This is a genomic window from Vibrio sp. SCSIO 43009 (assembly GCF_023716525.1).
GTDB lineage: Bacteria > Pseudomonadota > Gammaproteobacteria > Enterobacterales > Vibrionaceae > Vibrio > Vibrio alginolyticus.
On the sequence record NZ_CP071843.1, the window covers coordinates 1,441,030 to 1,498,700 of the forward strand.

Annotated in this window: 53 protein-coding genes, 2 pseudogenes and 1 riboswitch (1 of these 56 running past the window's edge); of the genes and pseudogenes, 28 read left to right on the top strand and 27 right to left on the bottom strand. The window is 44.2% G+C overall.

Translation table 11 applies throughout. The features are described from left to right. Window positions 1-84 precede the first annotated feature (84 nt). From J4N43_RS21890 to J4N43_RS21935, 10 genes are all read left to right on the top strand, one after another. Window positions 85-381: an isoamylase early set domain-containing protein gene (locus J4N43_RS21890; RefSeq protein WP_053349287.1), complete on the top strand. Its 297-nt coding sequence runs from the start codon at window positions 85-87 to the stop codon at window positions 379-381. A gap of 213 nt (window positions 382-594) precedes the next feature. Continuing rightward, on the top strand, window positions 595-1,308 hold the full coding sequence (locus tag J4N43_RS21895) for a response regulator (protein WP_053349288.1): 714 nt from the start codon (window positions 595-597) through the stop codon (window positions 1,306-1,308). Continuing rightward, window positions 1,308-2,606, top strand: a complete 1,299-nt coding sequence (locus tag J4N43_RS21900; protein ID WP_042522686.1) for an ATP-binding protein — start codon at window positions 1,308-1,310, stop codon at window positions 2,604-2,606. Before J4N43_RS21895 ends, J4N43_RS21900 begins: the two co-directional genes overlap by 1 nt. Window positions 2,607-2,725: 119 nt before the next feature. After that, the gene (locus J4N43_RS21905) at window positions 2,726-3,118 is read left to right on the top strand and encodes a YMGG-like glycine zipper-containing protein (RefSeq protein WP_005373677.1); all 393 of its coding nucleotides are present in this window, start codon (window positions 2,726-2,728) and stop codon (window positions 3,116-3,118) included. Window positions 3,119-3,245: 127 nt separating this feature from the next. Beyond that, on the top strand, window positions 3,246-3,602 hold the full coding sequence (locus J4N43_RS21910) for a diacylglycerol kinase (protein ID WP_017635149.1): 357 nt from the start codon (window positions 3,246-3,248) through the stop codon (window positions 3,600-3,602). Window positions 3,603-3,623: 21 nt separating this feature from the next. Beyond that, a complete protein-coding gene (locus J4N43_RS21915) occupies window positions 3,624-5,279 on the top strand; it encodes a phosphoethanolamine transferase (RefSeq protein ID WP_025767952.1) in 1,656 nt (551 codons plus the stop codon). Window positions 5,280-5,402: 123 nt separating this feature from the next. Continuing rightward, window positions 5,403-6,335 carry a Gfo/Idh/MocA family protein gene (locus J4N43_RS21920; RefSeq protein ID WP_053349289.1) on the top strand — a complete coding sequence of 311 codons (933 nt, stop codon included), beginning with the start codon at window positions 5,403-5,405 and terminating at the stop codon, window positions 6,333-6,335. Window positions 6,336-6,553: 218 nt separating this feature from the next. Further along, entirely contained in the window at window positions 6,554-6,985 is a 432-nt protein-coding gene (locus J4N43_RS21925; RefSeq protein WP_005373685.1) for a YccF domain-containing protein, read from the top strand. 691 nt (window positions 6,986-7,676) lie between these two features. Next, on the top strand, window positions 7,677-8,015 hold the full coding sequence (locus J4N43_RS21930; protein ID WP_017635147.1) for a hypothetical protein: 339 nt from the start codon (window positions 7,677-7,679) through the stop codon (window positions 8,013-8,015). 258 nt (window positions 8,016-8,273) lie between these two features. Next, the gene (locus J4N43_RS21935; protein ID WP_053349290.1) at window positions 8,274-9,122 is read left to right on the top strand and encodes a patatin-like phospholipase family protein; all 849 of its coding nucleotides are present in this window, start codon (window positions 8,274-8,276) and stop codon (window positions 9,120-9,122) included. Between the two features lie 142 nt (window positions 9,123-9,264). On the opposite strand, the gene J4N43_RS21940 is transcribed toward J4N43_RS21935, so the two are convergent. Then, window positions 9,265-10,113, bottom strand: coding sequence for a pirin family protein (locus J4N43_RS21940; protein ID WP_042522691.1), 849 nt, complete (start codon window positions 10,111-10,113; stop codon window positions 9,265-9,267). A gap of 401 nt (window positions 10,114-10,514) precedes the next feature. On the opposite strand from J4N43_RS21940, the gene cspE reads away from it, so the two are divergent. From cspE to J4N43_RS21965, 5 genes are all read left to right on the top strand, one after another. Next, window positions 10,515-10,724, top strand: a complete 210-nt coding sequence (gene cspE, locus J4N43_RS21945) for a transcription antiterminator/RNA stability regulator CspE (RefSeq protein ID WP_005373691.1) — start codon at window positions 10,515-10,517, stop codon at window positions 10,722-10,724. 240 nt (window positions 10,725-10,964) lie between these two features. Beyond that, window positions 10,965-11,174: a hypothetical protein gene (locus J4N43_RS21950; protein ID WP_005373692.1), complete on the top strand. Its 210-nt coding sequence runs from the start codon at window positions 10,965-10,967 to the stop codon at window positions 11,172-11,174. Window positions 11,175-11,224: 50 nt separating this feature from the next. Continuing rightward, window positions 11,225-11,365, top strand: coding sequence for a PA3496 family putative envelope integrity protein (locus J4N43_RS21955; RefSeq protein ID WP_017633782.1), 141 nt, complete (start codon window positions 11,225-11,227; stop codon window positions 11,363-11,365). Window positions 11,366-11,603: 238 nt separating this feature from the next. Next, a riboswitch (purine riboswitch) is annotated at window positions 11,604-11,703 on the top strand. 89 nt (window positions 11,704-11,792) lie between these two features. Beyond that, complete coding sequence (locus J4N43_RS21960; RefSeq protein ID WP_017819853.1) at window positions 11,793-12,809, top strand: adenosine deaminase; 1,017 nt, start codon at window positions 11,793-11,795, stop codon at window positions 12,807-12,809. Window positions 12,810-12,935: 126 nt separating this feature from the next. Then, window positions 12,936-13,409, top strand: a complete 474-nt coding sequence (locus J4N43_RS21965; protein WP_005373699.1) for a peroxiredoxin — start codon at window positions 12,936-12,938, stop codon at window positions 13,407-13,409. A 50-nt stretch (window positions 13,410-13,459) separates the two neighbouring features. On the opposite strand, the gene J4N43_RS21970 is transcribed toward J4N43_RS21965, so the two are convergent. The 3 genes from J4N43_RS21970 to yghU form a co-directional block, all read right to left on the bottom strand. Further along, window positions 13,460-13,867, bottom strand: coding sequence for an SPOR domain-containing protein (locus J4N43_RS21970; protein WP_005373701.1), 408 nt, complete (start codon window positions 13,865-13,867; stop codon window positions 13,460-13,462). A gap of 211 nt (window positions 13,868-14,078) precedes the next feature. Then, entirely contained in the window at window positions 14,079-15,248 is a 1,170-nt protein-coding gene (locus J4N43_RS21975) for a D-alanyl-D-alanine carboxypeptidase family protein (protein ID WP_031778835.1), read from the bottom strand. 1,186 nt (window positions 15,249-16,434) lie between these two features. Next, window positions 16,435-17,292 carry a glutathione-dependent disulfide-bond oxidoreductase gene (gene yghU, locus J4N43_RS21980; protein WP_053349291.1) on the bottom strand — a complete coding sequence of 286 codons (858 nt, stop codon included), beginning with the start codon at window positions 17,290-17,292 and terminating at the stop codon, window positions 16,435-16,437. Between the two features lie 253 nt (window positions 17,293-17,545). Between yghU and J4N43_RS24620 the strand changes: the two are divergent. Continuing rightward, a pseudogene (locus J4N43_RS24620) lies at window positions 17,546-17,665 on the top strand (dihydrofolate reductase family protein); the annotation flags it as partial. Between the two features lie 64 nt (window positions 17,666-17,729). Here J4N43_RS24620 and J4N43_RS21985 read toward each other — a convergent pair. The 3 genes from J4N43_RS21985 to J4N43_RS21995 form a co-directional block, all read right to left on the bottom strand. Then, complete coding sequence (locus J4N43_RS21985; RefSeq protein ID WP_053349292.1) at window positions 17,730-19,184, bottom strand: sucrose-6-phosphate hydrolase; 1,455 nt, start codon at window positions 19,182-19,184, stop codon at window positions 17,730-17,732. 31 nt (window positions 19,185-19,215) lie between these two features. Further along, window positions 19,216-20,139 (bottom strand): fructokinase, encoded by a 924-nt coding sequence (cscK, locus tag J4N43_RS21990; RefSeq protein WP_053349293.1) that lies wholly within the window; start codon window positions 20,137-20,139, stop codon window positions 19,216-19,218. A 165-nt stretch (window positions 20,140-20,304) separates the two neighbouring features. Beyond that, the gene (locus J4N43_RS21995) at window positions 20,305-21,744 is read right to left on the bottom strand and encodes a sucrose-specific PTS transporter subunit IIBC (protein WP_062731055.1); all 1,440 of its coding nucleotides are present in this window, start codon (window positions 21,742-21,744) and stop codon (window positions 20,305-20,307) included. Between the two features lie 235 nt (window positions 21,745-21,979). Here J4N43_RS21995 and J4N43_RS22000 point away from each other — a divergent pair, with 235 nt between their 5' ends. Beyond that, window positions 21,980-22,966, top strand: coding sequence for a LacI family DNA-binding transcriptional regulator (locus J4N43_RS22000; protein ID WP_053349295.1), 987 nt, complete (start codon window positions 21,980-21,982; stop codon window positions 22,964-22,966). 63 nt (window positions 22,967-23,029) lie between these two features. On the opposite strand, the gene J4N43_RS22005 is transcribed toward J4N43_RS22000, so the two are convergent. From J4N43_RS22005 to J4N43_RS22035, 7 genes are all read right to left on the bottom strand, one after another. Continuing rightward, the gene (locus J4N43_RS22005; protein WP_053349412.1) at window positions 23,030-24,403 is read right to left on the bottom strand and encodes a carbohydrate porin; all 1,374 of its coding nucleotides are present in this window, start codon (window positions 24,401-24,403) and stop codon (window positions 23,030-23,032) included. 1,019 nt (window positions 24,404-25,422) lie between these two features. After that, window positions 25,423-25,998 (bottom strand): hypothetical protein, encoded by a 576-nt coding sequence (locus J4N43_RS22010; RefSeq protein ID WP_053349296.1) that lies wholly within the window; start codon window positions 25,996-25,998, stop codon window positions 25,423-25,425. Further along, complete coding sequence (locus tag J4N43_RS22015) at window positions 25,995-26,711, bottom strand: AHH domain-containing protein (protein WP_199266783.1); 717 nt, start codon at window positions 26,709-26,711, stop codon at window positions 25,995-25,997. The genes J4N43_RS22010 and J4N43_RS22015 overlap by 4 nt, the downstream gene beginning before the upstream one ends. Window positions 26,712-26,991: 280 nt before the next feature. Then, complete coding sequence (gene fabG / locus J4N43_RS22020) at window positions 26,992-27,711, bottom strand: 3-oxoacyl-ACP reductase FabG (RefSeq protein WP_017633598.1); 720 nt, start codon at window positions 27,709-27,711, stop codon at window positions 26,992-26,994. Between the two features lie 300 nt (window positions 27,712-28,011). Continuing rightward, complete coding sequence (locus J4N43_RS22025; RefSeq protein ID WP_005373725.1) at window positions 28,012-28,806, bottom strand: metal ABC transporter permease; 795 nt, start codon at window positions 28,804-28,806, stop codon at window positions 28,012-28,014. Between the two features lie 2 nt (window positions 28,807-28,808). Then, complete coding sequence (locus tag J4N43_RS22030) at window positions 28,809-29,735, bottom strand: metal ABC transporter solute-binding protein, Zn/Mn family (protein ID WP_025767961.1); 927 nt, start codon at window positions 29,733-29,735, stop codon at window positions 28,809-28,811. Further along, window positions 29,725-30,867 (bottom strand): hypothetical protein, encoded by a 1,143-nt coding sequence (locus J4N43_RS22035; RefSeq protein ID WP_005373731.1) that lies wholly within the window; start codon window positions 30,865-30,867, stop codon window positions 29,725-29,727. Before J4N43_RS22035 ends, J4N43_RS22030 begins: the two co-directional genes overlap by 11 nt. A 207-nt stretch (window positions 30,868-31,074) precedes the next feature. Here J4N43_RS22035 and J4N43_RS22040 point away from each other — a divergent pair, with 207 nt between their 5' ends. After that, window positions 31,075-31,746, top strand: a complete 672-nt coding sequence (locus J4N43_RS22040; RefSeq protein WP_005387008.1) for a cupin domain-containing protein — start codon at window positions 31,075-31,077, stop codon at window positions 31,744-31,746. Window positions 31,747-31,819: 73 nt separating this feature from the next. Here the strand turns inward: J4N43_RS22040 and J4N43_RS22045 are convergent, their stop codons facing one another. Beyond that, the gene (locus J4N43_RS22045; RefSeq protein WP_005373737.1) at window positions 31,820-32,059 is read right to left on the bottom strand and encodes an HP1242/YdcH family protein; all 240 of its coding nucleotides are present in this window, start codon (window positions 32,057-32,059) and stop codon (window positions 31,820-31,822) included. A 228-nt stretch (window positions 32,060-32,287) separates the two neighbouring features. Here J4N43_RS22045 and J4N43_RS22050 point away from each other — a divergent pair. Then, window positions 32,288-33,092, top strand: a pseudogene (locus J4N43_RS22050) (SDR family NAD(P)-dependent oxidoreductase). Between the two features lie 77 nt (window positions 33,093-33,169). On the opposite strand, the gene J4N43_RS22055 reads toward J4N43_RS22050, so the two are convergent. Both J4N43_RS22055 and J4N43_RS22060 read right to left on the bottom strand, forming a co-directional pair. Further along, window positions 33,170-34,072, bottom strand: a complete 903-nt coding sequence (locus J4N43_RS22055; protein ID WP_005373741.1) for a LysR family transcriptional regulator — start codon at window positions 34,070-34,072, stop codon at window positions 33,170-33,172. Between the two features lie 80 nt (window positions 34,073-34,152). Beyond that, window positions 34,153-35,022, bottom strand: a complete 870-nt coding sequence (locus J4N43_RS22060; protein ID WP_005387011.1) for an AraC family transcriptional regulator — start codon at window positions 35,020-35,022, stop codon at window positions 34,153-34,155. Between the two features lie 125 nt (window positions 35,023-35,147). Here J4N43_RS22060 and J4N43_RS22065 point away from each other — a divergent pair, with 125 nt between their 5' ends. Together J4N43_RS22065 and J4N43_RS22070 are read left to right on the top strand one after the other, a co-directional pair. Then, complete coding sequence (locus tag J4N43_RS22065) at window positions 35,148-36,296, top strand: aminotransferase-like domain-containing protein (RefSeq protein WP_158159473.1); 1,149 nt, start codon at window positions 35,148-35,150, stop codon at window positions 36,294-36,296. Window positions 36,297-36,706: 410 nt separating this feature from the next. Further along, entirely contained in the window at window positions 36,707-37,735 is a 1,029-nt protein-coding gene (locus tag J4N43_RS22070; RefSeq protein WP_158159472.1) for a hypothetical protein, read from the top strand. Window positions 37,736-37,814: 79 nt separating this feature from the next. Here the strand turns inward: J4N43_RS22070 and J4N43_RS22075 are convergent, their stop codons facing one another. Further along, window positions 37,815-38,141 (bottom strand): DUF4156 domain-containing protein, encoded by a 327-nt coding sequence (locus J4N43_RS22075; RefSeq protein WP_053304580.1) that lies wholly within the window; start codon window positions 38,139-38,141, stop codon window positions 37,815-37,817. 224 nt (window positions 38,142-38,365) lie between these two features. Here J4N43_RS22075 and J4N43_RS22080 point away from each other — a divergent pair, with 224 nt between their 5' ends. Next, window positions 38,366-39,076: a lipoate--protein ligase family protein gene (locus J4N43_RS22080; RefSeq protein ID WP_062731061.1), complete on the top strand. Its 711-nt coding sequence runs from the start codon at window positions 38,366-38,368 to the stop codon at window positions 39,074-39,076. A gap of 51 nt (window positions 39,077-39,127) precedes the next feature. Here the strand turns inward: J4N43_RS22080 and J4N43_RS22085 are convergent, their stop codons facing one another. From J4N43_RS22085 to J4N43_RS22095, 3 genes are read right to left on the bottom strand one after another with little or no spacing between them, the layout of a single operon-like run. Beyond that, window positions 39,128-40,165, bottom strand: a complete 1,038-nt coding sequence (locus J4N43_RS22085) for an HlyD family secretion protein (RefSeq protein WP_053349300.1) — start codon at window positions 40,163-40,165, stop codon at window positions 39,128-39,130. Window position 40,166: 1 nt separating this feature from the next. Next, on the bottom strand, window positions 40,167-41,483 hold the full coding sequence (locus J4N43_RS22090; protein WP_062731062.1) for a glycosyltransferase family 2 protein: 1,317 nt from the start codon (window positions 41,481-41,483) through the stop codon (window positions 40,167-40,169). Next, window positions 41,470-42,825, bottom strand: a complete 1,356-nt coding sequence (locus tag J4N43_RS22095; protein WP_053349301.1) for a TackOD1 domain-containing metal-binding protein — start codon at window positions 42,823-42,825, stop codon at window positions 41,470-41,472. The genes J4N43_RS22090 and J4N43_RS22095 overlap by 14 nt, the downstream gene beginning before the upstream one ends. 718 nt (window positions 42,826-43,543) lie before the next feature. Between J4N43_RS22095 and J4N43_RS22100 the strand changes: the two genes are divergently transcribed. Continuing rightward, window positions 43,544-45,112, top strand: a complete 1,569-nt coding sequence (locus tag J4N43_RS22100; RefSeq protein ID WP_065275163.1) for a DEAD/DEAH box helicase — start codon at window positions 43,544-43,546, stop codon at window positions 45,110-45,112. Between the two features lie 106 nt (window positions 45,113-45,218). Here J4N43_RS22100 and J4N43_RS22105 read toward each other — a convergent pair whose 3' ends face one another. Then, window positions 45,219-48,098, bottom strand: a complete 2,880-nt coding sequence (locus tag J4N43_RS22105) for an MGH1-like glycoside hydrolase domain-containing protein (RefSeq protein WP_158159471.1) — start codon at window positions 48,096-48,098, stop codon at window positions 45,219-45,221. A gap of 220 nt (window positions 48,099-48,318) precedes the next feature. On the opposite strand from J4N43_RS22105, the gene J4N43_RS22110 reads away from it, so the two are divergent. Continuing rightward, window positions 48,319-49,230, top strand: a complete 912-nt coding sequence (locus J4N43_RS22110) for a LysR family transcriptional regulator (RefSeq protein WP_053307204.1) — start codon at window positions 48,319-48,321, stop codon at window positions 49,228-49,230. Here the strand turns inward: J4N43_RS22110 and J4N43_RS22115 are convergent. Beyond that, window positions 49,183-50,118, bottom strand: a complete 936-nt coding sequence (locus J4N43_RS22115; protein WP_053304585.1) for a LysR family transcriptional regulator — start codon at window positions 50,116-50,118, stop codon at window positions 49,183-49,185. The genes J4N43_RS22110 and J4N43_RS22115 overlap by 48 nt on opposite strands. 199 nt (window positions 50,119-50,317) lie before the next feature. On the opposite strand from J4N43_RS22115, the gene grxB reads away from it, so the two are divergent. Both grxB and J4N43_RS22125 read left to right on the top strand, forming a co-directional pair. Then, window positions 50,318-50,947 carry a glutaredoxin 2 gene (grxB, locus tag J4N43_RS22120; RefSeq protein WP_065275161.1) on the top strand — a complete coding sequence of 210 codons (630 nt, stop codon included), beginning with the start codon at window positions 50,318-50,320 and terminating at the stop codon, window positions 50,945-50,947. Window positions 50,948-50,957: 10 nt separating this feature from the next. Continuing rightward, window positions 50,958-52,082 carry an alkene reductase gene (locus tag J4N43_RS22125; protein WP_005498138.1) on the top strand — a complete coding sequence of 375 codons (1,125 nt, stop codon included), beginning with the start codon at window positions 50,958-50,960 and terminating at the stop codon, window positions 52,080-52,082. A gap of 82 nt (window positions 52,083-52,164) precedes the next feature. Here the strand turns inward: J4N43_RS22125 and J4N43_RS22130 are convergent, their stop codons facing one another. Genes J4N43_RS22130 through J4N43_RS22140 form a run of 3 tightly spaced genes read right to left on the bottom strand, consistent with a single transcriptional unit; the run spans window position 52,165 to window position 54,542 of the window. Continuing rightward, window positions 52,165-53,223 (bottom strand): zinc-binding dehydrogenase, encoded by a 1,059-nt coding sequence (locus tag J4N43_RS22130; protein WP_064369391.1) that lies wholly within the window; start codon window positions 53,221-53,223, stop codon window positions 52,165-52,167. 4 nt (window positions 53,224-53,227) lie between these two features. Next, window positions 53,228-53,740: a 2,4'-dihydroxyacetophenone dioxygenase family protein gene (locus tag J4N43_RS22135; protein ID WP_053304588.1), complete on the bottom strand. Its 513-nt coding sequence runs from the start codon at window positions 53,738-53,740 to the stop codon at window positions 53,228-53,230. A gap of 40 nt (window positions 53,741-53,780) precedes the next feature. Further along, window positions 53,781-54,542: an SDR family NAD(P)-dependent oxidoreductase gene (locus tag J4N43_RS22140; protein ID WP_158159470.1), complete on the bottom strand. Its 762-nt coding sequence runs from the start codon at window positions 54,540-54,542 to the stop codon at window positions 53,781-53,783. Window positions 54,543-54,673: 131 nt separating this feature from the next. On the opposite strand from J4N43_RS22140, the gene J4N43_RS22145 reads away from it, so the two are divergent. Then, window positions 54,674-55,696 (top strand): helix-turn-helix domain-containing protein, encoded by a 1,023-nt coding sequence (locus tag J4N43_RS22145; protein ID WP_158159469.1) that lies wholly within the window; start codon window positions 54,674-54,676, stop codon window positions 55,694-55,696. A 20-nt stretch (window positions 55,697-55,716) separates the two neighbouring features. Here J4N43_RS22145 and ehuR read toward each other — a convergent pair whose 3' ends face one another. Next, window positions 55,717-57,150 (bottom strand): MocR-like ectoine utilization transcription factor EhuR, encoded by a 1,434-nt coding sequence (gene ehuR / locus J4N43_RS22150; protein WP_158159468.1) that lies wholly within the window; start codon window positions 57,148-57,150, stop codon window positions 55,717-55,719. 271 nt (window positions 57,151-57,421) lie between these two features. Between ehuR and doeA the strand changes: the two genes are divergently transcribed. Beyond that, a protein-coding gene (gene doeA / locus J4N43_RS22155; RefSeq protein ID WP_005373780.1) for an ectoine hydrolase DoeA crosses the window boundary here: on the top strand, window positions 57,422-57,671 show its beginning. It continues 938 nt past the right edge of the window; 250 of the gene's 1,188 nt are visible here — the first part of the coding sequence; the start codon lies at window positions 57,422-57,424; its stop codon lies off the right edge, out of view.

Below are 57,671 nucleotides of genomic sequence, written 5' to 3' on the forward strand. Positions count from 1 at the left end.
CCAGCAACAATTCGATAAAACTTGAAATCATTATGAAACACGAGTAATAGTTAGGACAGTTTTTGTACGAACAAGGAAAGATCAATGCTTAAAAAAAGATTCTTTAAGACAAAAGATGAAGTCGAAGTCACGTTCGAGCTAGATAAAGATCAGTGGGACTCTGTCCAAATTGCTGGAGACTTCAACAACTGGCAGCCAGAACCGATGAAATTAGTGAAGAAAAGTCGTCAGTTTAAATTTAAAACCCGCTTACCTAAAGCGCGGAATGTTCAGTTCCGTTACTTGCTCGATGACGCGAAGTGGGAAAATGACCCACAAGCTGATGCTTACGTTCCAAATGCATTTGGCAGCGACAACAGCGTCGTATGTACCACCGAATAAGCGGTAATTTCGCTTTAAGATTCCATACCTAGGCGCAAACGTTGCGCCTTTTTACATCTCTCGAAATGTGATTGGTGATTAGATTTAAATCATTAATTGGCAATTTTATCCAATTAACTCATCCGATAACCTTATTCTGAGAAAGCTTTATTTGAAATAATTCGTAAATTTGTTTAAGTTCCATTGATATTAAATATTGTATACATCACTTAAATGAACGCACAACAAATCAAACCATCTCTAATCATTGTGGAAGACGATCCCAAATTACAAACTATGTTGGGAGAGTATTTTGTTGAACAAGGTTTTCAGGTCAAATGTATCGACAATGGGACGGACGCACCTCATGCGATTATTGACACACAACCAGACGTGGTGCTGTTAGATTTGATGCTACCCGGGCAAGATGGTCTGAGTGTATGTCGTCAAATCCGAGAATGCTACAAAGGCAAAGTGTTGATGCTGACAGCAAGTGATGATGACTTCGATCATGTCGCCGCATTAGAAATAGGCGCAGATGACTTTGTTACTAAACCCATCAAACCTCGCGTATTGCTGGCTCGTATTCGCATGCTATTAAGAAGAAAAGAGGCGGCGCCTACCGAGTCCGAAAACGGCCTACAAATTGGTGTTCTGTGTTTAAACCGATTGCGTAAATCGTGCGTAATGAACCAAGAAGAAATTGCGCTGACAGACGGCGAGTTCGATTTGTTGTGGGTTCTTGCAACGCATGCTGAAAAAACACTATCACGTGAGTGGCTGACCAAAACACTGCGTGGTATTGAATACGATGGAACAGACCGCACCATTGATAATCGCATAGTGACACTGAGAAAGAAGCTAGGCGATGCTTCTTGCTCACCACAAAAAATCATTACCGTTCGCGGCAAAGGCTACCTATTTATGCCTGATGCATGGAATGAATAATGAGACGGATTTATCTGGAAAGCTTTGTTGGCCTTATCATTCTGTTTATGGCTAGCTTGTGGGGATACGAGTTCTTAGTTTATGAGATCAACACAGATTATGACTACCTGTTACAAGAGCATGAGGGTCAAGCTTTTCACGATCTGATCTACCCTATCTATAAAGAACACGGATTAGAATATACTCAACAACAGTTGGAACAATTTGCCACATCAAGCCATCGTTTGTTGGTGCCTCATACGCTTGAAGAGCTTCCAACAGACATCAAAAAGGCGTTTGAAAATGATACCTCCGTTAACGTCGCTTACGATGAAGAAAGGGATATCTGGTTCCGCCTAGATGCGAGCACGCCTATCTTTAAAATGAGCGATAATCCGAATAGCCCTGTGGTTAAAGCTGCCAACTTTGATGACAATATCGTTTGGTTGTTCTTTTTAGCTGGATTTGCTCTGTATTGCATATTGTTGATCTGGTTCTTAAGCCGTCGGATTCGAGAGCTAGAGAGAGTGACCGTTGAGTTTGCCTCAGGTAACTTCAAGGCTCGAGCTAGTACCTCAAGCGCTAAGTCTGTTGGGACGTTAAACAAAAGCTTTAACACGATGGCCGATAAAGTATCTCGCTTGATCACTAGCAATAAAATGCTAACTAACGCCGTTGCACATGAATTGCGTACCCCAATCTTCCGCTTACAATGGCAAGCAGATTTGTTATCGGATTCAACCTTAACTGAACAACAGAAAAAGTATGTTTACAGTATCGTCGAAGACATTGACGAGATGGAAGAAATGGTTGAAGAATTGCTTTACTACGCAAAGATGGAGCGTCCTGACACAGCATTACAAACTCAAGAAGAAGTCGTCCTATTCAACTTAGTCAAAGAATTACGACAGAGATGGCAAAAAGAGACTACGCTCGCTATCTCGCTTCAAGAAGTAAACTCAGAAAACGTTCTCGCGTTTGCTGACCCAAAATTGTTAAAGCGAGCCTTAGATAACTTGCTGCGCAATGCAATGCGGTACGCAGATAAGCAGATTTTAGTGGAGATAAAACACGATCAGCACCGCTGCTTCATCAATGTTCATGATGATGGCATAGGTATTGAAGAAAAGCATTGGCCTCATCTATTCGAACCATTTTACAGCGCGGATGAATCTCGCAACAAAAAGACGAGCGGGTTTGGGCTCGGTTTGGCGATTGTCAGACAGATAATGGAGCTTCAACGTGGAGAAGTTTCGATTTGCCATAGCCCACTTGGAGGAGCTTGCTTCACACTTAGCCTCAAAAAATCAGACAGTTAACTTAACCTTCCTACCCCGTTTACAGAAGACGACACTTCAATACACTCAAGCGACAGAGCCCAACAATAAAACAGTGTACATTTAATCCATAAGATTCACACACTAAATGGATAGTACTCATGTATAAATCTTTTATCCTGATTATGGCGCTTACTTCTACGCTTACAGCTTGCGCCTACAACCAAAAACCTGTCGTCGACATGACCAATGTTGACCCTAGTACATATGAACAAGACTTTCTTTACTGCCAAGGCTATGCAGAAAATGTCGACAAATCAGAGGCAGCGAAATCTGAAGCCACTAATGGGGCAGTTACAGGCGCATTGATCGGCGCAGCTGCTGGTGCGCTAGAAGACGGATTAGGTGGAGCGGCTGTCGGTGCTGCTGCCGGCGGTGCTGTAGGAGCTGGAGCTGGTGCTTTGAGTGGAACAAATGATTCAACCAAAACCCAATCTCTCGTATTGCGTAAATGTCTCCAGAACAAAGGCTATACCGTCTACGATCTTGATTAAATAAGCACTTTTCTTAAATTATCGCGCGATGGATTCTATTCACAAATGTTTCACGCTGTAACGATTAATCTCGTTACCTCTCTGGGATATGTGTTCCATCCCAATGCTTAAATAGTAAGGTCATATTTTGAAGCCAGGTAAAACAGGTATACGCCGTGTCATGGATGCGACCGGCTATTCATTTCAAGGATTGAAAGCCGCATGGACACACGAAGCCGCTTTTAGACAAGAATTGATTCTCGCCTTGGTGCTTTCCGTCTGTGCTTTTTTCCTTCCTGTCACCACATACGAAAGAGTGCTGATGATCAGTAGCCTGTTCTTGGTATTGATCGTCGAACTCATTAATTCCGCCGTAGAAGCGGTTGTCGACCGTGTTAGCGATGACTGGCACGAGCTCAGTGGCAGAGCCAAAGATATTGGCTCAGCAGCAGTATTTGTTGCGTTAACTCTTGCCCTTTTTATTTGGGCTTCGTTCTTGCTCTAATTTTTATTCAAGACACTCATTATGAAGACACATGATTTACAACAGAGAGGTATCTCTTACGTTACCTTTACTTTCCTGTTGGCGCTGTATTTCGCGCTCGTCGTAAATATCCCTATTTATAAAGAACTGATCGGCATCTTTACACACTTAGATAATGTTAAGATTGGATTTATTATCACAATACCAATTTTCTTTCTTGCCGCGCTCAATTTCCTTTTTAATTTATTTAGTTGGCCTTGGATCGGCAAGCCGTTCTTTATAATTTTAATCATTGTTTCAAGTATGGTGAGCTACGCAAGCTATAACTATGGCACACTTTTCGATTCTGGAATGATTGCCAATATTGTTGAAACCGATTCGAGCGAGGCGAGTTCTTACCTGAGTGCTCACTCTGTAATTTGGACGCTGATTATGGGAGTTATCCCAGCGATAATTGTCTTTAAGGTCAAGCTGCAATCTCAACGTCACCAATTACTGTACTTCTCTGTTACCAAATTAGTATCGATGCTGTCGTCGCTAGCTGTCATCGCCGTCATTGCCAGCGTGTACTATCAAGACTACGCATCTGTAGGGCGCAACAATAGCCACCTAAAAAAAATCATCATACCCACCCAGTTCGTTTACAGCGCGACCGGGTATGTGAAGGAGAAATATTTCACCACGCCAGAGCCATATCGAGAAATCGGCACAGATGCAAAGCAGTCAGATAGCGCCGTACAGCAAGCACAGCGCAAACCAACACTACTGGTTTTTGTCGTAGGAGAAACCGCTCGAACGCAGAACTACCAACTCAATGGCTATACACGAGAGACAAACCCTTATACTAGTAAATTGGATGTTATCTCATTTCAAGACGTCGCATCTTGTGGCACCGCGACTGCTGTATCTGTGCCTTGTATGTTTTCACAGCTCACGCGAAACGAGTTTGAACGCACCAAAGCGGATAACCAGGACAATGCTCTCGATATAATGCTGCGCGCTGGGGTTGACCTCATTTGGAAAGAAAATGACGGTGGGGATAAAGAAGTAGCCCACAAGATCAAGAAAATTGAAGTGGATCGAAAGCAAGTAAGCCCTATGTGTAATGGCCAAACTTGTTACGACATGGCGCTATTAGATCATTTTGATCAGGAAGTCGCGGATATGCACGGTAACCGAGTGGTCGCCATGCACCTTATAGGAAGCCACGGTCCGACCTACTTTCAGCGTTACCCAAGAGACAACGCCTTCTTTAAACCAGACTGTCCACGTGCAGATATCGAAAATTGTAGCATCGAACAAATAGTGAACACATATGACAATACAATACGCTACACCGATCTTGTATTGGCAGAAACCATCAAAAAACTTAAAGCGTTAGAGTCTGAGTATAATACTGCGCTAATTTACATATCGGATCACGGTGAGTCACTAGGCGAAAACGGATTGTTCTTACATGGTATGCCTTATGGCCTTGCACCAGATTTCCAAAAACGCGTTCCTTTGATTATGTGGCTGTCTTCGGGCTTTAAACAAGCGAAGCAGATCAATACCGACTGTTTGTATAAACAAGCACAGAATGCAGGCCAATACTCACATGATAACGTGTTCCACTCTTTATTAGGCATTATGGATGTACAAACTCAAGCCTACGATAGCAAGTTAGATATATTCAAAGCCTGCCGAGCCGTTTCCTAAATCATTCAATAAAGCCTGGCTCAAAGTGTGAATCAGGCTTTTTCTAACAAGGTATTTAAACTCATCGCCGCGCCAAGCGTTATACTGACAGTCCGCGATCCATACATCGAGATAAGGACTAGGATGAAAATTGGTATTATTGGTCTAGGGGATATCGCTCAGAAAGCATACCTTCCTGTTATCACTCAGCTTCCAAATATCGAACTTGTATTTTGTACCCGCAACCCAAACACACTTGAGAGCCTGGCTAAGCAGTATCGAATCTCAGAGATCTGCCAGGACTACCAACAACTTCTGCACTTTGGCGTCGATGCCGTCATGATTCATGCGGCAACAAGCGTACACCCTCAAATAGCGGCATTTTTTCTGCAGCATGGAATTCCAACCTTTGTCGACAAACCATTAGCGAACAGTGCTGATGACGTGGAAAAGCTGTACGACATTGCCGCAAAAGAGAGACAGCCACTCTATGTGGGCTTTAACCGTCGTCACATTCCACTTTACAACCAACATATGCCACAAGTGCAGCAAGGCAACATATCTGACTTAAAGTCGCTACGCTGGGAAAAGAACCGTCACCAACTACCGGGGGATGTTCGTACCTTTATATTTGATGATTTTATTCACCCATTAGACAGCGTTAACGTCACAGCCAAAGCCGATCTAAAAGATGCTTATGTAACTCATCAACTTGAAGGTAGTCAGTTGGCGCGTTTAGATATTCAGTGGCAACATGGAGATACTTTGCTCCACGCCTCGATGAATCGCCACTTCGGTATCACTACAGAGCGCGTTCAAGCTTGTTATGCAAACAAGGCAGTTGAGTTCGACTCCTTCGTTGAAGGCAAACTATGGCAAGCTAACCAAGAGCAAAAAATCAATTTGAAAGACTGGACGCCAATGCTGACGAGTAAAGGTTTCCATTCGATGTTGCTCGATTGGTTTGGCGTCGTTGAGTCTGGAAATATTGCTGATGAAGTAGTAACACGCAACATTGCCAGCCATCGATTGGCAGAGCAAATTTGTCAATATATCGAGAAAGTTGTCTCTAGATAATGCGATTCTTGGCTATATGCTTGATTGAGTATTACGCTCTATACTAAAAAGACTTGCCTTAAGGAAGGCATTCATTCTCTGTTAAGACTACTGCGATTATTCTATCAATCAGGTGAATGAGGGCACAAAAGCACACATCGACAAAACAGACGGTTTAGATTTGTTTTACGGTGCTCTCAGGTATCTGAATCATCACATTCAAGAATAAAGGAAATAGAATGAGAACACTTGGTAACATCATTTGGTTTGTATTTGGTGGCGTATTTATGGGGTTGCTATGGTGGTTTTTTGGTATTTTGGCCTTTATTAGCATCATCGGAATACCTTGGGGGCGTGCGTGTATCGTTATGGGTAATTTTTCCTTTTTCCCATTCGGTAAAGAGGCCATCTCACGCGATGAATTGACCAATGAAATGGACATTGGCACGAGTCCGCTCGGCGTTATTGGTAACGTCCTTTGGTTTGTATTTGCAGGCCTTTGGTTGGCTATCGGTCACGTACTTTCTGCCGCAGCATGCTTTGTCACCATAATCGGCATTCCGTTTGCGCTCCAACACCTCAAGCTAGCGGTTATTTCACTCGCACCAATTGGTAAAACGGTTGTATCGTCAGAAGAAGCTGCAATGGCTCGATATAACATCAATCGTTAGCGATCGGCTAATGCACTTTCTATCCTCTGGGCAGTCATGCTCAGAGGGTAACGCCCGTCAAAAGTAAGCCTATAATCGCTATCGCATATTCAATAATGGCTGATTGTATATTCATACCGTCACCTTTACGTTGAAGTTTATCCTAGCTCAGCACTGCTTTACTTTTATAATTAATTAATACGCCCAATCGAGTTCAAGATGCTAGACTCATAGCTTCGTCACTGACTCAAACTCCAAGAACGACGTAACGAAAAAGCGAGCTATCCTATGCTCGAAATATGGGTTCTTTCCCCCCTCGAAGTAGAGTTCAACAACAAAAAGACGAACTATAATCATAGCCAAAATTAATGCTTTTCGACCTAAAATATCTCACATCAATCAAAGAAAGCTTCTAAGATTTTCTCTTTTTGAGTAAATATAGAGAGTTACAGTAGCGAAATTCTTCTCGGTAAAACTCCCCACTCAATCTCATGATCAGTTTTTTTAAAAAACAACAAAAATTCGTTGTTATCTAGAGTAATTATTTTATTTGTCGCAGAGCAATTCCATCAATATCATTTGCGACATCGGAGTGCTAGAGCATTGAACTTTTTAGCATTTATCACAGGTATAGAACGTAAAAAACCTTTTATTACTTATTTTTCTTTTTACATATGTTCTAACTCAACGTCTATTCAGACAGGAATATACCGTGGATAAATATCAAGCAGCTTATGCTAAGCGTCTAGAGAAACTAAATGGGGATCCATCTCCTAAAACGATAGCCCGCCTTTCGGCTTGGGATGCGTTTTTTAACAAGGAGTACGAGCTCCAAGACTTGGAATACCAACTATCGGACGCAGCGCACCAGCACTATGAACAGTCGCATGCGAAGAGCGACATTAGCTTCAAAGAATTCAAACGAGCGTTTTATAATGAATCCATCAAAATTTACAATTTAACGGATGGCGCTTCTATCCAGAAAGTATTCACCCCATTACTTTTGCTTACAACGCTCTGGATAGTGTTTGTATGCCTATTTAACAAGTGATCATCAAACTATTCCAACAACGATCAGTATGGGACTACAGGTATGGCTCTATGTAAGGGGGCTAGTCGGCTCGGCTCTCCTTCACTAAATTAGCGACTCAATTACCCGCAATTCCATAGGCTAAAAGTGACAAGGGCATCCATCGATGCCCTTTTTATTCAAAGGAACGCAACCTAGACCTTTGGCCCACTTGGGTATAAAACCATTATGCGTTAAGCTGCACGCTATTATCCGATTGATAAAGAGTGGAGCGAAGTGATGGAAAAAGTAGGCTCTCGAGCATTGATTGTCGAAGGTGGAGCCATGCGAGGCGTATTTTCATGCGGCATACTCGATCATTTTCTTGCTAGCGAGTTCTCTCCATTTGATAGCTTTTGGGGAGTGTCTGCGGGTGCTAGCAACTTGGCTGCCTACTTAGCTAAAATGCCCGGACGTAACTTAAAAATCTACCTCGATTACAGCTTAAGAAAAGAATTTATCTCTCCATCTCAACTTCTACGTGGTGGTGATATGATGAACTTAGACTGGATGTGGAATGTCACCCTCGAAGAACTTGGCATCGATAAATCTGCGCTCAAAGCTGATTCACGACCTTTCTTTTTAGGCGTGACGCGTCAAGACAATGGGCAAGCGGAGTACCACCTTCCTGATATCGACAACTTGGCAGAAACAATGAAAGCCAGCAGCGCACTGCCTGTACTTTACCGAAATGGCGTATCACTGAACGGAATTCAATACGTTGATGGTGGCGTCTCAGACGCACTTCCTGTTGCAGAAGCAATAAAGCGAGGAGCCAAAAAGATTATGGTTTTACGCAGTCAGCCCGCAAGCTATCAAAAGCCAAGAGGAAAATTCAGCGCCCTAACTAGGAGGATGTTGAAAGAAACGCCCGGATTAATTGAACCTATGTTGACACGTGAAGTTCGCTACAATCAGACCTTAGCGCTGATCAACAACCCACCACCTGGTATCGAAATCATTCAAGTGTGTCCTCCTGAAACATTCAAGTTGAAACGGCTGAGTCGATCGCCAGCACCACTGCGTCATGCTTATGAGTTAGGAATTGAAGCAGGAAAGGAAGCCATCATACGATGGAGTCAGAAGTAGAAAAAAGCCACGTGGATTAAACGTGGCTAACGCAAATTCGATGGCAGTGGATTATCGTATTTGCTTCTGGTCGAGCCCAATATTCAGGCTCAAAACTGTTTTAATTTGCTCGCTAACTGAAAAAGCGAGTAGGCTGTCAAAACTAGTAAGTTTCAAATAACCCAGAGTTGTAGTCTTGGATAGCTTGTTCTATCTCTTCCATGCTATTCATGACAAAAGGGCCATAATGCACCACGGGTTCATTAATTGGCTCACCAATAAAGATCAGTGCACCACTCTCTTTTTCGGCCTGCAATTCAACCCATTCACCTTTCGATAAAATGGCCATTTCGCCTTGATTGATCTCACGACCTTTTAATTGAATACGACCTTTATAGACATAGAGCATCATGTTGTTGTCTTGATCCGTGTTCAAATTCAAAGCTTGACCACCCATCGCTCTCCAATCGGCTACCGTGGCAGCAACACCTGTCTCTGTTAGCGGCCCCTGAATTCGTTCGTTGTTTATAGTCATATGACCCGCAATCAAACGTACAACCCCCGTATTCGGAGTATCAAACTCAGTGATCGTTTCAGGTTGAAAGTCATGATATTGAGCTGGCTGCATCTTATTTTTCGCAGGCTGGTTAATCCAAATTTGGAAACCATGCAGTTCGCCTTCCTTCATAATAGGCATTTCGCTATGGATGACGCCTCTTCCTGCCGCCATCCACTGTGCACCACCGGAACGAAGCTCGCCAACATTATCCATATGATCACGATGCTGGAAATGACCTTTCAACATATAAGTAAGCGTCTCGATACCGCGGTGCGGATGCGGAGGGAAACCGCCGATATAGTCAGCACGGTCTTCTGATTTGAGTTCATCCATCATCAAAAATGGAGAAAAGCTAGCATGATTGAAACCCGCTACTCGGCGAATTTTCACTCCATCACCATCAGCAGTAGGTTGCGCAGGAATAAGCTGACGAATGTCTCTGAATGTACTCATACTAGTTCTCCTAGTTTATCTTTGTGACCGCTTGCAAATCGCATGTTCAATCTATGGCTATCGATAAGGTTCTATTTTAGGTTGATGAGCTAAAATTATGAGCCATACTATTCGTTCTACTTATTCAACTTTTTCGAACAATACAATTTATCGAGTTAATAATGAGCACATTTAATTTATCTAAAATAAATGTAGCTATTTTCTAAACAAGGTGTATAGTGTGCCTTGGCTCTTAGAAGAGAGCTGTTAATGCAACATTTAGTTTAAGTTTCCTCTCAGTAAAATCTTGAATCCCCAATTCAGACACCTGCGTACAACTTCCTCTTGATTGAACATTCAATAGCTTAGAAAAGATCCACAAAACAAATCATAATTTTAATGTTTAATTCAAAGGTATTTTTATGTCTAAAGTAACTGGTTCAGTAAAATGGTTTAACGAAACTAAAGGCTTCGGTTTTCTATCTCAAGACAACGGCGGCCAAGATGTATTCGTACACTTTAACGCTATCGTTTCTGACGGTTTCAAAACACTGACTGAAGGTCAGAAAGTAAGCTTCAATGTAGAGCAAGGTAAAAAAGGTCCTCAAGCGACTGAAGTAACTCCTCTATAAGACTGCTTTTCTTGGTGTAGCATGCCCATGCTGCACCAAACCTCTCTCCTTCAAAAATATTCTTTCATCAATCACTCAACCTAATTTTAGGCATTGCTTTGTGCTATCTAAAATAAACTGAATAGTACTGCTTAATTTATTATTTATAGAAAAAATCATGTCCTCAAAAAGAACTGGCCGTCAAAGGCATTGGTATCAATTACTTAACAAAGAGAAAATCACTAAAAAACAGGAGAATAAATGTTAGAAATTGAATTTAATTTAGAACAACCTCAAACCTCTTGGAACGCTAAAATACATCAATTAAATGGTGATATTTTACGAAGGCACGTATTACCGAAACTTCTTTCTCATAGCTTCATGATCGATTTTGAATATTGTGAGAAAACGCAATCTGGAACTATTCTCTGTGATTCAGGTTCAAAGTTAGGAAGTTTTACTGTTAACTGATTCAGTTTTCATGCATTAATGGATAATGCAACTAATTTGGAAGGTATCCAATGGCTAGAAAAAGTAAGAAGCAGTCAGAAAAAGACAAAAAAGAGTCTGAACAAAACGCGGCGGCGGTAAAGCAGAAAACTCGACGCCGCATAGAAGACATTATGGAACAAAGAGAATTTGATAAGTTATTCGATCTATAAATGCTCTCTAGTGCTTTCTCTGCCTTTATCGTTGTGCAAGGTACCGCCACCTACCTTTGCTCAAACGAATCTCCACTCTTTTAGACTACTCTTCTAATTACACGTGCCTCTCACACACGCAAAAACAACTGGCTCCTCTATACTCAAGTGGACTTGCAAATAGTCGTTTCGCTCACAGGAAAACCCGTGACTAATGACAGTTAGGTTATTTGCGTATAGCCAAAGCGATATTTTTGCGTATAATCCCTCTCGTTTGCTTCGTATAACCCCAATGATATGGTTTGGGGGTCTCTACCAGTTCCCGCAAAGTGCTGATTACGAAGAGTTGAGATCATCGTGGGTCTTACTCTTTGTGATAGCGTTCGATTTATTTCTATCTATACCTATTCTTAGAGTAACTGCATCCACAATACACATAAGGTGGAATATGAACGCATTTATTCAAGGTCTTCCAAAAGTAGAGCTGCACTTACATATCGAAGGTTCACTTGAGCCGGAACTCTTATTCAAATTAGCAAAACGAAACGGCATCGAGATCCCTTACTCTTCTCCGAGTGAACTACGCAGCGCATATCAGTTCACAGACTTACAATCATTTCTCGACCTCTATTACCAAGGAGCGGGAGTTCTGCGTACGGAGCAAGATTTTTACGATCTCACTTGGGAATACTTACTGCACTGTAAAGAAGACAACGTTATTCATACCGAAATCTTTTTTGACCCTCAAACACACACAGAACGCGGCATAGACTTTGACACTGTTATCAATGGAATCGCTCGCGCGCTAAAAGATGGTCACGAAAAACTTGGCATTACCTCGCAAATTATTGCGTGTTTTCTCCGTCACCTTTCAGAAGAGAGCGCCATAGAGACCCTACAGGCTATTCTGAAACACCGTGATAAGATCATTGGTGTTGGACTAGATTCTTCAGAACAAGGTCATCCGCCAGCTAAATTCAAGCGCGTATTTAAACAAGCAGTAGAAGAAGGCTTACTTACCGTTGCTCACGCAGGTGAAGAAGGCCCCGCACAAAATATTAGCGATGCAATTGAAATGCTTTACGTGAGCCGCGTGGATCACGGTGTTCGCTGTGTTGATGATGAAGCATTAGTTGAATCCTTAATCGAAAGCCAAATGCCACTGACAGTGTGTCCGTTATCGAATCTTAAGCTATGTGTATTCGACGATATGAAAGATCACAATATTGTGGATTTGCTACGAAAAGGTGTCGCCGTAACGATTAACTCAGACGATCCTGTGTACTTTGGTGGCTACATGACGGATAACTTTCTGGCCGTCAACAACGCACATCCAATGAGTAAGAGTGAACTTGCCCAATTTACAATGAACGCGATTGATGCCAGCTTTATCGATAACGAGTTAAAGGCGAAATATCGTCACCTTGTTAGCCAATACGTAAACCAGCACGAAGCGTTGCAATAAAGGCATCAGTGCCACGCCTTAGGTCAAACGCGTAGGTATTAAAACCCTACAAAAACTCTGTGGTTAACCGCATTTATAAACGCTAGACTGAGAAAGCTAAACTAGCACACAAAAAGGAATATAATCATGATTCAACAAGGCCAAGCTCTACCAGTTGCAACTCTAAGTGAGTTGACTGCCGATGGTATGGTTAACCACGACGTTACAGAACTGTTTGCGAACAAGAAAGTCGTACTCTTTGCTGTACCTGGCGCATTCACCCCTACCTGTTCAGAAGCTCATCTACCAGGCTATGTGGTATTAGCTGATGAGCTAAAGGCAAAAGGTGTTGATTTAATTGCGTGCGTTTCTGTAAACGATGCATTTGTGATGCAAGCGTGGGGCGAAGCTCAAAACGCTTCTGAGATTCTGATGTTGGGCGATGGCGACGCTAGCTTTACTAAAGCATTAGGTCTTGAAATGGATACAGGCGGCTTTGGTGGTATTCGCTCACAACGTTACGCGATGATCATTGAAAACGGCACAGTGACTAAGCTTAACGTTGAAGAGCCAAAAGAGTTTGAAGCAAGCAAAGCAGAAACGATTTTAGCGGCGCTTTAAGCTTACTCCTAAATACAAAAACGGAAGCCATCGCTTCCGTTTTTTGTTGGCTAACGCATTCTCACAACACTCGTTTGTTGCTTACGCTGCATTTCCGCAAAAGTCAGCACAAACGGGGATGACTGCTTTACACGGCTTGGTAATGAAGAAAGCGCATTGTAGGCATCCTGTTTCGTTTTAAAATCACCAACAGTTACCGTATACCAACGCGTGCCTCGGCTGTTTTTCCAGTTAACCCAAACCGGATGCTTAGGATCGATATAGCGAATATAATCTTTCACATCTTTTTCTTGCTTTAGCGCGAGTACCTGCATCGTGTAATGGTTTGGGTTTAAATAACCATATGCATCCTGAGAGGTCATGACTCCAACACATTGGCCGCTATCGACCTCCTGCTGGTAAGGCATAGCGCAGCCCATGAGCGATAAAATCAATGTCAAAGATAAAATCTTGTGCACGTGTCACTCCATTCTTGTTCTAGTTTCTTTTCTCTCGCACCCAAAAACACAAAACGCTCTTGGTCAGGTAAAACACACCCTTACAAGAAGGCCTGCGTTTTAACGCAACGAGTATTCCAAAAACGTAAGGCGACCACGTTGGCCGCCTTAGTAAATTGATTTAATAGAACATTAACAAGATAGAGTGATATAGACAGAAGTTCGCTACTGTTTAGAACCAGCTAGCGACCAATTGCTTAAACCAGTCTAAAATTCGCTTGAATAAACTGCCTTCCTCCACGGACTCCAATGCAACGAGCTCGGCTTCATTTACGACCTTACCTTCGACTTTGTAAAGCACTTTACCAACCACTTGTTGCTCAGAAATTGGCGCAACTAAATCACCGTTGTATTCAACTTCCGCTTGCAGATTTTTTACATCTCCTTTTGGCAAAGTGAGATAAACATCGTTAGCTACGCCAACAGTAAGCTCGTCTTTTTCGCCCATCCAAACTCGAGCTTTCGCAAGTTCCGCACCCGCCTCAGTCGGCATTACCGTATCGTAAAAGCGGAAGCCATAACTTAACAGCTGCTTGCTTTCTGATTCACGAACATTCTCGCTCTTCGCTCCCATCACTACAGCAATCAGACGCATATCACCTTGTATTGCAGAAGTCGCTAGACTATAACCCGCACCGCTTGTATATCCAGTTTTCATGCCATCGACATTCATACTACGATCACGAAGCAAGCCATTACGGTTGTATTGAGTGATGCCATTGTAAGTAAACGAGGTTTCGCTATACAGCGGATAGATATCAGGTAAGTCACGAATAATCGCTTGGCCCAACTTGGCAATATCATAAGGTGTCGAATATAAACCGTCACTGTCTAGGCCGTGAGGGTTGGTGAATGCCGTGTTAGACAATTCAAGCTTGGCGGCCCAACTATTCATCAAACTCACAAACCCTGATTCACTTCCCGCAACATACTCAGCAATAGCAACACTGGCATCGTTACCAGATTGAACAATCAGACCACGGTATAAGTCAGACAAAGAAACGGAAGTATTGACTTCAATAAACATTTTTGAAGAATCTGGGAAATTTTTTGCCCAAGCATTTCGGCTGATGACAACCTCATCATTCAACGTAATATTGCCTGTATTAATTTCTTGACCAGCTACATAAGCAGTCATCAACTTCGTTAAACTCGCGGGGTTTAAACGTTTGTGGGCATCACGTTCAACCAGTACTTTCCCCGTATGGAAGTCCATCAAAACATAACCACGAGAACTGAGTTCCGGCGCATTTGGCACAACTGAAGGCGCAGCATAAGCCAACGAGGATACAGCAGCGAACCCTGTAATTAACACTGTGTGTAATATAGTACTTTTTCTCATCATGACATCTTATCTTAGTAGCATTTAAGGCTTACAAACGGTACCCGAATGAATTCAAAGCGCGGGATTACCTAGTTAAAAAACGAGTATATTGAAACGGCGCTCAGTTACAGCCACCTTGTTACGATTGGTTACTTTTACTCAATGTTTGTCGAAAATAATGAGAGGTAGGTAGAGCTTTCGTCTTGAAGAATGAAACAGGAGCGAAAATAATTCCGTAACGCTATGTTTTTTGAGAGGGGAGAAAAAGCGCGCAAGTCAATTCAGGGAGTAAGTTGGTATAGGAAAAGTAGTTGAGCTTTTATCCATATCTAAATAGGAAACAACAAAAACAACCAACAATAAGTCCAGTTAATTACTTACCAAGAAAACATATTGAAAACGCATCATAAAATCGTAATTAATTATCGATAAATTTAAAAACCTAATATTATAATTTATGTAAATTTCATTTATTATTATTAAATCGGAGAAAAATACAGCTTTCCTTTCTTAAAACTAAGAGACGATTTTTTCGATGTTTTTAGGTTTATCTCATCAGAGAACTTGGTATAACAGTGAGGGATAAGGCATCCGGACTTAGCGCGAAAGGATAACCCACTGTTATTTAAGTTCACACGCTGCTTTTTAATGACTAGAGACTTTAAACTGCGGTTACCTTGGGTTTGTGTAGCTATTCTTTGACGTACCCCAACCCAATACGACTCAAACGACGACATCATACATATCCTCTTTCATGATATAAGCATTAATAATTAAACATCGCTAAAAGCTAAGCTTGTCTTAAATAAAAGTACTAGAAATTAATTTTATTTCTTCAAAACAAATCAACCCGCATATTCCACATAAATTTAGTGGTTATGTCAAATATTAATTATCATTAATTTCATTTATAATGGATATAAAATCGGTTTATAATTTTTAAATAGTTTAATTATTAGAAAGAAGTATAACCAGTCCATATTTAACATGGAAATATGAGCTTTGTTTTGCATCATAACATATAAATACATTAAAGATTCATCTACGAACTAAATGCTCTTCAATAGGTGATATAAATTAGAATTTCGAGACTAAATGAGAATAAAAATAGCGCACCGTATATGGTGCGCTATAGATTTGATTAAGGTCACTGTATAAGCATAGATAAAACTAAACTCATTTGACGTAGCTAGGCCAAGATTGCTTATGGTTTAAGTTTCAATACTTTATCAATATCTTCTGCGCTGTGGCGCTCAGGTAACTGCTCCCATTCTTCACCCCATGAACGGTTCACAATTCGACCACGTTTTACCGCTTCACGCTCATCAATTACTTTTGCCCAACGCACAACGTTTTTGTAGCTTTCTACGTCTAAGAATTCAGCCGCATCGTAAGCACGACCCAACACAAGGTTGCCGTACCATGGCCATGTTGCGATATCAGCGATGCTGTACTCATCGCCACCTAGGAATTCATTGTTCGCAAGACGCTTGTCTAATACATCTAACTGACGTTTTGCTTCCATTGTAAAGCGGTTGATTGGGTACTCGAACTTCTCTGGTGCGTACGCGTAGAAGTGACCAAAACCACCGCCTAGGTATGGCGCAGAACCTTGCAGCCAGAATAACCAGTTCATTACCTCAGCACGCTTAGCGCCTTCTTTTGGTAAGAAATGATCAAATTTCTCTGCTAGATAAAACAAGATGTTGCCAGATTCAAACACGTTCACTGGCTCAGAACCCGAACGGTCAACCAATGCCGGAATTTTTGAGTTTGGGTTAACAGCTACAAAGCCAGAGCCAAACTGGTCACCATCGCCAATCTTAATCAGGTATGCATCGTATTCTGCTGCCGTTACGCCAGCCGCCAAAAGCTCTTCAAACATGATCGTCACTTTCTGACCATTTGGGGTACCCATTGAGTAAAGTTGGAATGGGTGCTCACCAATTGGAAGCTCTTGCTCATGACGTGCGCCAGAATCCGGACGGTTGATGCTCGCCCACTGACCGCCGTTTTCATTATCGTTTGTCCAAACTTTTGGTGGAATGTATTCGTTAGCCATTGTTTTCCCTTATTGTGTTTGAATGCATCTTCAAACTGACGGGTCTTACGCGCCAGCAAGCATTATTAACATCACCTCTTCGCCAACTGCGATTAGGCATACTCAAGATATTAGGTCGAATTCGCTAAATAAAAGTCCTGCAATCTCTTTTAGTTAGAACCTTTGGTTATGGGATTTTCTTTCACGCTATAAGTAAAAACGTCGCGATAATGTGAACTAGGTTCGAGATGCCAACGATGAGTAAGCTACACTCGGCGGCGCACCTCTATTTGGGGATTTAGAACAACCGCTAAACTTCAAAGTCACCAAGAATGAAGTTGTTCTGGATACCTTAGTTCAAACAACTTACGTGCGTGATAGGCAGTTAAGTTAGATAGTTAGAAAGAAAAACGCCCTTCACTAAATCAATGAAGGGCGTTTTAATGTATTCGAAACCGTTACTTAGCTGATTCAAACAAACCAGAAATACCTTTCAAAGGGAAAAGCCTTGCTTGCTCCAACCCTCTCAACGTTACCGTATTCAGGTCATCAATAAAGAAACGACTGGTCATCGTGTGTTTGCCACCATTAATGAAAATCTCGATGACAGAATTGTCGATATACATCTCAATCGTCTGCTTAGCGTCCAATCTTGGTGCTTTTCGAATGCTACCAAATTCTTCTGCGTACAAATGAGACATGTGACGACGGTCCAGCATAAACTCGTGCTTTGTCGCACTAAAGACGATGTTGTCACCTTTGAGGTTACTCAGCTCAAGTTCAAAGCCATCGCCCTCAAGGTCTAATTGGATCAAACAACTTGTGCTTTCCAGTGTATGGGACTGTGCAAAGACTACCTCTTCTTTTCTTAAACTCTCCAATTCAGGGAGTGGAGTTTGAACAAGAAAACCATCTTTCAACGTTAGTTCTCTAGGAAGAGACAACATTCCTGCCCACTGGTGTGTGACCGATGGCGTGTCGATTTCTGGCAACCCTATCCATGCAATAAGAATGCGACGCCCATTCTCATCTAAATAGGTTTGTGGGGCGTAGAAATCAAACCCATAATCTGGCTGTAAAATATCTTGGTGGTTTTCTAAAGTCATCGACTCTAGGTTCAACTGATCACCCACGATATACGCGACAGAATAGATGTTTTTGAAATCATAAGGATTACTACTGCTCACGCCCTGTGGAGAAAACAGCATCACCGATTGACCATTAATCTCAAATAAATCAGGACACTCCCACATGTACCCAAGGTCAGAGAACTTGGTCTTGATAGGACCTTTATGCTGCCACGTTTTCAAATCTTTGCTTTGATAGAGCGCCATAGAACCATGCTCGGTTTTGGTTTGAGCACCCACCACCATCAAATAGTCGTCGCCTTTCTTCCAAACTTTTGGGTCACGAAAGTGCTCCGTGTAATGTTCGTTCTCAATGACTACACCGTGCTTTTCAATGCTGCCGTCTGAATCCATGGTGGCAAAACACTGTGTTGGGATTCGATTCCAGTTTTGGTCACGCTTGTTGCCAGTAAAAAACAGCAAAGCCTTGTTGTTTTCCACCAAAGCGCCGCCCGAATAGACACCATGTGAATCGTAGTCTTGGTCGGGATGAAGACCCACGCCATGATCAGTAAAATGGATGAAGTCTTTAGTAGAAAGGTGATACCAATACTTCATTCCATGGACTGGTCCCACAGGCGTCCACTGGTAAAAGATGTGGTGCTCACCATTGAAATAGCACAACCCATTTGGGTCATTTAACAGCCCAAATCTAGGGGCGATATGAAAACTAGGAAAGCCTTTATCTTGCTGACGTGAAAGTGTCATTTCTTCGATATCACACTGAGGGATTTGCTCAAGTCGGCGATATCTTTGCTCTACAGTCCAACGGTTGTTTAAGCTCATAATTTTTCTCAACTGAAATTGGATCTGAAGATCATTGCCCAATAAATTGCAGCAACTCTGTCTGGGTCGGAAGCGCGGTCATTGCGCCTTTTTGCGTCGTCGCTAATGCACCACAGCCATTTGCCCATTGAATCGCAGAGCTAACAACAGGATGATTTTTCCAATCGTCATGCCGAGACAGGCATGCCAGTAGCCCTCCGACAAAAGCATCACCCGCACCTGTGGTGTCAATCGGACTAACGACTTGACCTGTGATCAGCTCACTCTGACTTTCAAAGACGCGCCAAACACCTTTCGCACCTTGTGTCACCAAGACCAAAGCAATATTCAAAGAGGCTATTTGTTGTAAACCTTGCGCCATCGACGTTGAGTCAGTTAAGAACAAAAGCTCTTCTTCAGAGAACTTAACCACATCGGCCATCGCTACAGCCTTCATCACGACAGCTTGGATTTCTGATTGATCTTGCCACACTTCATCACGCAAGTTAGGGTCAAAGCTAATGAAACCACCAGCGGCTTTTGCTCTTTTGATCGCCTCAAATGTGCTGCTTCTACTTGGCTCATTTGCCAGTGAAATTGAGCAAACGTGTAGCCAGTCACCTTGCTTAAAGTTTGGGATGTCTTCAACAGACATAAACTGATCAGCGCTCGGTTTTACCATAAATGTAAAGCTGCGTTCCCCTTGATCGTCTAAATCTACCACCACTGTTGATGTTCTTTGCTCAGGGTCTTTAACGAGAAACTCCGTGCTCACGCCCTCTTGATCGAGCGTTGATTGCATGAAGCGACCAAATGGGTCATCACCTACACGTCCAAAAAACGCACTCTTACCAGATAGACGAGCAATTGCTACGGCGACATTCGCTGGTGCACCACCGGGACATTTGAGTAAAGAAGTCTCAGATTCCGGTATTAGATCGACAACTGCATCACCAGTTACCCATACTTGATTCATCTTGCTTACCTTAAAATTAAAGCCCTGATAGTCCAACGTGTTGAACACCTTCACTACCAAGTAAAAATTGAAAAAGGCTAGCCAAGCCATTAGTGCTTGGCTAGCACCCCAAACATTTAGGAAAAGAAGTGGATTTTGGGGGACTCCACCCTTAAGGAGTTCAGATTAAGCCGCTGCTTTTTTACCGACTTTAGCGCGGTCACGCATACCAAGAACAATGGTGAGAACAAATGCGGTCAAGAACGCGATCACCATACCCGCGATGTAGTACCCAATCTTCTCTGGCGTAATGGAAATGATGCCTGGAAGACCAGCTGCGCCCAATGCCTGAGCTTTCACATTAAACATTGTGATGAACGCACTTGATAACGCCGCAGCGCAAACTGCCGCAATAAATGGGTAACGTAGTTTTAAGTTAACACCAAACATAGCCGGTTCTGTAATACCCAGCAAACCCGTAACACCCGATGGAATCGCAATACCTTTCATCTTCTTATCTTTGCTCATCACGCCCACCGCCAACGCTGCCGCTCCTTGAGAAACGTTAGACATCGCCGCAATAGGAAAGATAAAGGTGCCGCCCGTCGTCGCAATATCCGCAAGAAGTTGAGTTTCAATCGCAATGAAGCTGTGATGCATACCAGTAATAACAAACGGAGCATAAATAAGACCAAATACCGCACCACCAACAAAGCCAGCTGTGTTGTATAGCCAGTTCAGACCATCACCCAATAGGAAACCGATATCACGCGTGAACGGACCGACGACAGTAAACGTCAGCAAACCCGCTATGAAAATCGCCAGTAATGGCGTTAAAAGGTTGTCTAAAACAGAAGGGATGACTTTACGTAAGCCTAGCTCAACCTTCGCAAGAATGAATGCCGATACCAAAACCGGTAACACCGAACCTTGGTAACCCACTTTTTGGATTTCAAAGCCAAGAATATTCCAAACCGGAATGTTGCCAGACACAGATGCGCCGCCGAATCCCCAACCATTCAGCAAGTCAGGGTGAACCATCAACATACCTAGCGCCGCCCCTAAATATGGGTTACCGCCAAACTTCTTACTGGCTGAAAATGCCAGCAGAATAGGCAGGTAAACAAACGGCGCGTTCGCAAACGTGTTGATCATGTTCGCCAAGTCTGTCAGTCCTGGGTTGGCATCAATCAAAGATTTGCCATCAATGAACAAGCCTTGAGCAGTCAATAGGTTATAGATACCCATCAACAAACCACCAGCGACGATTGCTGGAATGATTGGAACGAAAATATCAGACAGCCCTTTCACCGCGCGCTGAACAATGTTTTGTTTCTCTGCGCCAGCAGACGCAACGTCGTTGGTGGACATTTCACTCATCCCCGTCAACTTCGCCATTTCTGCATAAACTTGGTTTACGATGCCAGATCCAAAAATGATTTGGTACTGACCCGCAACTTTGAACTGCCCTTTTACTCCTTCAAGGCTATCAATCGCTTGTTCATCTATTTTTTGCTCATCTGCAACGGCAAGGCGTAAGCGTGTCGCACAATGCGCAAGTGCGGTGATGTTGCTTTTACCACCTAATAGAGTTAACAACTCTTTTGCTACTGCCGGATAATTCATTTCATACCCCATTGGATTATTATCTGAGCTTGCGAAATTTTCGGGAACGTTTGCAAAACAGATTTTTGCTCAATAAAACCAAATGATCAAAGATAAAGCAGAGAGAATGTGAGAATGATCGTCAAATTCTCTCCCTAAGAGCAGTATAGGAGGTTAGAATCGCTACTTATCAAAGAGCTTTTCATCTTCTCTTTGCAAACAATCCCAAAAACGAAAAACAGAATGGATAGGAACAATGGCGAGTCTGCATGATGTCGCCCGTCTGGCTGGCGTATCAAAATCAACAGTGTCACGGGTTATAAACGATGAATATGGCGTAAAAGAAGCGACAAAACTGAAGGTCCGCCAAGCAGTAGCGGAATGTGGCTATGTGCCGAACCAAGTCGCTAAAGATCTAAAATCTCAAAAGACCAATCTGGTTGGTGTCATTGTTCCTCGGGTTTCCTCTCATGCCACATCCCAAGGTGTCGATGGATTAACCGATGTCCTTGAAAAAGCCGGGAAACATGTCTTACTTGCTAGCACTCACCAAGCCCACGAAAAAGAACTGGAATACATTCAGATCTTTAACCAAAAACGGGTTGAAGGGATCATTCTTTACGCCACCCACCTCGATTCCAAGCTGGTAAAAGCAATTCAAAACTCAGCCGTCCCAGTTGTGCTCGTCGGTCAAGATGGTTCCATGTTTAATATTCCAAGCATCATTCATGATGACGCACGAGTAGGGTTTGAAGCGGGAAATAGACTGGTTGAAAAAGGTTGCCAAACCATGGGTTTTATTGGTGTGCAAGGTGACGATATCGCGGTAGATAAGCAACGCTCTGAAGGATTTGTTCAAGCGCTACAGCATCATGGTTTTGAGCTCGCCTTCCATGCTCGTGGTGACTTTACCATCGATTCTGGCTATTCATTGGCAAAACAACACTTAACAAAGAACCCTAAGCTAGATGGCTTGTTCTGTGCGACAGACCGTATTGCTATCGGTGCGATGAGAGCGATTCAAGAGCTCGGGTTAACACCGGGTAAAGACGTTTTAGTGCTAGGCGTTGGTGATGATGAGCTCGCATCAGTGTGCACCCCAACCTTATCAACATTTAACTATGCATTTGATAAAGCAGGGGAAAATGGTGCGAAACTGTTACTAGATAGAATTGCCAACAGAAGTTTTGAAATGAGTAAGATGGTACTAACCTTCAAAACTATTGAGCGTCAGTCCTGTTAATGAAAAAGCGCCAACTGAAATCAGTTGGCGCTTTTCTTATTACTCTTTGTAGGTTAGGTCCCTTTAGAACCAAGTTTCCATTTGCAGTGCAAACAGAACTTCACCACCATCACCCATCGTTGCAGCACACGCATCCTGGCTAATCGAGTAGCCATTCAAGTCTTCGCTCCAATCAACGTAGCTAACTGCAAAACGTAGCTCCGGACGGTCAAAGAAACCTGCAGCGGTAGACATCTTAAGCGTTGGTGCAATTGTCGCTTTGTAAAAACTGCCACTTGCTTTATCAATCGCATTGTCTAGGTCCATGTATTGGTATGAGCCTTCATAAACCATCTCAAAGTTCTGCGTAAACTCTTGCGCTAAGCGGATGTTGAACGATGCCCACGTAAATTCATCATTTTTAGCAAAGCGATCTTGGCTGTGTTCTGCTAGCAACGCAGGTGCTACACGCCAGTTGTCGCCGATGCGTGTTACACCATAGCTGAACAAGCGTACGGCTTTTGCGTCTTCTAACAAATCTCCGTTTGAACCGATGCCTTTAAGTTCCGCACCCAATCCATCACCCATCAAAATACCGGTTTTAGAGAAGCCTTCACTCATGCCAAAGAAGTTATCGCCATGGTAGGCAAACATCGCATGTAAACCTTTGTCCGCTGCTCCTTCTACGCGATCATTGTTATCAGCTGACGTCATGCCGCTCAGCATCAATTGCCAATTACCGAAGCGGTTGTTCATTGTCGCGATATAGTTTTCAACATCCGTTGACGAGCTATCAATCTCACCAAAATCACGACCATAGATCGAGAAGTTTGCTTTCCATGATTCGCTCATTTGGACGTCATACACACCAGCACCAGTGCCAGATAAGAAAACAATATCCGAGTCAAAGAAGTGAATGTCAAAGTTATCACGGTCAAATCGTTTACCAGCCCAAAACGTCGCGTCAGCAAACGCACTTGATTCAGAGAACATGCTCAACTTGTTTAGCTCAGCATATACCTGACGAACGTTTAATTGACTCTCGCTCGCCGTCCATTCGTTATTGGTTTCCGTACTATCTGCCAACATGATTCGGAACAATGCGCTGGAACCATCATCTGCAAAACGTTTGTGAATAAGGTTTGCTTCCACATAATGATCATCCTCTACCCCTAATCGCCCAACTGGAGCGCCAATAGCACCAGCTGCCGTCATGTAAGGACCAGTGCCCACTGCACCATTCAGATCGTCATTAATGAGCAGCCCGGAACGAGCGTAGCCATGAAACTCAAAGCTTGAGGCTTTCTCATTTGCTTCTGTGGATACTTTTTCTGTCTGTTCAAGTCTCTGTTCTAATTCATTAATTCGCTTTTCAAGAGCGTCAACATCTGTTGTTGCGAATGCAGGTGCTGTAACCAGCCCAAGCGCTACTGCCATCGTCAAAGTGTGTAGTTTCATTTCCATAGTCTCACGTAAATTTATACTTAGGTTATTTGCAAACGTTCCCAAGTAAAATTGCAAACTTATGGTGACTTTAAATACCCATCTAAAGTCTGAATTTCAGAGCGCTCGTACTCAGAGCGTATCTACCACTTGTATCAATGAGGGCGATAATATATAAACTTTTCGGGAACGTTACCGTTAAGAGGCCATTTTGTTACTTCTATCACGTTCAATTGTGTTACTTACAGAAAAATCATTAACCAGCGCACATTTGAATTAATTGTTAGCGCTAGAGGAAGTAGTTTGAAGGTGACAGGCTACAAAGAAGGGGTTTAGTGTTCATTTGAGAGAATAGTGCTCACTCGCTTCCCTATGCTACTTGATGGTAACTCATCTCTATTTGTTGATGAAAAGTAGCAGCTAAGGTTGAACGTAACTAGGAGCGAAGCGGATCTCGATACCTCATTTCAAACAACTTGAAAGGCAGTTAAGACGAGATAAACACCCTTCACCTTCTGTGAATAGCGCTTTGTTATTCTAATTCAAGCTAACGAAACTCATTTTTGGAAAATTGAGTTATAGGTTTTGCTAAATTAGCATTTAATGGACAATTATAGATGTTACAAATCCTTTTGTCGGTTGGCCAAATCAACCCACTCACTACATATTAGAAAGGAATCTCGACTTAATAGTTCTTCTCGGGCTTTCTCAGCTTCTCATTTTCATTTTCATTTTTATTACGCTTATTAAAACTGCGCTAATTAGTGTATTCGATATAGTCGCCTGTAAAAAGCGGCTCCCCGTCCTCTTTGATACTAGAGATAAAGACTGCTTTGCAATCCCGCCACCTGACGCCTCGATTGCATGATTTCATATTCTACTGTTACTAAAGAAAAGACAGAACTAGCAATAAATGCAACTTCTAATTTGGCTCTACTGTGAAAAACCACGAGCCGATTAACCCACTAACATTAGCTTAGGTATTGCAAATTTCTAGTGTAGTGGTTGGATTCATTAACCCCATTGGTCAACTACTAAAACGGATCCAGCAAATCTTCATCAAACTTAAGTCCTTCTAGTCCATGCTCTTCGCACAAAAGCTTGAAAGATTCTGTAGCATAGAGCACTGTACAGCCTTGTAAGCGAGATTTGAATACATAGCGTGGTTCGATATCCTCTTCATCAAATTCAATGGTTTCCAGACCATCTTCAAAACCATCGGTATATTTCTTAAGGCACATAGACTCATCTTCAGCGCCAAAACTAAGGCAATTAAAAGCATATATGGTTTCGTCACCAACGTTTATAGGCAAGAACTCCCCCTCAGACGCTAGTACCGATTCTAGCTTATCGCATGCACCTGCAGTTAGCGCTAGATATGTGCTATACCATGTTGATATGTCCGGCATCGTAGAGTTTTTTCCTAAAACATCCTCAAAATCGCCAACCACACCATCTTTCCAAATTGGTAGTAAAGGCTCATTAGTAGAAGGCTGCAGTCGGAGTTGCCTTACTAGCTTTTTATTACCAAGCTGATTAGCAAGATTCATAATATCCAGAGTTAGAGTTTTAAACTCCTCAGGGCGTTGCTTTAACTGGTAGATTTTCATGATTGACCGCTCCAGCTAGTGTCTTTCTTTTCAATAATTTTCTGCGGATATCCACCATGCAGAAGTTTGTGCTTTACTCTTTGTAAGCGACTAATCATTGCCTGCTCAGGCAGCATTGGAGAACTAAACGTATTCACAATCCATGATTCATAGTTATACCGATGTATCTCTCGATGAGCTGGTGCTTCACTGCCTGCCCAGTGACCTTTGTGCTTTTTATAGCGAGGTAGCCAAGCGCCATTCAACGGGTCATTGATTCCAATACCGTGAGCATGAAGAGCTAATCGTGTCACAACAAGTCTAACCTGCTGAAACCGCCCTTTACCCGGAATGATATGATGTGGGTCATGGATGCTACTCGGCTTAGGTTCACCAACTGCAGTGAGATTACGAGCCAGCACACGAGTCGGATGATGAGCCTCCTCGAACAACTCATCTTCATCTTTCAACTTGTTTTCAGCACGGTATGTTTCAAGATCCTGCTGTAGCATCACCTGAGCAGTAATCTTTTTTCGCTCATGCTGAAGGTGTGCCCAATCCTTTTCCAAAGCATCAATACGCTGCTTGCAAGCTTCTTTAGATTCATTGTTAGGCGCAACACTATTCTTTTTGTCGTGATATTCAGCGGCCTGACATTCGTAGCGATAAATAGCCAACTCTAATGCAGATGGGTTGCTAGGTCGAATAGGCTTTGGCTTTGGCGTATACTTCACAATTCCTTCCTTGTATGTTTGGTTAATTAGATGTGACTGGCACAACAGCTTTAATAAGAGCTGTAAGCTACCAGAAAACAAGTGGCTACAAAACACTCAATACAATCAGTTTCTTCGCTAATAAAAGTAAGCAATTATACCTTCCATCACGTACTATTGACTGATTCCACTGAATCATTTAGGAGCAAAAAAATACCAGCAGGTCAATTAATGTTCCTCAAACAAAAACGCCCTTCATATAAGTAAAGGGCGTTTGGTATTTGACGTTTTGATTAGCGAGCTATAATACCAACCCACCGTCAATCTTGAGCACTTGGCCTGTGATGTAGGCGCTCTTGTCTGAGGTTAGGAAAGAGACGCCATTGGCGATATCTTGAACTGAGCCCATGCGCCCTAATGGGGTTTTGCCTTCCATCATTTGAATAACTTTCTCTGGCAGGTTCTTGGTCATATCGGTGGCGATAAAGCCTGGCGCGACACAGTTGACGCGTATCTGTGCACCCTTTCTTGAAAGTTCTTTCGCCCAGCCTTTGCTCATTGAGATGACGCCGCCTTTACTTGCGCCGTAGTTGCTCTGGCCGATATTACCATCCGTTCCCACTATAGAAGAAATGCTAACAATACTGCCTGTGCCCTGCTCTAGCATGACAGGAGCAACACGTTGGGTGAGTAAGAACACCGCTTTTAGGTTCACGTCGATCACGCTGTCCCAGTCTTGCTCTAACATATCTGGCAACAATGCATCTCGAGTGATGCCCGCGTTGTTAACCAGAGCATCGATTCTTCCGTGCTGCTCTACAACACTTTCTACCACTTCACTGACAGCTTCGGCATCACACAAGTTGACTTGATAACTGCTTAGCTGCGCCGACTGGCTCCATTCCACGGGCGATATGTCTAGCCCGATTACGTGGAATCCATCCTCCAGTAATTGCTCACAAATCGCTTGGCCAATACCACGAGCCGCACCAGTGACTACTGCTACTTTTTCCGGTTTCATCTTGGTCTTCCTTAAATGTTGAGATTACAAATTCGCTTGTATCCCTAGCGTTTTTTGTTTTTATGCCTAGTCGCGTTACAGCTGCGCTTCTCATACGCAGGGTCTTTTATATCTTATAAAAACTATAGAAACAGTCTGGGAGTCGAATGTGAACTAATCAAGGCAACTTGATGACTATGGCAAGATCAACGTAAGAAAGTGTGTTGGAAGGCGCAAAGTTACACGATTGGAGGACTTGGATAGAAAAGTATTGGTCTGATTAATCAAATACTACTTCATCAGACCAATATTACTTGTCTCTTAATCTCTTACAAAAGCTGGTTTTGTTATTTTCACCAGAAAAGGCTGAAGCAAGAGATTAAACAACATGCCAGCAATAAACAGGGTGATCACAATACTCGCACCACTCGGTAAGTCATAGCGAGCCGATGCGGCAATACCCGATAAGATCCCAACAATACCAATGCTGATACTAGCGACAAAGAATCGAGTTCCCTTCAATGCTGCCGCACATAAAGCTGGAATCACCAACAAAGCAAATTCTAAATAAATGCCGGTTAACTTGACCGTAATGGGCATCAGGATTGCAAAGATCAGATAAAAACCACTACCGCGCATAAACGCAGGTTTTAACCAAACCAATAGCAACATCGCAGCGGTAATGAGTGCCAGAGGCCAAACGTCTGCCCAAGTCGCCCATAACAATTGCCCATTAAGAATGCCTTGAATAAAGTCTCCGCCGTGTGGGTCTTTACTCACCAGCAGGATCGCCAGCGATGCAGACACGACAAACAAGCTGCCAATCATGGGCTCTAAATGTTGCTGGTATCGTTTCTCCATTAAGGCAATCAAACCGCAAAGCATCAAAGACATCACCCAAGGGCCAATCATTTCGCCAAAGAATGAGCCTGAGAACAGCGCGTATTGGCTCAACCAGTAGTGGCTTAGTGCTGCCCCCAATGCCGCAACTTGCGCCACCGCCAAATCTATAAAGATGATCTGACGATTAAGAACTTGTTGCCCCAGAACGATGTTGCCAACCAACGCAATTAAACCACACAAAACCGCAGGTAAAAGCCATGCATAATCCGCCATACTTAGATCCTCACAGGAACGGGCGGCACTAACACATCCAGTAAATCATCAATGACCTGATCGTACATCTCATCCAAGCTTTCACCCTCAGAAACGGTCAATGGCAGTTGAATCACAGGTTTGTCAGTATGATCTTGCAACCAGTTCGCTGGACGCTGATCCTGATGAGAGGAGTAAACAATCGCATCAAAACTGTCGGCATTTAACTTGGTGAGTGATTGCAGGTGAGATGTGGTCGGTGAAATGCCCGGTTTAGGTTCGAGATCGGCAATCTGCTTCATTCCGAGCCAATCGTACAAATAACGATACGTCGCGTGATAACCGACAACTTGCTTACCCTTTAAAGCAGCCCCTTTCTCATTCCATTCTTTAAGCTTTTTACGCCAATGAGCACGAAACTTCATACCATTCACTTGGTAACTTTGTGCGTTGTCGGGATCAATCGCTTTTAGGCGCTCCGTGACTTTACGAGATAATGGAATCATGTCATTTGCCGCAAATTGAACATGTGGGTTACCGTGAGCGTGTATATCTCCCATGCTACGGTCAACGTGAGCATGAGTATCTAACATGCGCACGAAGTCCGTCGCGTAGATCATGCTCGGCGCACCATTTTGCACCGCCGCATTGCTGCTACGAACTTGCAGCATAGGTAACCACCCCACCTCTAGCTCTGCGCCCGAACACATTGCCATGTCCGCTTGGCGCATCTTCGCAATCAAAGAAGGACGAGCTTGTACGTAATGTGGGTCTTGCTTAGCCGTTGTCGCTGAATAAATACTGGCATCTGGCGCGTGGCTTTCAAGAAAGGCTTTCCATTCTGGCTCACAAACGAAAATGTTTAGAGCCGAAGCAGGCGAAGCAATGATGGCAGCTCCTGCCGCCATCATCACCAAACTGCATTTATTTAATGTCAGCTTAGAACGCATGAGCACCGTGCGCTCCAAATGTCATCACGTATTGCAGAGTGAACACGTTGTCTGTCTCACTGTCTTGGTTATCAATGCGAGTGTATTGCGCACGGATAGTACCGAAGTGAGAAGAATCCCATGCGATCATCGCATCCATTTCTTTATCATTCAGCTCAGTAAAATGCATGTGGTCGCCATGTGCATGACCATCGTAGCTTTCTGCTTCGCCGTAACGTAGACCTGCTGACCAGCTTGGGTTGAAGCGATAAACACCCGAAACATAGTAAGCGCTTAAGTTGTTTGGTGACTCTGCATCGTTTTTATATTTGCTATCTACCACACCGTCTAACAGCATGTATTCAGCCGATAGCGTGAAGTTGCTGTATTTGTAATTACCGTCTGGTGCCCATTTCCAAACAAAATCAGCACCGTAAAGGTTCGCACCTGTCACTGCTGCGCCATGATGGTGATCGTGCTCATGCTCTTCTTCATGACCGTGGTCGTGATCTTCGAATTCTTTAACCTTGCCGTTTTCGTTACGCAGGTAACTTAAACCAAACTGCCAACTTGAAGATTCGGAGAAGTCACTACCAAGCTTCAGCGTCGTGGTGTACACGCCAACTTCAGAACCATCTTCGACAGAAGACATTTTGCTACCACTGAGCGCTTCTACACCAAGTTTTACATAAAGGTCGGTTGGCAACACGATGTTTGCACGTACACCATCATCGTAGTAGTGCGAGCCAAGGAAAGTACGATAAGCAATTGGACGCTCAACAAAGCTATCGGTGTGCATGTGTTGGTTGTTCAGGTAACCAAAGTCAGATAGGAATCGGCCAGCGCGCACGTTTACACCATATGGCAATGCCAAAGTTTCGATGAATGCCTCTTCAAGCTCTAATTCTGTCTCATCACCATGACTTTCAAGAACCGCGGTCAATGCGCCGTAAAACTTGTCGTCGATATTTGATGAGAAGTTTAATTCCGTATGGCCTAGACCAAAGCCTTCTTCGCGCTCAGAATTATGACGTTGGCCATCTTGGTAGTAGCCATCAACAACAACACCAATCTGTGGGTTCGATAGTGTGTCGGCAAAAACAGGGGATGCAAAAATGCTACCGATCACGAGAGACACCAATTTCTTATTCACTACTTTTTCCTTTTGTTATGTTATAACATTTAATTTCGCGATGTTATAATATAACAATTCTCATTACACAAGCAGAAATTTAAATTAGGCTCCGATTTCATGTTCGTACTCAATCCATGAATTGGGCTATCAACAAATGAATCAATTGATGTTTTTTATACGTATACTAATGAGAATTAGTAATTAAATAAGTAACGGAATTTCAATATGTTGAATATGGATTTTTCAAAAAGAATCGTGATAGATACTGCTCAACAGGAATGGATAGCCAGCCCTTCCAAAGGTGTGTGGCGCAAACCTTTGGAACGAGAAGCCAAAGAATCAGGGCATACCACCAGCGTCGTTAAGTACGAGCCAAATTCGCAGTTTTCGACTCATCCTCACCCTCAAGGAGAAGAAATATTGGTGCTCGAGGGGGTATTCTCTGACGAATACGGTGACTACCCTGCCGGCACTTACCTTCGTAACCCTCCAGGAAGTCAACACGCACCATTTAGCGAAGAAGGCTGTGTGATTTTAGTTAAACTAAATCAGTTCGAATCTGAGGATCTTGAAACAGTTCGCATTAATACAAACCAAGCGAGCTGGCAGAGTGGTGTCGGTGGGTTGCAAGTCATGCCGCTGCATAATTTTGAGCACGAACATGTCGCGTTGGTTAAATGGCCAAAAGGTGAGAAGTTTCAACCACACCGTCACTTTGGTGGTGAAGAAATTTTCGTATTGTCAGGAGAGTTTAGAGACGAGCTCGGTACCTATCCCGCTCTCTCTTGGATCCGAAGCCCACATATGAGTGAGCATTTTCCTTTTGTAGAGCAAGAAACGATCATTTGGGTAAAAACTGGTCACCTGCCGCTCCAAGCTCCTGCTCAGCACTCCTAATGTTTGCACACTTGGCATCGTCCATTGGAACTAAAATCGGCCCGCTATTTACGAGCCGATGATCATTTCGTCACTAAGAACCCATTATTCGCGAGTGGAGCCAGTCTTTGAGCTCAGCCCGGTTATGTTTTAACACGTTCATTTCGTGATCATCAATCGGGCTTCCTTGAAGTTCTAGTACGCGGATTTCCTTATCTAAAGCATTGTAGTTTTTAACGGTTTCAGCAAATGATGCATCGTTTTCGGTAAGCTGGGTAATGGTATCCAAATGTTCTGGGAATTCATGAGTTAATGAGTGATTTTCACCTAACATAGAGACCTCTTGGCTATTATTTGAGTACAAAACAGTGCCTAATTTTTGAGCACCACATGTATAACCGTAGCATCTAATGAGACGTTAATTCGTCGCACCGTCCACAAAAAGAACAACAAAGTTATTTTCAATTTTTCCTAGAAAGTGTTTTCTTTTTAGTCTCAATAGTCGAATGCAAAAGATGCCACTATGATCGTTCTATAATAACCCTCAACAATGAGAGCGATCATGCGAAAGACAATTCTAGTTACTGGATCTACTGACGGTATTGGTTTAGAAACCGCGAAAATGTTAATTAAGCGTGAACAACACGTAATAATCCATGGCCGGAATATAGAGAAAATTCAACAAGTTGAGCAAAGTTTGAGGGAGATGAAAAGTGGTAAAGTTGAAAGCCTTGTTGCTGATTTATCCTCTCCCAATGCGGTAAAACAGATAGTGATGGAGATAACAGAACGGTTCAATCGTTTAGACGTCATCATTAACAATGCTGGTGTGTACGCAACACCAAATCCAAGAACTAAAGAGGGTCTTGATGTACGCTTCGCAGTCAACACCATTGCTCCCTACTTACTCACTAGAGAGCTATTGCCGTTGCTCGGTGATACGGGTCGTGTGGTTAATTTGTCTTCAGCTGCACAAACAACAGTAAACACTAGCGCTTTAGTCGGTAATAAACCATTGTCAGATGGCGAAGCATATGCCCAAAGCAAATTGGCATTAACGATGTGGTCACGAGCAATCGGACTAAAGCTTAAGAACACTGGCCCTATGTTGGTATCAGTAAACCCAAAATCATTCCTAGGTAATAAGATGGTTAAAGATGCTTATGGGGTTGCTGGTGGTGATATCCGCTTAGGAGCAGATATTCTAACTCGCGCTGCGCTATCAGAAGAGTTTGCTCAAGCGCATGGTATGTACTTCGATAATGACATTGAAGCATTCGCGCCCCCCACACCCTGATGCATTAGATCAAAGCAAAACACAGCAGATAATTGATAGTATTGAATTAATCCTAAGCAAACTCTATTAATAACAATTAAGAATTATCTTGAGGTTCGTTTTTATTCGGACCTTAAAAACAATGTATTCGATAAGTGAAGCTTGTTATCACTTTTCCGCAAACTCCCAATAAGGTGGCGTGCCATAGTATTCAGCAAAGTAATCAATAAAGGCACGCACCTTAGGCGCAATTAAACGAGAGCTTGGGTACACAGCCCAAATCCCAGCATCCATCGCTAAAGGGTGATCTTCGAGTACTTCCACTAGCTGACCACTTTGTAATTCTTGATAAACACTCCAAACCGAGTTGATAGAAATACCTAACCCGTTTACCGTCGCGTCTCTCATCGCATCACCATTATCGGTTTTAAAACGACCAGAAGTTCTTACATTGAACATTCCATCTTTTGTATTGAATGACCAATTATTCATTCCAACTAAGTTAATACACTCATGATTCGTCAAGTCTTGGGGCTTGTTGGGTCTCCCAAATTGTTCAATATAATCTGGTGATGCAACGATAATACGACGATCTGGCGCAAGCTTTCTTGCGACCAATGAAGAATCTTTCAACTCAGCGACACGAATGGCGACATCAAAACCTCCCTCAACCAGATCCATAATGGAATCAGAAAATCGGCAGTCCACGGTTAACCCTGGGTAACGCGCCATAAAACCTTTTAATGCGGGCACAATATGCAAGCGACCAAAAGTTGCAGAGGCGGTTATACGTAATACTCCCGTTGGCGCGCTCTGCCCTGAGCCAACAGCTCCCCTTGCTGCCTCCACTGTTGCAAGGACCTCCTCCGCGTGAGGTAAAAATGCCTGCCCCTCTTCAGTTAAGGAAACTTTGCGTGTGGTGCGATGAACTAAACGAACTCCTAAGCTGTCCTCAAGTTTATTGATGTGTGCGCTAGCGACAGCAGGAGAAAGTCCAAGCTCCTGACCAGCCATGCTGATGTTGTGTGTCGAAGCCAAACGGACAAATAGCTTTACATGATCGATGTTCATTTAATTTTCAATTATTTGTAAAAAATCACCATATAGAGCTTAGCATTTTCTTCCTTACGGATAGTAAATAAATACTCCAGTTAGAAAAAGCTGATGGGCAGATAGAAGTCCAGCTCAAACGCCTCATCATGGCTGAGGAAATGGTTTTTATGATAGTGAACATAAGCGGGAGTAGAACGCTGCTTAAAGCCTGAATTCGGCAACCACTTCTCTAACACCATACTCAATTGAGGAAGAAGCTCTCCATATACCCCTGTTAAGCGAAAAACAGCATGCAAACCACCCGGAATCGTCATTTGATTCACGACACCGCGTACTTTAAGCGGCTTATCAATCGCCATACAAGCCACATAGCGACACTTATCGAGCTCGACCCAAGCGGGGTTGGAGTGATGCAAACCGTATTGAACCGAAAAGTCCCGATTCTCAGAGCTTGCCCACGCCTTCAAAATCAGCCACGCATTGCGAATGGAACGGCTATAACCCTCATGCCGCACATAAGCCGCAAAGCGTTGTGGAACCTCCATAATTTTAGGTTCTGGCAACTCGCGTTTCGCAACCCGATGATAACCCGCAGCCACTTCCGGATCTTTTAGATACGGCTTTTCTGCGACTTGTAAATCATGCTTTCGCCACGCACCAGGAGACATAGCGAACGTTGCTTTAAACGCTCGGCTAAAAGAAGATACCGAGCTAAAGCCGCACTTGTTAGCAATGTCTAACACCGATGAGCTGGTATCAAACATCAGTTGATTGGCGGCGTATTCCATTCTTGTGCGACGGATATATTGATGGACAGACTCCCCTACCACATCTTTAAAAATACGATGGAAGTGCTGTTCAGAATAGGCTGCTACATCTGCTAGCTCTTTAGCCGATAAATCTCTGCTAATGTCCTGGTGAATGTAAAACAGCACGTCATTGATTCTGGAAACTTGTTGATGGCTCACGGAGTAAACTTTCGCTTAAATAGCATAAATGGACATATTTAACAGCATAAATGGACACACCAAGCTTGGCAATTTACCTATACTATTTGTGACATAAAAAAAGACAATTACGAGAAGCACAGCACATGGAAATCGCACATTCATTACAACAAACTAAGTCATCCTACATCCGAGAGATCCTCGCAGCAGCAAGCGATAAGAACGTCATTTCTCTTGCAGGTGGCTTACCGGACGAAAAAACCTTCCCGATCGACTTAATGAAACCGACGCTAGAAAACCTCGCGAATATGCCAGAGGTGTTTCAATATGGCGCAACAGCAGGCTACGCACCGCTACTTAATTTTTTGACCGATTATTACCAGCTGCCAGAATCTCATTTGGCGATGATCACAACGGGCTCTCAGCAAGGGCTAGATTTGATTGCGCGTGCGTACGTGAATCCGGGCGATAAAGTGGTAATGGAAGCACCGAGCTACCTTGGTGCTATGCAAGTATTCGGTCTAGTGCAAGCCAACATCGTGACTGTTTCACAAACCGAGTGTGGTCCAAACCTTGAAGAACTTGAACAATGCTTTGCTACACAGCAACCGAAAATGTTCTATGCCGTGCCCGATTTTCACAACCCAACGGGCGTGTGCTGGGCGCTAGAGACTCGCCAAAAAGTTGCCGAGCTTTGTATACAATACGACGTGGCATTCATTGAAGACGCACCATACCGCGAGCTGCGTTTTTCTGGTGAAGCGCTTCCACTGGTTTCGGACTTCTGCCCACAGCACTCCATCGTATTGCGCTCTTTCTCCAAAATAGCTTCACCAGGCTTGCGTATTGGTGTAGTTACGGGCAAAAGCAGCTACCTTGAGCCACTTATCAAAATTAAACAAGGTGCCGATCTGCACTCTAGTATTCCTATGCAAGCTTTGCTGCATGGCCTGCTCCAACATGACAACTTCGAAACGCACATTTCAACCATCTGTGCGCTTTACAAATCACGTTACGATGTCATGTTTGCTGAACTGCAAAAACAGCTGCCAGAAAGTTGCGTACTCAAACCCGTCGATGGTGGCATGTTCGTTTGGGTCGAGATTCCAGAATGCGACACCTTCGAACTGGCGAAAAACCTTCTCGCAAACTGGGTTGCTGTAGTGCCGAGCCCGGTCTTTTATCCAGAAGGTTCAAAGGTAAAAGCCGCTCTGCGTCTTAACTTTACCAATGCTACACCAGAAGAACTGACGACAGCTGTCTCTCGACTCGCGGATGTCCTCAACACGTTGTAATTGAACACGAGTGTAAGAACCTGCCTTTGAGATTCAAAAAAGTCTCAAAGGCAGCATCAAAAAAGTTCCCCAAAAAAATTTATATTTTTCCTTCAAATCAACTCTCTACAGTAAGTGCCTGTTTTCTCTTGAACCTCTCACTCATATAAAAATGAGAACTCAATCACGTATTTGATGGTTGGAATAGTTACGTCTATCTTTCAGTCAAAGACATCAACTTCGCAGCGTTAATGCTCTCAATTTCAGACACTTTATCAATCGTGGCTTAGCGGTTGATAAACGACTAAAAAAGCATCTGTGGGCATACCCACTACGAAGGGTTGACCAGAACCATTCTGAATGTCGCGAGCCAATCTTTTGATTGGCAATTACGTCAGTGAATCGCACCAAATGACAGAGGGGTTATCAGGATGAATACTCGAACCACGACAGGACTCGTCACCATCGGCTGGTCCGTTACACTTTCACTTTTTACCGCATTCGCCGTGTATGCCAATACGTCGCCAAACTGTAGTGACGTATTAGCGGGCAACACAACCGCCGCATCGCAAAAAATGATGGTTTTATTGGGCGAAGACATCACCAAATCCAACCGTATAACTACGGTGATTCCAGCCGAAAACAATCCATTTGTGACCGAAGAACTGGTTTCGGTTTCTAACGACGTATCGCCAAACGGTCGTCTTTCACAAAAGAGTTTGGAAGAGATTCGGAAAGTCCGCTCAAATCTAGAGAAAGCAGCACAGGAAGTAAGCCGATTACAGGGCACTTTTGAAGTGGCTTTCATCAGTTTGATTGATGGTTACTGCCAATTTTCTAATCATAAACGTACTCAACATGCCAAAATCGACTTTGACCATTTGGAAGGCCTCACTTTGTATTCAATCCCCGCTTTAATAGCAATGGTCGATCAGTCGTACTCCATGGCAAAGAATCGAATCGCTAATGAGCAGAAACAGTTAAGCGACATTGAAAAAGAGAAACAGAGGCAGAAACAGCAAGCAACTGCGGCAGCAGCCGCTCGTTACCAAGACAGTAACGTACTTGTAAGAGTCGAGAACTTTGATGGCGCTAATGTGACATTTTCCGTTACTAACATTGGTTCACAAGGATCATTGCAACCAAATTTCAACTCGTTTAATGCATATCGCACAGAAAGTGGAGAATTAATCTACAAGTCAGAATCTTTACTACACCTGGCGGATACTGCCGGTAACACACTTGAAACAATGGGTATCGCTGAGCTCTCATCACAAGGTGGAAGTGACATATCGATCTCTCCTGGAGAAACCCGAAAATTCGTTACTAGCATTGCTTCAGAAGTCGCGCCACATACGCAGTTGAGCTTAGAGTTTCCAGCCAAAGTGCTTAATACCGAGCGAGACTTTACATTGTCGTTCTCTGATACATCAGCGGTGGCGACAGCAAACGTCAATTAACGCAAAGTCGCCAGTATTTGTAGAACGCATCAAAGACAGGCGAGCAGCGCCTGTCTTTCAATTATGAGCAAGAAAATCGCTACTGTTTGCACTTGTAAGCATTTGCAAACATCGTCACTGACGTAGAAAAGCTCAACGGTTGATATAAGTACAAGGTATCTGCGCCTAAATCTGCCGCCTTGATGCACATTTGGTTTAACGTACCCCAAACCATGTCTTTATCTGCGTGAAGCCAATAGTCGTAAAAGTGTCCTTCTGAACCGATCACGGTACCCATTAGTTCACAGTTTTCAATCGCATTCACATTGTCCCAAAGCACCTGTACTTGCTCAGATTCTTGAGTTGGGAACGTCACACATCCCGTTAATGATGCCGCTAACGCGAGAGTCATCACTCGCTTTTTCATACTTATATCGCCAAAATTTTTCATAGATGGCAGATTTTATGAATGGCTGATGTGATGACTAGCAAAAACTTTTTATCGCGTGTTCAAGCAGAATTAATGGACAACGGAAAAGATCCAAAAGATGATCATACAGCTAGCGAGCAAAAGCCTAATCACTCAGACCTAGCAATAAAGCTGTATCTGAGATACAACAGTAACGATTAAATAGCCGCGAGGGATAGAGTTTGGTTGCTAAAAATAAGCTAATTCGCTACACAGCTACGGAAGTCGCTGATGCATTTGACAAAGAAGATGAGCTCATTAAACAAGTTCAGTCCAACCAACTCTCGCAAGTGCTATTGCTTTGGCAAATAAAAAACCCAACGCTCGTGCTTCCCGCTGGTAAGAAATGGCCAGTGTCTAATGAGTTAGAACATGCGTTAAACATGTCGGGCTGGAAACTCTTTTCCCGTAAAACCGGTGGTGCACCAGTCCCTCAAGTGCCAGGTATTATCAATCTATCCCACATTTACCACTGGCCAGAAGGCGAGCCTTACAACATCAAAAAAGCGTATCTCGATTTATGTGCGATATTAACGGTTTTCTTTAAACAGCTCGGCGTGAAAGTGGATGTTCATGCAACGCCTTATTCCTACTGCGATGGCGAGTACAACCTCAACATTGACGGGCAAAAAATCGTGGGAACCGCACAGCGTGTTTTACTTAAAAAAGGCGGCGGACAAGTGGTGTTATCACAAGCATGCATTCTGATTGATGCCGACGTCGAGAAGATTGTCGAACCAGTACGAATGTGTAATCAGCTTTGCGGTCACAGCGATGATATTCGTGGTGATGTCCACACACCGCTCTTCCATCATATATCCGACCGCCCGTCGGTAGATTCGCTCTTTCAGCAATTGACGAGTGCGTTTTTAAAGCATGCAAAAGCGGAGTAAAAATCAGTGTAAACAAAAAGGGAGCAAAAGCTCCTTTTTTGTTTAACGATATTAAAAGCGAACTTCGACTTCTACGCCTTCAATCCAACGGCTTTTTTCTAGAGCTTCATCAAAACTCAGCGTCACCTTCAAATACGCAGGTTGACCTTCGAATGGGCTTTGCAGTTCAGAAGGCAATTTGTTCACAACCTCAACTGGCTTCGATACCGTCGCTCTAAACTTTCGACCATCAGGAAATACAACTTTCGCTTTAGTATCCATCTTACTGTATTGGAGATATTTAGGGTTTAAGAAAGCGGTTATCTCCGGCGTAACATTGCGAGCGATCGTAAGTAAGGGAGTATTTTCAGAGACATTTTGCCCTTCGTGTACATGAACATCGAGCACACGCCCTTTCATAGGAGAACGAAAAGTTAAATTTTCTTGTTGCGCGCGTTTGACTACCAATTCACGCATTAATGATCGATACTCTTGTGTCACTGGACCAGCCAACTCTAACTCTTCCAAGTTACGCATCGCATCCACATAAGCAATTTTCTGACTGCTTAACTGATTGCTCAGTGAGTTATTCACACTCACAATAGCCGCGTAATCCACCTCAGACACCTGCCCTTTCTTTCTGTAAACGTCGTATTTTTTCTGAATATCACGGACCTTCTTCAAGCCTTCGGCTGAGCTTTCAATAGCACTTTTGTATAGCTCATCAGTACTCTGAACCTGATTTTTTGACAATTTAATCAACTCTTCTTTTATAAAATCAATCTCCTTGTTCAACGCATTATCTTTTAACAACAGCAGCGCTTGATCCTGAGTCACTTCCGTACCGACATTCACAGGCACTGGCCCAACAATGGCAGAGCGAGTTGCCGTCACCGTAAGTGGATGTGACGTGATAATGGCGGGTGCCGTCACTAATACTTGCGTTCTAAACAAGTAATAAGCCATAAACAAAAGCGGACTGATTACAATCGCTAAAATCAAGTACCAACGGAGACGATAACCGCCACGCTTTGCCTGTCCGTAGACGACTTTCATCCCGTTCTCAGACTGCGGTTTATTTTTCTTATCTAAGTGAAAGTTAACTTTCATACTAAAACTTTTTACCTCGCTTCAATACCCACCAAGGTGCCATACTCGACTCTTCATGACTTCTCCTCACAACTTCATTAACCATTGAGAAAGCGGTAATCAAACGCATGAAAAACTGGTAGAAAGGGTAAAGAAATAACCATTTCGCTGACTTCAAATCCTCTTTTTTTCTCTCTGATACAAGCCCAATGTAGACAACAAAAATCAGAGCTGATAAGAAGAGGTAGACAAAATAGAGCATTAGCATCAACGCCAATACAAATTTAAGTGGATAGACAATCACCATGTACACGCTAAATATCACCACAAGCAGCGGCAATAAAACGTTTTGAATCACGCCATAAGCCAAAGTGAATAAGAAGTTTCCCCAACCAAGTAACCGTGGAGACAACCCTTCATTGTGTTTACGCAAAAACAAAAACAATAAATCGCCATCCCAACGCAACCGCTGCAATACCAAACCTTTCAACGTATCAGGTACATCAGTATGGCCGATGGAGTGCGTCGAAAAGGCCAATTTATTATCAGGGTAACGACGTTTGTATTGCTTCAAGCGCATGGTTAAGTCGAGATCTTCTGCGGTATGCGTATCCCAGCCCCCCACTTGCTTAAGCAGGTTCTTCCGAAACGCTCCGAAGGCGCCAGAAATGTTATTGAGCACTCCCCACGTCGCCATCCCCGTTTTACCGGCTTGCATCGACAGCATGTACTCCAAGGATTGCATTTTGGTCAACAAGTTGGCGTTATGGTTGCGAACTCTTAACGCACCACCGCTCGCAATCACATTTTTATCCGCAAACTGTTTCATCATGGTGAAGACCATGTCGTTATCGAATGACGTATCTCCATCCACGTTAATGACGATTTCACCACTAGCCATTGATAAGCCGGCATTCAGTGTTGAGACCCTGCCTCCTCGTTGCCATTTTGGCAACACGCGCACTTTACGATTACGAACGCCTGCATGCCTTTTCTCACCATTTAACGCGGCTTGATAGGTATCTTGGTTTTGTACCGCCCCATCAACCACAGCAAGTACTTCAATATGACCTGGGTAAACTTGCTCAACTAACGTATCGATAGTGATCCCAATCGCATCACCTTCACCATAACAAGTAATAACGAAACTCACTGAAGGAAACCGCTTTAATTCTCGGTCTTCTTGCGCATATGACCAACGAAATATCCCTGTTAGCACCAGCAAATATAGAGGTAGCTCGATAATGATCATGACGGGAAACAGTAATAGCCATAACTCTTCATTGTGAAGTAGCATGCCTCGAAGATAGTCGAGCAGAACGAGACTATCTTGCAGCATAAATCTCACCCATCAGCGATTCCATCCAAACAGAAACACCGTCTTCAATGATCGGATCGGGCAGGTCCCAAGCAAAGACATCCAACTCAAACTCTTCGTCTTCAACTAGTTCACCCAGATCCGATAATTTTTGCTGTAAAATGGACAGGCTCGCGTTGGTCGTATTTGGCATTAGGACAAGCAAAACATCCTGTTTGTACTGACAACAGATATCGGTATCTCTAAACAAGCCGCTAAGACGACGCGTCAGTTGATCCATCAATGAGAACAATCTTGCATCGCCATATTGCTTACCGTATTCATCGATCGTCGGTAAATGCAGTCCAAGTAGAAGGTGCTGTTCTTTGTGTCTCAGCGCGACTTTATTTAACCATGCAAGCAAATTTTGGAAAAAGCTGACTTCCACTTTGCCTTTGATCGAGAGTTCAGGAGCTTGAATGGACTTACCGTGTTGGAAAATGTATTCACCCACTTCACCAAGTCGATATTGGTAAATTTTACGGACAACAAGCTCTTCAACCTTGATCTTTGAGTCACAACTTAAACATTGACTGATCGTCGCCGCTTCAACAAATAAACTGGAGCAACTATTACAAACGTGGTTTTCAAGCGGGCGATCATAATCAACACCGATATGGCGCAGCTGAGTCAAACATTTGGGGCACTCGAGCTTTCCACGGCGCTGAAAGCTGTGTTGTTCACCAACATGGCCACAAGTGAAGCAGTGCAAAGAGCTTTGAGAGTCGATATCGATGCTGCTGCAATCCGGGCACACCTCTACATAATTCAAGTGCCCGCTATTACATTGAGAACAAACACGAATTCTGTCGATCAGTACTTCTGCTTCTAATACTCCGCGACCTTGCTCTGAGAGTACGTATCGATAAGTCGAATAAATATCAGGAAAGAACATATCGATAATTGGATACGAATAAACCGACATAGACTCTAAGCTTTTTAAAGCAGTCACTCTTCGCTGACGATTGACCCCAAGCCAACCAATCAAAGGGTCTAACACTTCCGGTTCATCAATGGCATCGAGCTTATTTTGAATAGATCGCCAAATTTTTATTGATTCTCTAACTTCAAATACACCGTCGGTAACGCATCGAGAATAAGGGGTTTCCACGGAGACATAAACCGCCCAAGACCAACGTCCTTTCTCCTGATAAAACGCTTTCAGCGCGGTATCTATTTGGTGTGGATCTTGATAAGCAATACACACCATGCCACCGAGTCCCGTTGCCACCTCATCAATATGATTAACCAAAACCATATATTCAGCTAACTCGCTGACAGGCTGTTCACCAACCCAGTAGAAATTGTTATTTATTGACGACATTTTATTAGTTCTCACAACCACAAAATTAATTCATAACATCAGAAATATAGAACTTGCAGTAACAAAGCACTCTAGGTAGACAAGCCTTGCCACCGTTAAATACAACAATAGAACAAATATTTAGAGAGCTTTAACTCAGGCAGTAAAAGCAGAAAGATCTCTGAATAAAGTGTGAAGGAGTCTGTGAGTAGAGAAATCGGACAGCAAAGCGCATAGTACACCCTTTTGTTAGCAAGCTGGGATAATAGTACGATTTGATGCAGAATTAGATCCTTGCATTCACATCAAGCTCATTGTTTTATATCAGTCGATTCCTTTCTGCTCAGCATTTAACCATACCGTCACGTATCAAATCTGAGACTTGGTAATACTTTACTAACTAATTTCCATTAAAATTGAGTGGCAAAACACTGAATAACATTCAATCATTCTGATTATTTATCAAATAAGTATTTTTAAGCCATTTGAGTGATTAATAATCATCATTTTTCTCGCTGTTTTTTCCGAAAGAACACGTAACACATTCAAACTACAGAATGAATCTACGTCACTTTTCTATGCTCTTTTTTGTTCAAAAAAGAAATGAGATCCAGTTCAAATATTTATCCATGACGGAATTAGTTGAAGCCTGCGCGTAAAAGCCTCAGAATGTCGCACTTTTCGCACCGATTTGTTTTCGGCGCGTTGTTATCTAACTCTACAATTGAGAATCATACATATGGGTTTTACCTCGTTAGGTCTATCTGCTCCAATCCTTAAAGCTATTCAAGAGAAAGGCTACGACACCCCTTCGCCAATTCAGGCAAAAGCAATTCCTGCTATTTTGGAAGGGAAAGACGTAATGGCAGCAGCGCAGACTGGTACAGGTAAAACTGCAGGCTTTACGCTACCGATTCTTGAGCGTTTATCGAACGGCCCTCGCGTTCGTGCTAACCAAGTTCGAGCACTGATCCTAACGCCAACACGTGAGCTTGCAGCTCAGGTGCAAGAAAACGTGTTTATGTACGGCCGTCATCTTCCACTAAGCAGTGCGGTTGTTTTTGGTGGTGTGAAGATCAACCCGCAAATGCAGCGTCTTCGCAAAGGTGCGGATGTGTTAGTCGCGACACCAGGCCGCCTGATGGATTTGTACAACCAAAATGCAGTGAAGTTCGACCAACTGGAAGTACTAGTACTGGACGAAGCAGACCGCATGCTAGATATGGGCTTTATCCGTGACATTCGTAAGATCCTAGCTCTGCTACCAAAACAGCGTCAGAACCTACTTTTCTCTGCAACTTTCTCGGATGAAATCCGCGACCTTGCGAAAGGCTTGGTGAACAACCCGGTTGAGATTTCCGTTAACCCGGCAAACTCGACGGCGAGAACGGTTGAGCAAAGCATCTACCCAGCAGACGTGAAGAAGAAAGCACCGATGTTGGTTAAATTGATCAAAGACGGCGATTGGAAGCAAGTGCTGGTGTTTACGAAAACGAAACACGGCGCAAACCGTCTGGCGAAGTTCCTGATCGAACAAAATCTACCGGCTGCTGCCATCCACGGCAACAAGAGCCAAGGCGCGCGTACCAAAGCACTGGCGGATTTTAAATCGGGTGAAATTCGTGTGTTGGTCGCGACGGACATTGCTGCGCGCGGTATCGATATTCCGCAATTACCGCAAGTGGTGAACTTTGAGCTACCGAAAGTGGCAGAAGACTACGTTCACCGTATTGGTCGTACTGGCCGCGCGGGCGAAGTAGGTAAAGCGATTTCACTGGTGTGTGCGCTAGAAGCATCTGAGTTGTTTGCGATTGAACGTTTGATTCAAGAAGTACTACCACGTAAAGAGTTGGAAGGTTTTGCGCCAACCAATGTGGTGCCAGAATCTAAACTGGATACGCGCCCAATCAAACCGAAAAAACCTAAGAAGCCGAAAAAACCAAAAGCGCCAAATGCTGCAAGTGAAAATGCCCCAGCAGCCGAAAAGAAAGCAGGCAATGGTGCAAACAAACCTAAACGTCGCTTCAACGGTGGTAGCAACGGCAACAAAAACAGCACCAACCAAGGCGGTGCAGGCAAGCCTAAAGGCAACCGTGAAGGCCAAAGTCGTGCAAACAGTAAACCAGATGACCGCAAACCTAACGGCAACAAGCCAAATGGTAATAAACCGAATGGAAATAAACCAAACGGTAATAAGAGTGGCAACGCTGGTAAACCGTCTGGTAACCGCAAGCCAAACAATGCTAAGCCTGCAGGAAACAAACCGTCAGGTCAGCGCCGTAAGCCTCGTCCGCAAGCTGCAAACTAACCTGTAAACGGCCCCCGATAGCAAATACAACAAAGCCGCTGATAATCTCAGCGGCTTTGTCTTTCTTAGAACACAGTTTTCTAGAACACTGCTTTGTTAAAACAGCCTACATTAAAGGTGTGATTCGAATATCTGCGATTTGCGCTTCGTTCTTTTCACCCTCAATACCACCTGCGTAGATGTAGGTTTCATTCGATTTGAGGTAACTCATATTGAAGTGGTCCTTCAGCGCGACCTGATAGGTTTTTCCCTGCTCCAACGTCACCTCAATTGGCGTTGAGTAACGCATACCTTGGTTTTCACCAATATGGCCCATCTGCAAGTAACCTTGACCAACCACTTTACCTGCATCATCCAATACCTCTAACAATTTCACGGTGTTCGTGATGCCAGTATTAAGTTGCCCTAGGTTATTGTTGTACCAAGCATCGAACTGGTAAGTGCCCGTTACAGGGGCTGTAAACGACTCTGCACCTTTTACGATGCCACTGTCTTTACTCACCGTAACCACTGAGACATTGTCTTTGAGTGGCTGATATTCGCCATCAAGTTTGATGCGGATCTCTTCACCGACACAAACAGGTTGGCTTGGGTTAGAACGGAAGCCTTTATCGTTAATGCTTTCAGCCAAATAACAAGCAAAACCTGTTGGCGTATCGGAATAAGATTGAGCAATCACGTTATTTTGAATCAGCTCGCCATTGCGATACAAGTTCACGTTGTACTTACTCGTCACGTCAATCGAAACCGAATTATCAACGCTTTTTACCACCAATGTTGGCTCTTGCGGAGAATAAACGCGACTATCTTCACTTGCGTACGGTTTCACACCAGAAACTAAAGTAATGCTGCTATCTACATTCACAAGCGCGCCCAATGTCACGTGGAAATGCCCCTCATCGTCCATCGTGACATTTTCAACTGGGTAGTAACCTGTGTCATCTTTGCTTACTTCAGGCAAGTCAATCGTTACCGAGTAGTTCTTTCCTTTGAAGGCAAAGTTTTCCAACGTGATTTGTTCAGACTGAGCCAACAAGTTATTGCGCACCCAACTTGTGATAAACGGCTTCACTTCCAACTTGCCCGTTTCGGTATGGATGCCGAATAGGGTCTCTACCACCATGTTCAAGTAGCCACCCACAGACCAAAGCTGACGCTGAGAGTTAATAACTGGGCCATCCATGCTTGGATCTTCACCATGATCACTATGGATGATGAATGACTTACCAGAAAGCCACTCTAAGTTTTCCATGTTGGATAAATTGGTCGCTGTACCACGAACCAACGATTGAATGGCATTGTTCGCCGCAGCCACGTTTTGTGTTTGATGCGCGGCGCGCAAGCTGTACGCGGTAACAAATGGCCAAATTGCGCGGTTATGGTACACAGGCACATCCGGTTGTTGAGGGAAGTAAACCGGCACGCCAAACTCACTGTGGGGGTAATTGGCCATGATTTGCTTCGCCTGCGCATCACTTGCCACACCACTGATGATCGCCAACGCTTCGCCCAACATGTCATATTTGTCGACCGCGATGTCTTTGCCATTGTCAAACAAATAGCTTACGTACATACCGCGTTCGGCATTCCAAAACTGCTCGTTGATAGCGGTTTTTAACTGCTCAGCCCAATTGGTGTATTTGACCGCGTTGGTTGAATCGTACTTCTCTGCCAACTTAGCCGCGAGCTGAATCGCGCGGTAGTGAACCACGTTTGTCGATAACGCTTTGCTGCTACCAATTGTATTGACATCGTTTGGCGTCCACGTTGAATACGTTTGCTCACGCCAATCGAGGAATGATTGTTCACCAGTGTATAAACCGGATTTCGCATCAAAAGCCGCCAGGCGATCGGCTTCAAGTGTATTGCTGATCGCTTTGTAAGCGCGCTCAGAAAATTGGTTGTACTCTTCCCCATCTAATGCCGAAAGTAAGCGTTCAGCACCAAGCGCCCAAGTCGTGCGATCGGTACTGATTGGCCAACTGCCGCCAGTGCCCGTGTCTTGCACAATCTGCTCGCCATCGTATTGCTGATCGGTCGTGTCGCGGAAAGCAGACAATTTGAAATTCAAACCATTTTGCACCCGAGTTGGATTCATCAATGCAAGCGAAAGGTCTGCTGCGTACGCCAAATCACGCGTCCATACGTAATGCCACTTCGCGCCCGTCTCAAAAACTTCCGCTTTGATTGGGTTGTTGTAGTTGTAATTGCCGTCTTTGATTTCAGAAACGGCAAGCTGGTCTAGCTCTTTCATCGTCAATGCAAACAACGCGTCAAACGCGACATCACCCGACACCACTCGCGGCCCTGTTTGCTCATTAATCACTAAGCCTTGGTCGAGCGCATCACGCAATTCTGTCGTCGTTGAAATACCAAATTCACGCAGCTCCGCTTTAGGATCTTTCACCGAGAAAATCACGGTATCACTCGAGTCATCGTAATTGGCGAACAGTTTCACTTCTTTGCTCTGATGCCCTTCATGCACCATTGCAGGGTCGAGAATCGCATCAGAGTAGTATTTTTCCGCTTCTTCTTGTGTTGCTTTCGTCACAGTCATTGTCGCGCGACTTTCATCGGCAAAGCTCACAGAAAACTTGTAATACCCTTTGTCTTCAAACGTGATCTCAGAGTTGCAATCATCGTTCATACACGCTTCATTCGTGTCTGGTTTTGGCAGGTACTCCTGAGCTTTATCGAACGCCGCGGGCTCCTCAAAGTAGGTGTATTGGATCTGCCAACCCGGATCAGCAATCTTGAACTGATTACTACCTCGAGCGACGCGCAGTACGGTTTCGTACTCGTTATTACCCAAATAGTTTAGCTTGGCATGCTCTGCCGTGCCCCAATCCCCATTTAAACCACGTAAATATAAGTCGGCTGAAATAATTGGTTTGTCGACCGGCACTGGCGCATCAGAAGAATCTGACCCACATCCAGCAAGACCAATACAAGACGCGACAGCAAGCGCAATAAAACTCGGTTTCATGTTCATCCCTTAGATTGTTGTTTTGGCGACAGTCTAAAGAACACCTTTTTGAGGGGAAAATAGGAAGTCAGGAGCGAGCTATAGATAACATCTATACGTCAAACGCCAACAGTGATGTAGATCTATGAAATGCGCATAATTTCAATCAAATGAGATTACAGATTTGTGATTTATAAATGAAATTGTGCAAAATACCCCTCGTTCTTAGAGGGGAAAGAAAATGGACAAATCTCTGCAGCAATTTTTACTGGTTGCACGCTGCCAAAGCATCAGCGCTGCGGCAAGAATGGCAGGGTTAAGCCAGCCAACGGTAACAAGCAATTTAAAGAAGCTGGAAGAGAATCTCGGCGTGACGCTGTTTGAACGTCACCCTAATGGCATGGTATTGACCGAATACGGACGCATCCTCTATCGCCATAGCAACGCGATGCAGCATGAATACAACCAAATGATGCAAAGCATTGATGAACGGAAACAATACCAAGTCGGAAAAATTAAAATGGGTACTGGCGATGCGTGGTGGCCGCTGTTCGTCAAAAAAGCACTCAATGAACATCTGAGCAAGCAGCCATCGGCATCTACGCACGTCGAATTTGGCAACCACTTAGGCTTGATGGATTCATTAATCAGCGAACAGATTGAATTCTTCATCGGCCACGAGATTGTCGGCTTGTCGTCTAAATGTGATGTTACGTTTATTCCGCTATTTCAAACGGTTGATGCCTATTTTGTTTCCCCAAACCACCCACTTCTAGGGAAAACCGTCACCGAAGATATGCTGCACGAATACCCCGCTCTTTCGGTCACTTATGACGCTAAGAAATTCGCTCACGTCATCGATAACCCAATCCCGAAGCAAAATGAACGCGAAAGGCAGCAACTGGATGACAGACCGACTTACGAAGTGGATTCTCTGCTCGCCAGTATTGATGTACTGAAAGAAAGCGTCGCGGTGATGTCTTATACCGGCCACCTCAAACCGTATTTGGAATCCTTTGGCTTACGATGCTTAACCATGGAAAACGAACCAAACCCTGGCACCGTCGGGATTTATCGCCACCGCCGAGAAACCTCTGAATCGCATCTAGATCTGATTGCTGGCATCACTCAGCGCGCTAAATTGCTCAACTAGAAAGTCCAAAAACAGGCGAACTCTTTTCGGTTGATATTGGCGGCTTTGATAAATGACATGTAGATCCGCTTCAGCGCCTTGCGAAAAGGCGCTGAAGTTTTTCATATACCCATCCAAAACCGTTACTAAACGTTGTTTTTTGAGGTCTTGCTGAATATCTAAAATCGATTTCAATGCAATCCCCGCACCGTCCAACGCCCATTGTCGAATCACTTCACCATCATCAGAAAATCGCTTTGGCGTGACCGTGATCGATTGGTGAGACTCTTCATCTTTAAAGTGCCACGTTTTTAATTCTTCATTGCTGCGCACCATGGCTAAGCAGCGATGATCCGCGAGATCTTGTGGACAGTTTGGGACACCTTGCTTCGACAAATAGTCAGGTGATGCGCACAGCACGCGTTGACTCGACGCCAGCCTGCGCGAAATGAGATTGCTGTCCGCTAACTCGCCATAACGAATCACCAAATCGAGCCCCGATTCAGCCAAGTTCGATAAATTGTCATTAAGATAAAGATAAGGCGTCACATCCGGATATTGCTCAGAAAAAGCCGACACCATCGGCGAAATAATTTGTTTGCCAATATCTCGTGGAGCTGAAATTTTCAACGTTCCGCGCACTTGCGAAATACCCGTTTGCAGCAAGTTTTCCGTCTCTTTCACGCTATCAATGATGTTCAGACAAGCTTGATGGTACATTGCCCCTGCGTCCGTGAGTGATACGTGGCGTGTGCTTCGGTTGAGCAGCTTTACGCCATAGCGTTCTTCTATCGCTTGCAGCCTTGCCGTTACCGTCGCCGGAGACAAACCTAACTCCCTTCCCGCCGCTGCCAGACCTTGATGTTTAACGATGCTGACAAACAACGTCATATCCGAAAACTTATCCACCTTCACGCCCTTATTATTTGGAAAAACTGAATAATCAATTCAGATATAACCCAATTATCAAATTAAGTCGAATCCATATACTGACCCTATCGACATTGTTTAGACCCAGAACGTTATGTGACAGGGCAAAGTTAAACGCCGTAACGCTGTTCAACGCACAACAACACGCCCTACCCAGCCAAGAGATAGGAAACAAAAAATGAAACTGTACATTTATGAACATTGCCCCTTTAGCGCCCGCGTCCGTTTTGTCGCAGGCATGCTGAATATTCAGCTCGACGTCATCAACATTGCTTATGACGACGAGAGCACCACCACAAACATCATCGACGCAAAACAAGTTCCTCTTTTGATCAAAGACGATGGTGAAGCGATGGCGGAAAGCTTAGACATCATCAACTACTTCCTTGAATTGGCATCTTCAAATGAAAGCAGCCAACCCTCAGCACCGGTTTTAGACTGGCAAAAACAAGCGTTTTTACCGCTACAAAAAGTCGGATATCCGCGTTGGTCAAACATGACGTTACCGGAATTTGCAACAGAAACCGCTAAACAAGCATGGCGTGCAAAAAAAGAAACCGAAGCGTTAAATTTTGAAGCCTTGATTAACGATACACCTGCGATTGCGAAAGAAGTCGCCGCTTTGATAGAACAAACTAAACCCTTGCTCAACCTAAGTTCAGAAAAGCAAACGTCACTGGTTGATCAAGCCATTATGTTCTCCATTCTACGCGGCTTTTTCAGTGCGCCCGAAGTGCAATGGGATCCAGCCGTACTTCATTGGATGGCAACCGCTCGTAAAGCGACCAACGTGCCAGTACTTATCTAAGGAGCGCATCATGAAACAAAGAACAAATAAGCTGTTTGAACCAGCTCAACTGAAAGCGTTGTCACTACAAAACCGTATTGTCATGGCACCAATGACTCGCGCACGCACCACTCAGCCGGGCAACATCCCGAATGAGATGATGGCAACGTATTATCAACAGCGCGCTTCTGCCGGGCTGATCATTTCCGAAGCCACACAAATTTCGGACGATTCTCAAGGCTATTCGTTCACCCCTGGCGTTTACACCGATGCTCAAGTGGCGGGCTGGCAGGGTGTGACCCAAGCGGTCAAATCACAAGGCGCAGCGATGTTTTGTCAGCTATGGCATGTGGGCAGAGTCTCTCACCCAACATTCCAAAATGGTGAACAGCCTATCGCGCCATCTGCGCTCGCTCCGGTAGAGACGCAAGTTTGGATTGCAGATGAACAAGGCAACGGCAATATGGTCGATTGTGTTGAGCCACGCGCCATGACACAAGCGGATATCAACCGAGTTGTCGGTGATTTCGCGAACGCAGCCAAACGCGCCATTGAATCGGGTTTTGATGGTGTAGAAATCCATGGCGGGAATGGGTATCTGATCGATCAGTTCTTAAGAACCAACTCAAATCATCGAACAGACAACTACGGCGGTTCACGAGAAAATCGTATCCGTTTTCTTATCGAAGTAGTGGATGCAGTTATCGCCGCTGTTGGTGCGCATCGAGTTGGAGTGAGATTGGCACCATTCATTACGTTTAAAGATATGGACTGCCCAGATATCGTGCCAACGATCTTAGAGGCATCAAAACAGCTACAGGAGCGCGACATTGCCTACTTGCACTTGTCCGAGGCCGATTGGGCCGATGCACCAACGATTCCAGAGACGTTCCGAATCGAACTTAGAAAGCGCTTTCGCAACGCTATCATTGTCGCAGGTCGCTACAATCCTCAACGAGCAAACGAAGTGTTAGAGAAAGGCTACGCGGATCTTGTCGCATTCGGACGGCCATTCGTAGCAAACCCAGACTTAGTCTCTCGCTTGCAACATCACCATCCGTTGGCAGAACTCGATGGCTCAACGTTGTTTGGCGGAAACGAACGAGGCTACACCGATTACCCTGCTCTGCAACAGGAATGCGCAGAACAGGCCTAACAAAAAAGCCCCAACCTAGCTGCTACGGTTGGGGCTGTCACCAAACTAAAATTGGTTTTAGCTAGCTTAATCTGGCTAAGAGTTAAATCACTTCTAACGCGCCGCTGCGCCAAGGTTCGATAACGACTTTGATGTGATCATTTGGCGTCATTAACTTTGTAAATGCGTCTTCGACACCATCGATTCCCACTTTGGCGGTGAGCATTTTCTGCCAAGGCAACTTATGTTCGGCAATCGCTTGTAGGCATTGCTCAAACTCGTGCGGTTGGTAGTAGTAAGAGAATCTCAAATCGAGCTCTTTTACCGTCGCGTACGCGTAGTTAATGATTGCGGGTGTCGTATGGATACCCGAGATGACGATTCGCGCTCGGGCAGGAGCGCGGCGCAGAAAATCGTCAATCAAGGTATGCTTGCCAACACACTCATAAATGACCAGGCGTGAATTCATCGCGTACTGCTCACCAACGGCGATCTCGTCTTCCTTGGTCGGGTTGATCAATCGATTTGCGCCAAACTCGCTGGCAAGTTGCAGCTTTTCTTCCTGAAGATCGACCGCAAGAATATTGCTGACGCCACGTTGTTTCAGTGCAGCAATCACCGCCAGCCCTATAGGGCCGCAACCGACAACCAGCGCTGTTTCTTCCGTTTCGATTTCACTGCGGTTGACCGCGTGCAAACCGACCGCTAGTGGTTCGGTTAATGCCGCCGCCTCAGACGGCATTCCGTCTGGCACAGGTAGCAATAACGCTTCATCAAGCAGGAAATACTCAGAGTAAGCGCCATAAGTACCCGGAGTAACACCAACGCCCGCGCCATTTTGGCTGAGCAACATCGGCACTGAGGTGACTCGGCTACCAACGGACAACGTTTGCTGCGTATCGGCACCGTATTCGATAATTTCCGCACAGAACTCATGCCCCAACATCACTTGAGCGTGCTCACCGGCTTCATCAGGCATCAACCCGAGCTGGTGGAATACATCAAATACCTCATCCGCGTGTCGAGTAATGTGAAGGTCGGAGCCACAAATGCCACAAGCTAGACTACGAACCAACACTTGTCCCGCTGCAGGTTTGGGGATTTCGACTTGCTTCAGGCGGACACTACCATCCTGCATTATGATACTGTTCATCTGTTGCATGGGGTTACTCCGCTAGCTCATCGCTTAGGCCAGCAATCGCACCCGGTTTGATGTAGCGCGCAGTGAAGCCTTGTGCTTTCGCTGTTGCAATAACAACTTGCTCAATCCAACCTGCATCCATGATGTTGATGAAGTTACCCTCGTCGTCAAAGTTAATGTTCGCACCTTGGATCACCATAAAGCCATCTGCACCACCCGACTCTTCTGGACAGTGAAAGGTATGAATCGAACCACCTGGCTCATACAAATAACTACCAGCGGTTTGGACTTGGTTTGGGTATTCAATGTAGTGCCAAGCGCCACTCAGTGTATAGAAATGCACCACACCAGTGTGGAAGTGCTTAGGTAAAGTCACGCCCGGTTTGAACTTGGCGCGTATCACCCAAGTTCCGTTTTCTGGATCAAGAAACAGGGGATAAACATCCACACCCGGTAATGCGTCTTTGATGATCGACTCTTCATTGGTATTAAGAGTTAATAAGAAATCTTGGTGCTGAATAACTTCTGGTAATGACATAACTTACATCCTCGCTGTTGCTGTAATGTGGCGTACTCGCCTATCCCATAAGTGGGTACTTAAAATTCTCGAAACCGTCAGATGCGCTGATGGTACAACCGTTGATACAGTTGGCTTTCTCGCTGACCAGAAACGCCACCACATCAGCAATCTCTTCTGGTTGTGTGAAGTTTTGACGCATCTGTTCTTTGCGGATGTGGTCCCACAGGCCAATCTCTTCGTATTGCCTTAACATCGGAGTATCAACGCGTCCCGGAGCGACAGCGCAAACACGAATACCCAATGGTGCGAGTTCTAATGCGGCGCATTTGGTCATCATATCGACTGCGGCTTTACTGACGTTGTAGGTAAAGGTCACCTCAGACGCCATTCGTGCGTAAACAGAAGAAGTATTGAGGATCACGCCCGGCGTGCCTTGCGCTTGGAATTGTCGCCCAGCGGCGAGAATTCCGTAGTAGACACCATTTTGGTTGACCTTTGAGATCGGCTCAAAATCAGCAATTGGGTCGTGGTCAAGCAGAGGTTTCGGTGCACCGATGCCCGCGTTGTTGACCATGATGTCAAGTGAGCCAAATAGTTCGACCGCGTACTTCACCATGGCTTCGACTTGTTGGTAATCGGTGACGTCCGCAACAAAGGTTTCCAACTGCTTAGGGCCAAAACTTGCGTACATTTGCAGTGATTGCTCTGAAATATCGACAGCAAGCACTTTGGCTCCTTGCTCTCTTAGCTTTGCAATAATAGCTTGCCCAATTCCACCCGCAGCGCCAGTCACGATGGCCGTTTTATTGATAAGTTCCATACACCTTCTCATTCATGCGTTTTTGTTATCAAAATGTAACCTAGATCAACTCACTGACACTCACTTGACCTTTTGCGAAGTAAATTTGATACATTGCGATTTACAACCTGTTAACATTTAAAAATCGAGACATGTATATCGTACGAAGTGGCGCTACCGATAAATTTGATAGCTTGGTTTCCGAACTGGGGCAGAATCCGGTTGAGATTATGGCTGCCGTCGGGCTGTCTGCGGCGCAGTTTCGCAATCCCGATACGTATCTCGCCTACCCTAGGCTGGCTGAATTACTGGAAGAAGCGGCTGCTCGTTGTCAGCAACCGTTGTTTGGTGCGTTACTCGCTGAGCGTCAAAACCTACAAAGCTTGGGGGACTTACCAATGCTGGTTTCTCGCGCGGAAACGGTTGGTGATGCCTTGGCGCGGGTGAATGATTTTCTCTATCTACATTCGTCAGGGGTAACTCTCAACATGACGCCACAAGATGATTGGGTACGGTTGTCGCTCAATATTGATGTGCACAGCGAACGAGGTATCGCGCAGTTGATGCAGCTCAGTGTGTCGCATCTGGCGATGTTTGTTGCGAGCTTACTTGATATTGAAGCAAGTCACTTCGCGCTACATTTGACTCAACACGCAACATTGGAAGTAGAAAAAAGCAAGTTTGCCCAGCAGAACAAACTGCGTTTCGGTGATAAGTTTGACGGTATCCTACTTAAAGCGACTCTGCTTAACGCTAAGAACCACCAAGATGAAGACGCACTGGAGCGCCATTTTCAACAGCACCTCAAAGAGCTGCAAACCCGTTACCCCAACAATCTCAGTGACCAAGCAGCAAACATGATTGGCCGTCTGCTCTCAACCGGAGAATGCAGCGTTGAGCGCGTTGCAAGAGCATTGGATCTGCATCCGAGAATGCTGCAAAACAAGCTGAAACAACAGGGCACAAATTATCGGCAGCTTTTACAACAAGTGCGTCAGGATTTCGCCGAACAGCGATTGCATGAGAATATTCAGAGTATTACCGATATCGCGTTGCAACTGGGCTATGCAGAAACTGCGGTCTTCAGCCGCCACTTTCGTCGCTGGACGGGAAAATCGCCAAGGCAATGGCGACAAGAAAAAACTCAGTTACAAACGTTTAAGCCCATCAGTTAAAAGCATAAATAACCTATCGTTCAAACCAAAAAGTGTGAGGTGGGAGGGTTGGTATCGAGAATTTCAGCAATCACAGATAACCCGTGTTTGATGTAGCCTCGGTTTGTTTCTGCTCCCAAACTGATTCGCACGTAAGGCATTGGCTGATTAGTATCGAGAACAAACGGTTTGTATCCCGTGATCTGCACCCCTGAACGCTTAGCCGAAGCAACCAGGTCATCGCTATTCCACTGCTCGGGTAGTCTCAACCAAATATGCTGTCCATTCGGGTGCGAGCTATAAACATGCCCTTCTAAAGCGGCTTTTGCTATTCGCTGTCGCTTAGCAAACTCATTGACTTGAAAGCGAATAAGTCGATTTAACGTACCGTTTTCGATCCACAAATGAGCGACTTCAAATGGTAATGGAGTCGCAGACCAACTCGTAGCCGCTAAACGACCAATCGCGTGCTGCAGAAAATGACGTGGGACCGTCAGATAGCCAGTGCGCATGCCTGGCGCTACAACTTTGGTTAAACTGGTGACATAGAAAGCTTGTTCGGGTAACAATGTGGCAAGGAGTGGGACACGGTTAGGTTCTAGTGCTCCATACACGTCATCTTCAATGACATAGATGTCGTATTGCTGCGCAATATTCGCTATCGCCTCTCGGCGTGCAACATCCATATGCGCACTAGTCGGGTTAGCCATGCTCGGTGTGCAACACAATACCTTGATTGGTTTGTGTTTACATGCCCATTCAAATGCATCCGGCGTTATACCAAACTCATCCATTTCAAGTGGTTGCAACTTAAATCCAAGCATTCTCGAGCGAGAGATCAAGCCATGATCAACCAAGTGACCACAAGCAACTAAATCACCGTGTTCAACAACTGTGCTTAAAGCCAACGTTAAACCATGGCATGCACCATTTGTGAGTAATATTTGATCGGCACCCACATCCAGCCCTTGGCTACTTAGAAATCGTACTCCTGACTCAATATGATGAGGCTGACCTGTTACCGGCTTTGCTTTACTGATCAAACCACGATTGTTTGTTTGCCCAGCAATCTCCATTAACGCCTGATTAAAAAGCGTAATGTGGCGATCGGTCACCACTGGATGTGCAATCGACATATCAATTTCATCCGGCGTTTCTTTCATCTCTTGTGTCAGCATGAACTCCGTGTCCGTACTTTCATCCACAAAACCTGATTTGACAAAAGTACCATTCCCAACCCAAGACTCGATCGCCCCTTTTTTCTCTGCATAACCATATGCATGGCTCACCGTTTGTACGCTGACGCCAATTTGCTCTGCAAACTCACGATGTGTGGGTAATCGAGTTCCCGGTTTTAGATAACCACTGCGGACACATTCGACAAGATAGTTACCAATGGAGATGTATTTAGCGGTGCCTGGCCGAATGATCGGGTTCAAAGAAATTGTCATGACACAATATTTTAATTGATTCATTTTTAATGCTCATTGTAACTTCCATTTAACAAATGGCGAACTTTAACTCACAAAACGAGGTGAAATGCACAAAAATAAACCACAATTGTAATGATTGACATGAAATGTATGGGTTAAACAAACATGTTAAACAGCATCGTTCAATCCAAATACAACCCCAGAGGTAAATTGCAATCATTTTTAACGCAGATCTGGCTAGCTGGTAGAAGGTAGAAATACCTCAGCGTCTCCGAAGGCCCATAAGGCGTCGGATTTCTAACAAGGAGAAAATATGAGAGGCGTTGCTTTGCATTTTACACTGGATGAGTTCCAGGATCGGTTAACGAAAGTTCGGCAATCGATGGAAGAAAGAGAATTGGATGTCCTTATCATTCATGACCCTTCTAACATGGCGTGGCTGACAGGCTATGATGGGTGGTCTTTTTACGTGCCACAATGTGTCGTTGTTGGTCCATCTGATGAGCCAGTTTGGTTTGGACGCTGCCAAGATGCCAACGGAGCATACAGGACTGCGTATATGT

Bases quoted from the DNA above. Each gene is read 5' to 3' on its own strand.
- J4N43_RS21960 (WP_017819853.1), top strand. From the start codon at position 11,793: ATGAACGCATTTATTCAAGGTCTTCCAAAAGTAGAGCTGCACTTACAT.
- yghU (WP_053349291.1), bottom strand. From the start codon at position 17,292: ATGGCTAACGAATACATTCCACCAAAAGTTTGGACAAACGATAATGAA.
- J4N43_RS22145 (WP_158159469.1), top strand. From the start codon at position 54,674: ATGTATATCGTACGAAGTGGCGCTACCGATAAATTTGATAGCTTGGTT.
- J4N43_RS22090 (WP_062731062.1), bottom strand. From the start codon at position 41,483: ATGCTGCAAGATAGTCTCGTTCTGCTCGACTATCTTCGAGGCATGCTA.
- J4N43_RS21915 (WP_025767952.1), top strand. From the start codon at position 3,624: ATGAAGACACATGATTTACAACAGAGAGGTATCTCTTACGTTACCTTT.
- J4N43_RS21950 (WP_005373692.1), top strand. From the start codon at position 10,965: ATGTTAGAAATTGAATTTAATTTAGAACAACCTCAAACCTCTTGGAAC.
- fabG (WP_017633598.1), bottom strand. From the start codon at position 27,711: ATGAAACCGGAAAAAGTAGCAGTAGTCACTGGTGCGGCTCGTGGTATT.
- J4N43_RS22005 (WP_053349412.1), bottom strand. From the start codon at position 24,403: ATGAAACTACACACTTTGACGATGGCAGTAGCGCTTGGGCTGGTTACA.
- ehuR (WP_158159468.1), bottom strand. From the start codon at position 57,150: ATGAATCAATTAAAATATTGTGTCATGACAATTTCTTTGAACCCGATC.
- J4N43_RS21905 (WP_005373677.1), top strand. From the start codon at position 2,726: ATGTATAAATCTTTTATCCTGATTATGGCGCTTACTTCTACGCTTACA.
- J4N43_RS21995 (WP_062731055.1), bottom strand. From the start codon at position 21,744: ATGAATTATCCGGCAGTAGCAAAAGAGTTGTTAACTCTATTAGGTGGT.
- J4N43_RS21890 (WP_053349287.1), top strand. From the start codon at position 85: ATGCTTAAAAAAAGATTCTTTAAGACAAAAGATGAAGTCGAAGTCACG.
- J4N43_RS22100 (WP_065275163.1), top strand. From the start codon at position 43,544: ATGGGTTTTACCTCGTTAGGTCTATCTGCTCCAATCCTTAAAGCTATT.
- J4N43_RS22135 (WP_053304588.1), bottom strand. From the start codon at position 53,740: ATGTCATTACCAGAAGTTATTCAGCACCAAGATTTCTTATTAACTCTT.
- J4N43_RS22045 (WP_005373737.1), bottom strand. From the start codon at position 32,059: ATGTTAGGTGAAAATCACTCATTAACTCATGAATTCCCAGAACATTTG.
- J4N43_RS21925 (WP_005373685.1), top strand. From the start codon at position 6,554: ATGAGAACACTTGGTAACATCATTTGGTTTGTATTTGGTGGCGTATTT.
- J4N43_RS22010 (WP_053349296.1), bottom strand. From the start codon at position 25,998: ATGAAAATCTACCAGTTAAAGCAACGCCCTGAGGAGTTTAAAACTCTA.
- J4N43_RS21975 (WP_031778835.1), bottom strand. From the start codon at position 15,248: ATGAGAAAAAGTACTATATTACACACAGTGTTAATTACAGGGTTCGCT.
- J4N43_RS22085 (WP_053349300.1), bottom strand. From the start codon at position 40,165: ATGAAAGTTAACTTTCACTTAGATAAGAAAAATAAACCGCAGTCTGAG.
- J4N43_RS22140 (WP_158159470.1), bottom strand. From the start codon at position 54,542: ATGGAACTTATCAATAAAACGGCCATCGTGACTGGCGCTGCGGGTGGA.
- J4N43_RS22110 (WP_053307204.1), top strand. From the start codon at position 48,319: ATGGACAAATCTCTGCAGCAATTTTTACTGGTTGCACGCTGCCAAAGC.
- grxB (WP_065275161.1), top strand. From the start codon at position 50,318: ATGAAACTGTACATTTATGAACATTGCCCCTTTAGCGCCCGCGTCCGT.
- J4N43_RS22025 (WP_005373725.1), bottom strand. From the start codon at position 28,806: ATGGCGGATTATGCATGGCTTTTACCTGCGGTTTTGTGTGGTTTAATT.
- J4N43_RS21900 (WP_042522686.1), top strand. From the start codon at position 1,308: ATGAGACGGATTTATCTGGAAAGCTTTGTTGGCCTTATCATTCTGTTT.
- J4N43_RS21935 (WP_053349290.1), top strand. From the start codon at position 8,274: ATGGAAAAAGTAGGCTCTCGAGCATTGATTGTCGAAGGTGGAGCCATG.
- J4N43_RS22130 (WP_064369391.1), bottom strand. From the start codon at position 53,223: ATGCAACAGATGAACAGTATCATAATGCAGGATGGTAGTGTCCGCCTG.
- J4N43_RS21965 (WP_005373699.1), top strand. From the start codon at position 12,936: ATGATTCAACAAGGCCAAGCTCTACCAGTTGCAACTCTAAGTGAGTTG.
- J4N43_RS21895 (WP_053349288.1), top strand. From the start codon at position 595: ATGAACGCACAACAAATCAAACCATCTCTAATCATTGTGGAAGACGAT.
- J4N43_RS21985 (WP_053349292.1), bottom strand. From the start codon at position 19,184: ATGAGCTTAAACAACCGTTGGACTGTAGAGCAAAGATATCGCCGACTT.
- J4N43_RS22125 (WP_005498138.1), top strand. From the start codon at position 50,958: ATGAAACAAAGAACAAATAAGCTGTTTGAACCAGCTCAACTGAAAGCG.
- J4N43_RS22075 (WP_053304580.1), bottom strand. From the start codon at position 38,141: ATGAAAAAGCGAGTGATGACTCTCGCGTTAGCGGCATCATTAACGGGA.
- J4N43_RS22105 (WP_158159471.1), bottom strand. From the start codon at position 48,098: ATGAAACCGAGTTTTATTGCGCTTGCTGTCGCGTCTTGTATTGGTCTT.
- J4N43_RS22070 (WP_158159472.1), top strand. From the start codon at position 36,707: ATGAATACTCGAACCACGACAGGACTCGTCACCATCGGCTGGTCCGTT.
- J4N43_RS22030 (WP_025767961.1), bottom strand. From the start codon at position 29,735: ATGCGTTCTAAGCTGACATTAAATAAATGCAGTTTGGTGATGATGGCG.
- J4N43_RS22065 (WP_158159473.1), top strand. From the start codon at position 35,148: ATGGAAATCGCACATTCATTACAACAAACTAAGTCATCCTACATCCGA.
- cspE (WP_005373691.1), top strand. From the start codon at position 10,515: ATGTCTAAAGTAACTGGTTCAGTAAAATGGTTTAACGAAACTAAAGGC.
- J4N43_RS22040 (WP_005387008.1), top strand. From the start codon at position 31,075: ATGTTGAATATGGATTTTTCAAAAAGAATCGTGATAGATACTGCTCAA.
- cscK (WP_053349293.1), bottom strand. From the start codon at position 20,139: ATGAATCAAGTATGGGTAACTGGTGATGCAGTTGTCGATCTAATACCG.
- J4N43_RS21955 (WP_017633782.1), top strand. From the start codon at position 11,225: ATGGCTAGAAAAAGTAAGAAGCAGTCAGAAAAAGACAAAAAAGAGTCT.
- J4N43_RS21920 (WP_053349289.1), top strand. From the start codon at position 5,403: ATGAAAATTGGTATTATTGGTCTAGGGGATATCGCTCAGAAAGCATAC.
- J4N43_RS22000 (WP_053349295.1), top strand. From the start codon at position 21,980: ATGGCGAGTCTGCATGATGTCGCCCGTCTGGCTGGCGTATCAAAATCA.
- J4N43_RS22095 (WP_053349301.1), bottom strand. From the start codon at position 42,825: ATGTCGTCAATAAATAACAATTTCTACTGGGTTGGTGAACAGCCTGTC.
- J4N43_RS21940 (WP_042522691.1), bottom strand. From the start codon at position 10,113: ATGAGTACATTCAGAGACATTCGTCAGCTTATTCCTGCGCAACCTACT.
- J4N43_RS22055 (WP_005373741.1), bottom strand. From the start codon at position 34,072: ATGAACATCGATCATGTAAAGCTATTTGTCCGTTTGGCTTCGACACAC.